The organism is Burkholderia sp. Bp9016 (assembly GCF_003857765.1).
GTDB lineage: Bacteria > Pseudomonadota > Gammaproteobacteria > Burkholderiales > Burkholderiaceae > Burkholderia.
Genome location: NZ_QTPY01000003.1, coordinates 343,870 through 391,368, shown reverse-complemented (window position 1 = coordinate 391,368; position 47,499 = coordinate 343,870). Strand labels below are relative to the sequence as shown.

The following is a 47,499-nucleotide window of genomic DNA, read 5'->3' as shown; positions in this document are numbered from 1 at the left end:
TGACGATGAACGCCGCGTTCTGCGGGGTGAGCAGGTGGTCGTTCGCGGGGTCGCGAATCGGTTCGCTTGCCATGGTTGCCTCCAGAGTCAGTGCAGGAAGAGAGAGGAATCCCGAGGGTCCAGATTGGCGCCGCCGCGATGTCGCAAACGTCCGGCTGCGATTGCGCGGCGCGCGAGTGCGGCAGGCCTGGTGAATCGATTCGATGCGCGATGCGTCCGTCCGGAATATGTCCGGGCCGCCGCGATCCAATCGACTCACGTTGAGTAAGGATGCTATGCGCGCAACAACCGGCTTTCCAGTCCCGTAAAATGCCGTCAGTGTTCTATGAGTGGAACAATCATGGATGACCTGAACGACCTCTACTATTTCGTGAAGGTGGTCGAGCACGGCGGGTTCACGCAGGCGGGGCGGGCGCTGGACGTCCCGAAATCGACGTTGAGCCGGCGCATCGCCGCGCTGGAGGCGCAATACGACGTGCGGCTGCTGCAGCGGACGACGCGTCACTTCACGGTCACGGAAACCGGCCGCGAATTCTACGAACGCTGTCTTGCGGTGCTCGTCGAAGCCGATGCGGCGCGCGAGGTAATCGAGCGTCAGCACGCGGAGCCGCGCGGCATCGTGCGCGTGAGTTGCCCGACCGCGCTGCTCGAATATCGCGTCAGCGAGCTCATCGCGCGTTTCATGGCGATTCATCCGCAGGTGCACGTGTATCTCGAAGCGACCAACCGTCGCGTCGACCTGCTGAGCGAAGGCTTCGACCTCGCGCTGCGCGTGCGCTTTCCGCCGCTGGAGGACAGCGATCTCGTGATGCGCATTCTCGGCGACAGCCCGCAGCGGCTGGTGGCCGCGCCGCAATGGCTGGCCAGGCGCGGGGCGCCGCCGACGGATCCGGCCGGGCTGGCTGGCGAGCCGAGCCTCGACTGGGGTCCGGCGCGGCATCACGTGTGGCAACTGGTCGGGCCGAACGGCGAGCATGCGCAACTGCGCCACCATCCGCGCTATATCTCCGACGACATGCATGCGCTGCGCGACGCGGCGATTCATGGCGTCGGCATCGTGCAGCTGCCTTGCATGGCGATCGACGACGATCTGCGCGACGGCACGCTGATCGACGTGCTGCCGGGATGGGCGCCGAAGGGCGGCGTGATTCACGCGGTGTTTCCGTCGCGGCGGGGGTTGCTGCCGCGCGTGCGGTTGCTGATCGACTTCCTCGCCCAACATATCCGCAAGGATTGACGGCGGCGGCGCGGGCCGCCGCTTTCACCGCCGCCCGCCGGCCCGCTCGGCGGTGCTTGCGGATCGTCGCGCACGCCTTTGTTCCGCAGCCTGGACAATTCCCTGGGCATCCGCGCGCTGTCGTGGTAGAGCAGCATCGTGTGGTTGAACAGCGTGGCGGCGCGTCGGTGGCGGCCGCGATCGACGCGCTGACGGCGGCGATGCGCGCGCAACCCGGCGACACCGAATGATGCGGTGCGGCACAACCATCGGACGAATCGGGGTTTGGCGCGTGCGGCCGCGACCGCGTGTAAGCCCTGATGCGAGCGGATGCGCCGGCGCGCACGGATTGGTGTTAAATGTACGTTGGCGCATCAGCGGCACGCGCGATCGGGGGCGCACCGGGAGTCGGCGTAAACCCGGAGCGGCACACGGCACGAAGGATTTCTAACGAATCGGGCGCAACAGACCCGGTCGGACTGACGGCAGGATTCATCTTGAATACCGAACCGCAAAGTTCTCGCTACAGCCTGGGGCTCGCCGCCGAAGTCCTTGCGTCCGAGCAGAGCGTGCTGAGACTGATCACACGCAATACCCCGCTGCCGGAACTGCTCGTCGAGGTCTGCCGGCGCGCCGAGGCGTTGCTCGGCGACGGCGCGTCCTGCACGATCCTGTTGCTCGACCCGGACGGCATGCACGTGCGGGTGGGCGCCGCGCCGTCCTTGCCTGCCCAGTACGGCATCGCGATCGACGGCGCGACGATCGGCCCCGCCGCGGGCTCGTGCGGCACGGCGATGTACGAGCGCCGGATCGTCGCCGTCGAAGACATCGAAACCGATCCGCTATGGGCCGACTACCGCTCGTTCGCGTTGCCGCTCGGGTTGCGCGCGTGCTGGTCGGTGCCGTTCGAGGACGAAGCCGGCAGCGTGCTCGGCGCGTTCGCCGTCTATTACCGCACGCCGCGCCGGCCCAGCGACGAGGAAACCGACCTGCTGCGCGACATCGGCAACAGCGTCGGCCTCGCCGTGCATCAGGACCGGATCGCGCGGCAGCTCGCACTGAGCGAGGAACATCACCGTCTGGTCGTCAACAGCCTGAGCGAAGGCATTCTCGTCGTGTCGCGCAACGGCGTGGTGGTCGCGAGCAATCCGAGCGCGAACCGGATGATGCGCACGACGGGCGACCTCGTCGGCCGGCGGCTGTCGACGGTGATCCTGTACAAGCTGCACGAGGACGGCACGCCGATTCCGCCCGACGACTGGCCGAGCCGGCGCGTGTTGGCGACGGGCGCGCCGCTGCTCGACTACACGGTCGGCTTCGGGCTCGCGGACGGCGACGTCATCTGGGTGCGGGGCAACGCGGTGCCGATCGTGAAGCCGGGCGAGACGCAGCCCGAATCGGTGCTCGTGTCGTTCCATGACATCGGCCCCGTGCGCGAAGCGCAGCAGCAGTTGCGCTACATGGCGACGCGCGATGCGCTGACGGGCCTGTACAACCGGCGCTGGCTGTCCGACCGGATGCGCGAATTGTTCGGCATGCGCGACGCCGCGGCCGGGCCCGCGCGGGTCGCGATCCTGTTCATCGATCTGGTCGGCTTCAAGAAGGTCAACGACACGGCCGGCCACGATGCAGGCGACGCGCTGCTGCGCAGCGTCGCCGCGCGGCTCGCGGCCTGCGCGGGCGGCCGGTATTCGCTCACGCGCGTCGGCGGCGACGAGTTCGTGATCCTGGTCGACGACTGCGGCGATCCCGACGGGCTTGCCGTGCTTGCGCGCGAGGTGATCGATACGATCGCGAAGCCGTTCGCGATCGCGAACAACGAATACTGGCTCGGTGTGTCGATCGGGATCAGCGTCGCGCCGCGCGACGGCGACGATGCCGTCACGTTGATGCGCAACGCCGATTCGGCGATGTACGACGCGAAGCAGCGCGGCCGCAACCATTTCACGTTCTTCACCGCGCAGCTGAACCTGCGCCTGCAGCGCCGCTTCGCGATCGAGCAGTCGCTGCGGCGCGCGCTCGCATCGGACCTGCTGCGGCTCGCATACCAGCCGGTCGTCGACGCGCGCAGCGGCCGCACGGTCGGCGCCGAAGCGCTGCTGCGCTGGACGAGCCCGGAACTCGGGCCGATGTCGCCGGCGGAATTCATCCCGGTCGCGGAAGATACCGGGCTCATCGTCGCGATCGGCCAGTGGGTGCTCGAAACCGCATGCCGGCAGGCCGCCGAATGGCGCCGCACGATCGCGCCGGACCTGATGCTGGCGGTCAACCTGTCGCCGCGGCAGTTCCACGAAGGGCTCGTCGAATCGGTCGACCGCTGCCTCGCGCAGACGCAACTCGACCCGGGCGCGCTCGAGCTCGAGATTACCGAAGGCGTGTTGATGAACGACACGGACACCGTGCTGCCGATGCTCGAGGCGCTCACCGACATGAACGTGCGGATCTCGGTCGACGACTTCGGCACCGGCTATTCGTCGCTCGCGTACCTGAAGCGTTTTCCGCTGCACAACCTGAAGGTCGACCGCTCGTTCGTGTCGGGCGTGCCCGATCATCGCGATTCCGTCGCGATCACGCAGGCGGTGGTCGCGATGGCGCATTCGCTCGGGATGAAGGTCACCGCGGAAGGCGTGGAGACCGAAGCGCAGTCGTGGTTCCTGCAGCAGATCGGCTGCGACATGCAGCAGGGCTACCTGTTCAGCCGGCCGCTCGACCCGCTCGACTACGCGCGCTGGCTCGCGGCCGCGTAGGCCGCACGGGCCGCGCCGGCGTTCAGACGAAGCCGCCGGTGCCCGGCGCGAAGGGGGGCGCCGGCCCATCGACCGCGACACGGTTCTTGCCGTCGTGTTTCGCGCGATACAGCGCGCGATCGGCCGCTTCGATCAGCGAGGTCGTCGGCACGTCGGGTGCAGGCACGACGGTCGCGCCGCCGATGCTGATCGTCACGTAGCGGCCCGTCGACGAATGCGCGTGCTCGAGCCGCAGCGCCTCGACCGCGAGGCGGATCTTCTCGCCGAGCAGCCGTGCGGCGCCCGGCGACGTCGACGGCATCACGACCGCGAACTCCTCGCCGCCGAAGCGCGCGGCCAGATCGCCGGACTGCCCGAGACAGCGCTCGATGGTGGCCGCGACCTGCTTGAGCACGCTGTCGCCCGATACGTGTCCGTACGTGTCGTTGTACAGCTTGAAGTTGTCGACGTCGATCATCAGCAGCGACAGCTCGCCGCGCTCCTGCGCCACGCGTCGCCATTCGGCGGCCAGGTATTCGTCGAGGTAGCGCCGGTTCGACAGTCCGGTCAGCCCGTCCGAATGCGTGAGGCGCCGCAGTTCGAGATTGGCTTCGAGCAGTTGCTGCTGCGATTGCCGCAGCGCGCGATAGGCCTCGTCGCGTTGCAGCAGGTTCATGTACGAGCGCGAGTGGTAGCGGATCCGCGCGACGAGCTCGATGCGATCGGGCAGCTTCACGAGGTAGTCGTTCGCGCCGGCCGCGAACGCCGCGCTCTTGATCACCGGCTCTTCCTGTGTCGACAGCACGATGATCGGCACGTCGCGCGTCGCCGGATTCGCGCGGTACGCCTTCACGAGGCTCAGCCCGTCGATGCCCGGCATCACGAGATCCTGCAGGATCACGGTCGGCCGTGTCTCGATCGCGGTGGCCATCGCTTCGTCCGAGCGCGGGCAATAGTGGAAGTCGATGCTCTCGTCGTCGACGAGCGCGCGTCGAACGGCTTCCGCGACGATCGTCTGGTCGTCGACGAGCAGGACCATCGCCGGGACGTCGGCGGCCGGCGTATGTCGTGCGGGCGCGGCGTCGGCCGCCGCATGCGGGTCACCCGGCGGGCGGGTCAGGTCGCGGGTCATGATCGGGGCCGCGTAGCGCCGCGGCTGCGAGGAAGAGGGCGGGGCGTCATCGGTTCAGATCCGCGCGAGTGCGGTCAGCTCGCCCGCGATACGTTCGAGCGGCAGGATCGCGCGCGCCGCGCCCAGTGTGGCGGCCGCCTTCGGCATGCCGTATACGGCGCTCGTCGCCTCGTCCTGCGCGATCGTGTGATAGCCCTTCATCCGCAGCGCCTTCAAGCCGATCGCGCCGTCGCGTCCCATGCCCGTCAGCAGCACGCCGATCACGCGGCCCGGCCAGTGTTCGGTCAGGCTGTTGAAGAACACGTCGACCGACGGCCGGTACGGCGTGGCGGCCGGCTCGCGCGTGTATTCGAGCGTGCCGGCGCGGGTGATGCGCAGATGATCGTCGGTGGCGGCGAGCAGCGCGACGCCCGGCTGCGGGCGGTCGCCTTCGCGCGCGACTCGCACCGCCAGCTGCGTCTGGCCGTCGAGCCATTGCGCCATCCCTTCGGCGAAGGCGCGATCGACGTGCTGCACGATCACGATCGGCGCGCGGAAGTCGGCCGGCAGGCTGCCGAGGATCGATGCGAGCGCGCCGGGCCCGCCGGCGGATGCGCCGATCGCGATCAGCGGGCCGCCGTTCGCGTGTGAGGTCGTGCCGGCCGCGCGCACACCGCCGGGCGCATCGAGCAGGCGGCCGATCTGCTCGATCTTCGCGAGCAGCAGCCGGGTGGAGTCGCCGGCTTCGCCTTCGCCGAGGCGCGGCGTGTCCACCGCGTCGAGCGCGCCGGCGCCCATCGCCTCGAACACGCGCCACGCGTTCGCGCCGATGCAGTTCGTCACGATCAGGATCGCGCACGGGCGCCCGGAGCGCATGATCCGCCGCGTTGCCTCGATCCCGTCGCACCTCGGCATGATCAGGTCCATCAGCACGATGTCGGGCGGCTGCACGGCGCACAGTTCGACGGCCTGCGCGCCGTCGGTCGCGACCCACAGCACACGGTGCTCCGGACGTCGCGCGATCGCACGGCGCATCGCCTCGACGGCAAGCGGGAGGTCGTTGACGATGCCGATGTTCACAAGCGGGATACTCCGGTCGGTTCGTAGTGTTGGAGGTGGGCCGGGTTCATGGAAGGCGGTGCCGGTCCGGCACCGGTAAGCATCGGCGGACGGACGGCACGGAATTCTTTTCGGTTGGCGACGCCCGAATGCTGTCATGCGCCGCGAGCGGCGGCAATCGAAAAAATTGCACATTGCGTCGATTCCGACCCTTTCCTCTATGGTCGGGCGGCATTTTTTGCCGCCCGTGCGGCCGGACAGCCGCGCATGCGCCATGCGGCGGTGCGGAAAACGGGCTCCCGGAGCCGGTATGGTAGCGTGACGGCTTCGTGTCGCGAGGCGATCGGCCGATCGTCATCGCGATCGCTGATTCCATGTATTTGCCGCTACGCATTTTCCATGACAGGCGAGAGCGGCCGGCAACACTAAACGGTTTCAGTTTCATTTCGATGCACGGAGCGTCACGGCGGATGAAAATCGCACACGGAACACGACGGGTAACGTGCAACGGCTCATGCAACCGCGCGGCAGGGCGGGCGCGATGACCGCACCCGACACCGTGGTCGTCAGCCGCGACCCGTACGCGCCGGTCGTGATCGAGCGGGACGGCCGGCTGGTGTACCGGATCCATATCGAGAGCGGGCATGCGTCCTTCCATCGCGAGTTTCCTGTCGATTCGGACGCGGTGCGCGTGCTGCGCGACGATGCCGAACGCTACTACTTCCTGTTCGCCGCGCTTCACCATCCGTACCAGCTGCGCGCGACGAACCTGTCCGACACCGAGTGCGAACGTTACTTCGGCACGATCCTGTTTGCGGATCGCGACGCGGTCGAAGCCTTCATGACGGAGTGCGATCGCGCCGCTAACGGCGCGGTGGCGAACCTGCTGAGGATCTTCACGCAGGCCGACTACCGGCAACTGCGCGCAGGCCGGTGGTTCGGCCAGGGCGCCGGCACGCCGGCCGCCTAGCAGCGAACCGCTGCGCGCCGCCGGCACGGCCGCGGCGTCAATGGCTGCGCGCGTACCCCTGGATCAGCGCGCGCATCATCCCTTCGACGGTCGCATCGAGCAAATCGGATTCCTGCTCGGACTCCTCGACGAGCGCGGCGTACGCGGTGGCAAGTGTCACGCGGTCGACTTCATGGCGCTGCTCCATCAGCGTGACCATGCCGTCCTTCGCCAGATGCGCGGAGAAGGCGCGGCTGCCGATGGTCTGGAATACGTCAATCATGGCGGCTCTCCCGTACGTTGCCGATGCCTTCCAGTTTAGTCGGCGCACCCGCGCTTCGCCACGCGCGGCGGCGCGGGAGTCTCGACGAAACGGCGGCGCGGCCGACGTCCGCCGCCCGCGCCCGGATTGTTCCGACGAAACCGTTATCCGGCATGCGGCGCGTGCAACGTCGCGTCAGGTTCAACGTTTACCCGAAACATCAAATTGTCGAATTTTTATCGATAAAGTCTCGTGTTAGATTTTGCGGCCTGAACCTGGTCGAAACCGGGCAGGCGGCGCCCGTCACGGCGCCGCGCATTCGACGCAAGGAGGGACAATGCTGGTGCTGATTGGGGTGCCGATCGTCGTGATCGGTTTCGCGCTGCGCTTCAACGCGCTGCCGGTGATCGCGCTGCTCGAGCGCAACGGGCTCAAGGAGCAGGCGAAGCGGATGATCTCGCGCGTGCATGCGGCGACCACCGGCCGCCGTGCTGCTGGCCGTCAACACGCTGCTGATGTATGCCTTCGTATTCCGCTTCTGACGAGATGCCAATGACCGACCGACTGACCCCCGAACTCGCCTCGAAATTCGCGTCGCTCGCGCTCGCGCACCTGACCCGCGAATATCCGAACAAGCTCACGCATGCGCTCGAATGCCCGCACGACGTGCAGGGGCCGCGCGCGCTACATCCGATCTTCTACGGCAGCTACGACTGGCATTCGTGCGTGCACGGCTACTGGCTCGTGCTGCGCGTGCTCGAACGCTATCCGGCGCTGCCGGAGGCCGAGCGGATCATCGCCATCGTCGACGCGCATTTCACCGACGCGAACGTCGCCGGCGAACGCGCGTATCTCGCGCTGCCGCACAACAGCGGCTTCGAGCGGCCTTACGGCTGGGCGTGGCTGCTGGCGCTGTCCGCGCAACTGGAGCGGCTCGTGCTCAAGGGTGTGGTGCCGCAGGCCGCGCGCTGGGCGAAGACGATGGCGCCGCTCACCGACCTGTTCGTCGCGCGCTTCGAAACCTTCCTGCCGAAGGCGACGTATCCGCTGCGCGTCGGCACGCACTTCAACACTGCGTTCGCGCTGGCGCTCACGCTCGACTTCGCGCGCGAGACGCAGCGCGACGGGCTCGCGGCGCTGATCGTCGATACGGCGAAACGCTGGCACTTGAACGACGCCGCGTGCCAGGCGTGGGAGCCGTCGGGCGACGAGTTCCTGTCGCCCGCGCTGATGGAGGCGGAACTGATGCGGCGCGTGCTGCCGGCCGGCGAATTCGACGGCTGGTTCGCGCGCTTCCTGCCGGATCTCGCACGCGGCGAGCCGGCGACGCTGTTCGTGCCGGCGACGGTCAGCGACCGCAGCGACGGCAAGATCGCGCATCTGGACGGATTGAATCTGAGCCGCGCGTGGTGCCAGCGCTCGCTCGCCGGTGCATTGCCGGAAGGCGATGCGCGGCGCGCGAAGCTGCTCGATGCGGCCGACCGGCATCTGGCGAGCGCGCTCGCGCACGTGGCCGGCGACTACATGGGCGAGCACTGGCTCGCGACGTTCGCGTTGCTGGCGGTGGAGGCATGACGCGCCAAACCTGAGCGAAAAACCCGCGCGAAACCCGGATGAAGCCGTTGCCGGCGGCATGGTTATCGGGGCGCGGCTATACTCGGCGCTCGGGCCGTCGCGCGCATCATGCGTTGCGCGTAGCGGCCATCCGCCAGTTCGCCGCCTCGCCATGGACAAGTTGATTGCCTACGTCGCCGCGATCCACGGGCTTGCCGGCCCGGTGTCGATCGTGTCGCATGTCACGTCGCACGACCGCTGGACCGACGACGACGTCGAGGTCACGCGCGACGAAACCGAATACCGCTTCGACAACGGCGCGATCGTGCGTCGCTCGGTCGAGCAGGACCGCGCACCGTCCGACCTGCTGTGCGCCGAATGCTGGATCGACTACGACGTGATCCGCCATCCCGATGCGCAGCCGATCAGCCCGGCGCGGCTCACGTTCGACAACGCGTGCCGCGAGACCTTCTGGCTGCGTTACCACCTCGCGTGAACCCGGCCACGCATGCCCGGGGCGGCAACGCCGTCGGGCGTCGCACGACGGTTACTGATAGAAGTTGAGCGTGACCATCGCCGAGCGGCCCGGCGCCCACGTCGCATAGATCGGATACGCGCTCGCGTAATATTTCTTGTCGAACAGGTTCTGTACGTTCAGCTGAACGTCCATCGTCTTGTTCACGCGCCACGTCGCGGCCGCGTCGAAGCGCGCGTAGCCGGGCGTCCATTTCTTCGTCGTCGCCGACACCGATGCGTAGGTCTGGCTCATTACCGTCGCGCCCGCGCCGAGCGTGAGCTTCGGCATCACGTCGTAGCTCGTCCACAGCGTGAAGTTGTGCTTCGGCACCATCACCATCGGCAGGCCCGATGCGCCGGGGCTGCCGGGGCCCGCGTCGGTCGTGATCGCGTTCAGGTACGAGTAGCCGCCGAACACGTGCCACTTCGGCGTCAGGTTGCCCGCGAAACCGAGCTCGACGCCGCGCACGCGCTGCTTGCCCGCGTTGACGGTGTGACCGAGACCGTCGCTGACGCGCGCATTGGTCTTTTCGGTCTGGAACAGCGCCGACGTCAGCGACAGCTGATCCTGCAGCACGTCCCATTTCGCGCCGATCTCGATGTTGCGCGAGCGCTCGGGCGCGAGGTCCTGGTTCGTCGCGGTGATCTGGTCGGTGCCGCCGCCGAGGCCCGAGTTCGAGCCCGGCGGGTTCGACGACGTGCCGTACGACGCGTACAGGCTCACGTTGGTCACCGGCTTGAACACCAGGCCGAACTGGTAGCTGAACAGGTTCGACGTGTTCGACAGGTCGGCGACGCCGGCCTGCTTGCCGGTCGTGTCGTAGCGGTCGAAGCGCAGCCCCGTGTTGAACTGCCAGCGCTCCGACAATTTGACCGTGTCGAAGATGTACGCGGACACGGTATCGGTGCGCGTGTTTGTCGTCGGGCCGGGGAAGCTCTTGTCGCCGTTCAGCACGATGCTGCCGGTCCACGGCATGTTCGGGTTCCAGCCGCCGGCGAGCGGCGTGCAGTTGCCGGCCACCGTGCACGGGCCGCCCGAGCGGATGTTGTCGCCGGCCGAATCCGACACGAGATAGCCCTCGTAGCGCGCCTGCTCGTGGCTGAACTCGACACCGGCCGTCATCGTGTGCTTCATCCCGAACAGGTTCGCGCTGCCGGTCACTTCGGTCTGGTTCGCGAAACCGTTGAGCGCGTACTTGCCGCTCTTCGCCTGCAGGCCGAGCATCGCCGGGTTCGACGCGAGGATCTGCGGGTTCGTCGCGACGTAATCGAGCGTCGAGCGCCCGAACGTCGTCGTGTTCTTCAGCTTCCAGTCGTCGTTGATCTTGTGCTCGATGCGCACTTCGCCGGTGTCGGTCTGTCCGTAGCGATAGTCGCGCGTGTTCAGCCCGAAGAACTGCCCGCGGCTCGTCGGTACCGGCGTGCCGCCCGACGCGCGGAACGGCACGCTGAAGTCCGGCATGTCGTACGCGTTCATGTGGTAGTAGCTGACCGTGACCGTGGTCGGCGTATTGAGCCCGAACACGATCGACGGCGCGACGCCCCAGCGCTTGTTGTAGACGTCGTTGCGGCCGGCCTGGTTCGCGTCGTGACCCATCACGTTCAGCCGCACGGCCGTCGTGTCGTTGATCTTGTGGTTCGCGTCGACGGTCGCGCGCTTGTAGCCGTCGGTGCCGAAGCCGATGCTGCTGTTGATGAAGTTGTCGTTCTGCGGCGTCTTCGTGACGATGTCGATGCTGCCGCCCACCGACCCGCGGCCCGCGTACACGGAGTCGGGGCCCTTGATCACGCTGATCTGCTCGACCGCGAACGTCTCGCGGTTCTGCAGCCCCGAGTCGCGCATCCCGTCGACGAAGATCGCGTTGCGCGATTCGAAGCCGCGAATCACCGGACGATCGGCCGACGGGTTCGCGGCCGCGTCGCCGCCGAGAAACGTGATGCCCGGCACCGAGCGCAGCGCATCCGCGAACGACGTGATGTTCTTTTCCCTGATCAGTTGCTCGGGGATCACCGTGACCGAGCGCGGCGTGTCGAGCAGCGGGGCGGTGAACTTGTACGACGGCGAGCGCTTCACCTGCAGGTCCGACGGCGCGGACGACTGCACCGTGATCGTCGGCAGCGTCGTCGACGTATCGGCGGCGCGCGACGTATCGGCGGCGCGCGACGGATCGGTAGCGGGAGCGGTTTCGGCGGAAGCGAGCAGCGGCGTCAGGAAAACGGAGCAGGTCAGCGCCGACACGAGGGCACGGGGCCTCGTCTTGAACTGGGCGGGCATATCGGGAGGGCAGCGGAAGTATCGGTGAATCGGATGCGTCTTCGCGATACCGGACCGGGCCCGTAATACCGGAAAACGTCAATGTAAATGCGTATGATTCGCGTTAGCGATCGCAATTCTACGAATTATTACGAATCATGTAAACGATCGAATGGTTTTTGTACTAAATCGGTCAGGCTTTCGTGATCTTGGGCGCTGCTTTGCATCCGGTGCAACACCGCTTTCCATCGACCGGCCGGCGCGTCGCGCCGGCGAGTCGATACACTGCCGTACCGGTTGCGCGGGCCCCGGCGAACAGGCCCGGACGAAGGAGACAGGACAGATGGACACCCAACGCGCAGCGGTCGTGACGTACCGCGGCAATGCGATCGAAAACACCCACGTCGCCGATATGGCGGTGGTGGATGCCCGCGGCAGTCTGCTGTTCCGGTTCGGCGATCCGTTCCGGACGACGCTCGCGCGTTCGGCGGCGAAGCCGGCGCAGGCGCTGTCGGTGATCGAGACGGGCGCGCCGGAGCGGTTCGGTTTCGACGATGCGGACATCGCGTTGATGTGCGCGTCGCACAGCAGCGAGGAGCAGCACATCGCGCGCACGCGGGCGATGCTGGCGAAGGTCGACGCGCAGGAGTCGGATTTGCGGTGCGGCGGCCATGCGCCGTTGTCCGATGCGGTGTACCGGTCGTGGATCAAGCGCGATTACACGCCGACCGGCGTGTGCAGCAACTGTTCGGGCAAGCACGTCGGGATGCTGGCCGGCGCGCGCGCGATCGGTGCGGCGATCGCCGACTACCATCTGCCGGACCATCCGATGCAGGTGCGCGTGAAGCACGTGGTGGCCGATGCGTGCGGGCTGCGCGACGATGAAGTCGACTGGGCGATCGACGGATGCAACCTGCCGACGCCGGCTTTCTCGCTCGATCGGCTCGCGCGTCTTTACGCGTCGCTGGCCGACGGTGCGGATACGGTGGAAGCGGGCGGCGATGCGGCGACCGACCGCGTGCGCGCGCTGGCGCGCATCCATCATGCGATGACCGCGCATCCTGAACTGGTCGCCGGAGAAGGGCGCTTCTGCACGGTGCTGATGGGTGCATTCGACGGGCAGGTGGTCGGCAAGCTCGGTGCGGACGGCTGCTACGGGATCGGCGTGCGCGCGTCGGAACGCACGCGGCAGCTTGGTGCGCACGGCGCGCTCGGCATCTCGGTGAAGATCGGCGACGGCAACATCGACGTGCTGTACATGGTCGTGAGCGAACTGCTCGAACGGCTGCAGATCGGCACGGCGGCGCAGCGCGCGCGGCTGGCCGCGTTCCATCGCCCGCGCATGCTCAATACACAGGGCGTCGAGATCGGGCACGCAACGTTCCCGTTCGAATTGCAGGCGGCCTGAATGGCGTGAGCGTGCCGATGCACGGCCGCGGCTCGTCGCGAGCGCGGTGTGCGTCGGCTTGCGAGTGCCGGCCGATGCTGCCGCGCATGCGAGCGCCGCAGCCGCGGCCGCGGCGCGCTACGCGCGAGCGTCGCGAATCTTCATCAGCTGTGCGTCCGACAGCGCGCCGATGTCCGCGAGCTGTTCCGCGAGAAAGTCCTTCAGCACGCGCAACTTCGCCGAGCTGCGCCGGTTCGCCAGATACGCGATGTAGATGTACTCGCCGGTCAGCCTGTTCTGCAGCCGATAGCGCGGCAGCACCGGTTCGAGCCGGCCGCTCGCGAGCAGGTCGCGCACTAGCCAGATCTCGAACTCGGCGATGCCGAGCCCCGCGCAGGTTGCCTCGAGCAGCAGCTCCGAATGGTCGGTGACGAGGTTGCCGCCCGGCAGCACGCTGTGCCGGGCATCGTCGCTCGTCAGTTCCCAGCGCGGATCGCCTTCGGGATGCACGTAGCGCAGGCAGTTGTGACGCGTCAGGTCGTCCGGCGTCGCCGGCCGCCCGCAGCGCTCGAGGTAGCCGGGCGTCGCGCACAGGATGCTGTCGTTGCGCGACAGCCGATGCACGACCAGGTTGTCGAGATAGTTCTCGCCCTCGTGGATGTCGAGATCGAAACCGCCGGCGACGAGATCGTTGTGGTTGTCGGTGAGCCGCACGTCGAGCTGGATCGTCGGGTAACGCGCGAGAAACGGCGCGATGAGCGGCGCGAGATGACGGCGGCCAAACGCGACCGGCGCGGTGAGCTTGAGCGGCCCGCTCGGGTGCGCATTGAGCTCGGCGACGACGCGCAGCGTATCGTCGAGATCCGCGATCAGCGTGACCGCGCGTTCGAGGTAGATGTGGCCGGCTTCGGTCAGCGTCACGCTGTGCGTCGAGCGATGCAGGAGCGCGACGCCCAGCGCTTCCTCGATCGCGGTGATCTTGCGTGCGACGGTGGACGTCGACACGTGCATCTCTTTCGCGACCGCGGAAAAACTTCCCATGTCGACGACGCGCACGAAGGTGCGCATGGCGCCGAGATGGTCGACGCCGGTGTCTCTCGCGGCTATTTTCATTCGTTTCTCGCTGTTGCGTCCCACGCAAAACCGCTTTCGATAATACAGAAGCGAGCTTCTTTATGCAAAGGCATAGAATGCGATCCCGTCGTATCGGGACGCGGCGGGCACAGTGCGTTTGCCGCGTCGGCACGGGACATTTGAGGAGGGGACCATGACGGAACAAGGCTTCCGCGTCGAGGCGGATCTTTTAGGTAAGCGAAGCATTCCGGATCACGCGTACTATGGCGTCCATACGCTGCGAGCGAAAGAGAACTTCGATATTTCGGGGCGCACGATCGCGTCGCTGCCGTACCTCGTGATGGCGCTTGCCGCCGTGAAGGAAGCCGCGGCCGATGCGAACTGCGAGCTCGGGCTGCTGCCGGGCGCGTATCGCGACGCAATCGCCGCCGCGTGCGTCGAGATCCGCGAAGGCCGGCTGCACGACCAGTTCGTGGTCGACATCATCCAGGGCGGAGCCGGCACGTCGACCAACATGAACGCGAACGAGGTGATCTGCAACCGCGCGCTCGAAATCATGGGCCACGCGCGCGGGCAGTACGAATACCTGCATCCCAACGAGCACGTCAATCTCGCGCAGAGCACCAACGACGTATATCCGACCGCGATCCGGATCGCCACGTGCTTCGCCGTCGAGCACCTGCTGGAGGCGATGGCGCGCCTGCGCGACGCGTTCGCGGAGAAGGCCGACGCATTTTCGGGGCTGCTGAAGCTCGGCCGCACGCAGTTGCAGGACGCGGTGCCGATGACGCTCGGCCAGGAGTTTTCGACCTACGCGGTGATGGTGACGGAAGACATCGCGCGCCTGCAGGAAGCCGGCTGGCTGATGCGCGAGATCAATCTCGGCGCGACCGCGATCGGCACCGGCATCACCGCGCACCCGCAATACGCGGAGAAGGCGCTGGCCGCGCTGCGCCGCATCACCGGCCTGGACCTCAGCACCGCGCCGAACCTGATCGAGGCGACGCAGGATTGCGGCGCGTTCGTGCAGATCTCGGGCGTGCTGAAGCGGATCGCGGTGAAGCTGTCGAAGATCTGCAACGACTTGCGGCTGCTGTCGAGCGGCCCGCGCGCGGGGTTCGGCGAGATCAACCTGCCGCCGGTGCAGGCCGGCTCGTCGATCATGCCGGGCAAGGTGAACCCGGTGATTCCGGAAGTCGTGAACCAGGTCGCGTTCGAAGTGTTCGGCAACGACCTGACCGTGACCTTCGCGGCCGAAGCCGGGCAGCTTCAGCTCAACGCATTCGAGCCGGTGATCGCGAGCGCGCTGTTCCGCAGCTTCAGCCATCTGACGGCCGCGTGCACGACCCTCACGGGCCGCTGCGTGAGCGGCATCACCGCGAACCCCGAGCGGCTGCGCGAAACGATGGAGCGTTCGGTCGCGCTCGCGACCGCGCTGAACCCGTACATCGGCTACAAGCGCGCGACCGCCGTGGCCGCCGAGGCGCACGAGAGCGGCAAGTCGATCCGCGAAGTCGTGCTGGCGCACCGGTTGATGACCGAGGCGCAGCTCGACGAGGCGCTGCGACCCGACGCGCTGATCCGCCCGCGCGCGTACTGATTCCGGCCGCGCGGCGCCGGCGCGCCGCGCGTGGCCGTTCCCGCTGCGCCCCGCCGATGGGCGCACCACATCAAGAAACGGAGACACACCATGAAGCACGCCAGCGAGCGCCCGGCCGATACGGCCGGCGGCGCGGATCCCCGCCATGCCGACCGCGATGCGATGTTCGCGTCGCACGAAGCCGGCTATGCGAAGCAACTGAAGCCGCGCCACGTGCAGATGATCGCGATGGGCGGTGCAATCGGCACCGGCCTCTTTCTCGGCGCGGGCGGCCGCCTGCAGAGCGCGGGGCCCGCGCTGGCCGTCGTGTATCTCGTGTGCGGCGTGTTCGCATTCCTGATCATGCGCGCGCTCGGCGAACTGGTGATGCATCGGCCGACCAGCGGCTCGTTCGTGTCGTACGCACGCGAGTTCATGGGCGAGCGCGCGTCGTTCGTCGCCGGCTGGATGTACTACCTGAACTGGGCGACCACCGGCATCGTCGACATCACTGCGGTCGCGATCTACATGAAGTACTGGGCCGTGTTCACCGACGTGCCGCAATGGGTGTTCGCGCTCGGCGCGCTGGGGATCGTGTCGGTGATGAACATGATCGGCGTGAAGGTGTTCGGCGAGATGGAGTTCTGGTTCTCGATCGTCAAGGTCGGCACGCTCGCGCTGTTCCTCGCGGTTGGCGCCGTGTTTCTCGCGAGCGGCCATCCGGTCGCCGGCCACGCGACGGGGTTGCACCTGATCGCCGGGAACGGCGGACTCTTTCCGCACGGGATCCTGCCGGCGGTGCTGATCGTGCAGGGTGTGGTGTTCGCGTATGCGAGCATCGAGCTCGTCGGCGTCGCGGCGGGCGAGACCGCCGATGCGCGCAAGGTGCTGCCGAAGGCGATCAACAGCGTGATGTGGCGTATCGCGTTGTTCTACGTGGGCTCGGTCGTGCTGCTGACGATGCTGTTGCCGTGGACCGCGTACAGCGCGCACGAAAGCCCGTTCGTCACGTTCTTCAGCAAGCTCGGCGTGCCTTACGTCGGCACGGTGATGAACATCGTGGTGCTGACCGCCGCGCTGTCGAGCCTGAACTCCGGCCTCTATTCGACCGGGCGCGTATTGCGATCGCTCGCGATGGGCGGCTCGGCGCCGCGCTTCGTGTCGCGGATGAATGCGCGCGGCGTGCCGTACGGCGGGATCCTCGTCACCGTCGCGATCAATGCGATCGGCGTGCCGCTGAACTACATCGTGCCGACCCAGGCGTTCGAGATCGTGCTGAACATGGCGTCGCTCGGAATCATCTCGACCTGGGGCTTCATCGTGATGTGCCAGATCCTGTTCCGCCGCGCGGTCGATCGCGGGGAGCTGAGCCCCGTATCGTTCCGGATGCCCGGCGCGCCGTTCACGTCGTGGCTCACGCTCGGCTTTCTCGCCAGCGTGCTGGTGCTGATGGCGTTCGATTATCCGGGCGGCACGTGGACCATCGCGATGACTCCCGTCGTCGTGCTCGCGCTGGTGATCGGCTGGAAGCTGGCGAAGCGCGGCGTCGCGCGGGAGGCCGTTGCCGCAGCGCCGGTCATCGGCGATCCGGCGCGCAACGTCTGACGACCTGCGCGGGCGACCTGGCCGCCCGGTGCGCTCAGTTCAACCCGGCGCGCGCGTCGACCCAGCGGCCGAAATCGCGCGCCATCTGGACGGTCAGTTCATGGCCGGCGTCGTACAGCCGCGTGTCGTGCGCGACGCCAAGCGCCGTCAGCTTCGCGTCGGCGGTGTCGGCCCATGCGACGGGCAGCTTGTCGTCGAAGCGGCCGTGCATCACCAGCGCGTGGAGCGGGCTCAATGCGTCGCGCGGTGCGATCAGCGGATCGATTTCCGGCAGGATGCGGCCGCACAGCACGGCGAACGCGGCCACGTCGGCCGGCGACGTGAGTCCGACGCTCGCGCTCATGATGCCGCCCTGGCTGAAGCCGGCGATCACGGTGGGCAATGCAGGGGGGGCGGGTTCGACGTCCCGGGCGCCCAACGCGCGCAGCAGCGCAATCAGCTGCGCGCGGCTCGCCTCCGCGCGGGCCGCATCGATTTCCGGGCCGTTCGGGCCGAAGCGCACCGGAAACCACGCGTGCTGGTTCGGGCCGAGCGTCAGCGGACCGCGCACGAAGGCGATTTCGATGCACGGGTCGACCGTGCCGGCCAGGTTCAGCAGGTTGGTTTCGTTGCCGCCGACGCCGTGCAGCAGCAACAGGCGGCCCGCGGGGCGGCCGTCGGCCGGGCGCAGCCGGTACTGGAGGCCGGATTCGGAGTCGGTGGTCAGCGGCAGGACGTCGGTCATTGCATGGGTCCGGTTGGGGAATGATCCGACAGTCTAGAGCGCGCGGGCGGGAAGGTGAATCGCCGGATGGCGATTGATTGTTTCCTAATCGGAATGAATGCGCTGCCCGGGCGTTCGATATCAGGGGCGGCCATTCGCGCCGTGACGCGAGAAAATCCGCCGAGCGGCGGCTCCTTGCCGTCAGTCGGTATGCCACCCGCATGGCTCGTCATGGCGGCCGGCGCGCATTCCTCCCCCGAGATCACCGCAACCGAATCACGGTCGACTTCAACTCGGTGTACTTCTCCAGCGCGTGCAGCGAGTTGTCGCGCCCGTTGCCCGACTCCTTGAAGCCGCCGAACGGGAAATTCATGTCGTCGGTTTCCTCGTAGCCGTTCACCCACACCGTGCCGGCCCGCAGGCGGCGCGCGGTTTCGTGCGCGGTCGTCAGGTTGGCGGTCCACACCGACGCAGCCAGCCCGTAGCGCGTGTCGTTCGCGAGCGCGACGGCCGTATCGAGGTCGTCGAACGCCGTCACCGCGAGCACCGGCCCGAAAATCTCCTCGCGCACGATCCGCGCATCGGCGCGCGGGCAATCGAACACGGTCGGCTCGACGTACTGGCCGCCGCTTTCCGTGCGCGCGCGCTTGCCGCCGGCGAGCAGCGTGGCCTCGTCGCGGCCGGCGTCGACGTAGCCGAGCACGCGCTCGACCTGCGCCGCATCGATCAGGCTGCCCATCCGTGTGTCGGGCGACAGCGGATCGCCGGGCGTGTACTCGGGCGCGATCGCGAGCACGCGCGCGACGAGTTCGTCGCGGATCGCGCGATGCACGAGCAACCGCGAACCTGCCGTGCACATCTGCCCGGTGTTGTAGAACACCGCATGCGCGATGGTGCGTGCCGCGCGTTCGAGGTCGGGGCAGTCGGGCAGCACGAGCTGCGGCGACTTGCCGCCGAGTTCGAGCCACACGCGCTTCAGGTTCGAATCGGCCGCGCAGCGCGCGACCTTGTGGCCGACCGCGGTCGATCCCGTGAATGCGATGCAGTCGACGTCCGGATGCCGCGCGAGCGCTTCGCCGGCATCGCCGAAGCCCGGCAGCACATTGAGCACGCCGGCCGGCAGCCCGGCTTGCGCAGCCAGCGCGGCCAGCCGTAGCGCGCTGAGCGGCGATTTCTCCGACGGTTTCAGCACGACGCTGTTGCCGGCCGCGAGCGCGGGCGCGCATTTCCACATCGCGATCATCGCGGGGAAATTCCACGGCACGACGGCCGCGACCACGCCGATCGGCTCGCGCGTGACGAGCCCGACGAGATGCGCATCGGCCGGCGCGACTTCACCGCCCGTCTTGTCGATCGCCTCGGCGAACCACTCGGCGCAGTACGCGGTCGACGGAATGTCGATCGTGGTCGTGTCGCCGATCGGCTTGCCGGTGTCGAGCGTTTCGAGCAGCGCGAGATCGTCCGCGTGCTCGCGGATCAGCGCGACCCAGCGCAGCAGCACGCGCTTGCGTTCGCGCGGCGACGCGTCGCGCCACGCGCCGGTTTCGAATGCACGCCGCGCGGCGGCGACCGCGATATCGGCATCGGCCTGCCGGCAATGCGCGACCTGCGCGAGCAAGCGGCCGTCGATCGGGCTCGTGCACGTGAAGGTGGCGCCGTCGTGCGCGTCGCGGAATGCGCCGTCGACGAAGGCGCGGGAATCGATGTCGAGCTGGCCGGCGCGCGTGCGCCAGGCGTCGTTGGTCTGCATGGTATGACTCCGTCCGGGTTCGGGATGATCAGCGCGACGCGGCGGCCGGGCGGCGGATCGCGATCGCGCGGCTCGCGTGCGGCTCGTGCGGCGCGCGTGCATGTTCGGCGTGAATCGCGTCGAGGTGCCGGCGGATCGCATCGGGGAATGGCGCCGCGCGTTTCGCGCGCATGTCGACGTGCGTGAGCAGTTGTTCGCCGGTCGCGAGCTGCGCGCCGGTGGCTGCGTGATGCATCGAATGGAACACGTGCAGCCGCCGGTCGTCCATGTCGAGCAGCCGCACCGTGAGCCGCAGCGGTTCGCCGAGCATCGCTTCGCGCAGGTGGCGGATATGCGTTTCCGCCGAATAGATCGAGCAGCCGGCTTCGCGATAGTCGTCGTCGATGCCGAAGTAGCGGAAGAACGCGTCGCTGCTGTCGCCGAACACGAGCAAGTAGCACGATTCGCTCATGTGGCCGTTGTAGTCGACCCACTCGGGCTGCACGGTGCAGCGATGCAGCTCGAGCGGCGTCGCGATCGGCACGGCCGGGTCGTACGGGCGCGACTTCTGTCCTTCGTAGGCCGAGCGCAGGCGCGGCTCGGCGGCGGGGCTGAGGGTGGTCGTCATCGAGTGCACTCCGAAGTTCGGAACGGGCCCGCACGTCGTCCGCGGGGCTGCCGGTCGATGTTATTACGGGTTGAACGTTTTTTCAATAAAGAAATCGCCGATGCGTGTTAACACCGGTGCCGATTCGGCTTGCAACGGATTGAACATTCATTCAATGAAACTTATACTCGCCAGCGCCGCGATGCCGAAGCGAAGCAGGCGGGCGGCATTCGATCACAACGAAAAATCGATCCGCGTCGCGCGGAAACCGGAGACACCGAATGAAAAAACGCTTCCTGCTGGCCGGCATGATGTCGGTGATGGTTCATGGCTACGCACACGCCCAGAGCAGCGTGTCGCTGTACGGGATCATCGACGGCGGCATCACCTACGTGAACAATGCAGGCGGCGCGCATGCGTACCTGTTCGACGACGGCGTGTCGTACGGCAACCGCGTCGGGCTGATGGGCACCGAGGATCTCGGCGGCGGCAACAAGGCGGTGTTCAAGCTCGAGAATGGGTTCCGGCTCGGCACCGGCAAGCTGAACCAGGGCGGCGCGATGTTCGGGCGGCAGGCGTACGTCGGGCTCGGCAACGACTGGGGCACGCTGACGTTCGGCAATCAGTATGACTTCGCATTCGACTTCACGGCCGCGTACAACGTCAGCGCGTTCGGCAGCGGCTACGGCGTGCACCTCGGCGACTTCGACCGGCAGAGCGGCGACCGGCTGCAGAACGCGGTGAAGTTTGTCAGCAACAGCTTCCACGGGCTCGTGGTCGGCGGCATGTATTCGTTCAGCAACGACGCGGGCAGCTTCCACGACGGCAGCGCGTGGAGCGTCGGCGCGACCTATACGCACGGCGATTTCTCGGCGGGCGGCAACTACACGCGGCTCAACTCGCCGCGCGGGCTCGCGGCGCTCGATCCGTATGCGCAGATGGGCGTGACGACGATGCTCGGGCAGACGGTCGCGAGCATCGATCCGGCGACGGGCGCCGTGACCGACCTGCACGACTCGACGCCGTTCTCGATCGACTCGCAATCGATCTTCGGGATCGGCGCGTCGTACACGCTCGGCAAGCTGACGCTGAATGCGGACTTCAGCAACACGACGTTCAAGGGCTACGGGCAATCGTCGACGATGCGCGTGTACGAGGCGGGCGGCGTGTACCAGGCGAGCGCACCGCTGTCGCTCGTCGCAGGCTATCAGTACACGACGTTCGAAGGCCATCACTGGCACGAAGTCGCGCTCGGCACGCACTACGCGCTGTCCAAGCGCACCGACGTGTATGCTGCCGTTGACTGGATGCGTGCGTCGAACGGCGTGGACGCGGTGATCGGCTACAGCTTCACGCCGTCGACGAGCCGCACGCAGGCTGCCGCGCGCATCGGCATGCGGCATAATTTCTGATCCTTCCACGCCCCCGGGCCGGATACGGCCGGCCCCGTCGATCATGTCCGATTCTTCCTCGAGCGGCGACGTCGTCGCCGCGCTGCGCGATGCGCTCGGTGCCGATTGCGTGAGCGCAGGCGACGCGATCGGCGCGCGTCATTTCACCAACTACGGCGAGGCGGCCGGCGTACGGCCGCGCGCATTGCTGCGCCCGCGCAGCGTCGACGACGTGAGCCGCGCGCTCGCGATCTGCACCGCGCACCGGCAGACGGTCGTGCCGCAGGGCGGGATGACGGGCCTTGCGGCCGGCGCGGAGCCGAGCGCGCACGACGTCGTGCTGTCGCTCGAACGGATGCAGGGCGTGCTCGAGATCGACGCGGACGCGGCCACGGTTACCGCGTGGGCCGGCACGCCGCTGGAGGCGTTGCAGCAGGCGGTGGACGACGCTGGGTTCGCGCTCGGCATCGATCTCGGCGCGCGCGGATCGTGCCAGATCGGCGGCAACGTCGCGACCAATGCGGGCGGCAATCGCGTGATCCGCTACGGCACGACGCGCGAGCAGGTGCTGGGCCTCGAAGTCGTGCTGGCCGACGGCACCGTGCTGAGCTCGCTGAACAAGATGCTGAAGAACAACGCGGGTTACGACCTGCGGCAGATCTTCGTCGGCAGCGAAGGCACGCTCGGCGTCGTCACGCGGGTCGTGTTGCGGCTGCATCCGCGGCTCGCCGCGCCGTCGACGGCGTTGTGCGCGGTTCGCGACACGGCCGCGGCGCTCGCGCTGTTGCGCGCCGCGCGCACCGCATGTTCCGACTTGCTCAGCTTCGAGGCGATGTGGCCGGCGTTCTACGGCTACGTGTGCGGGCACACGCCCGGCATGCGCGCGCCGCTGCCGGCGGACGACGGCGTCAAGGTGCTGATCGAATGCGCGAGCGGCGATGCCGCGCGGACGGCCGAGCGGTTCGAAGCCGTGCTGGCCGACTGGCTCGAACGCGGGCTGATCGACGATGCGGCGCTCGCGCAGAATGCGGCCGACGCACAGGCGTTCTGGACCGTTCGCGAAGGGCTCGCGATCGACGATCTGCCCGGCCTCGTCAATTTCGACGTCGGCATTCCGCCGCGCGAGACGGCCGCCTTCATCGAAGCGTGCGATCGTGCGCTGAAGGCGCGCTGGCCCGGTGCGCACGTCTTCTTCTTCGGCCATCTCGGCGACAGCAACCTGCACGTATGCGTGTCGGCGCCGTATGCGGCGGGCGAGCGCGCGCACGACGTCGACGCGGTGCTGTATCCGCTCGTGCGCGATGCGGGCGGCTCGGTATCGGCCGAGCATGGCATCGGCCGATACAAGCGCGACTGGCTCGGCTGCTCGCGCAGCGACGCCGAGATCGCCGCGATGCGACGCCTGAAGCACGCGTTCGATCCGCTCGGGCTGCTCAATCCCGGCAAGGTGATCTGAGCGGCATCGCGTGCCGTGTCGTCAACTGGCAGCGGCCCGCTCGCGTATCGCGCGAGCGGGCCGCTGCGCTTCAGGCCGGCGTCATGCGTCGAGCCGCACCAGCGCATCGACGGCCACCGCGCCGCACTCCATCGCCAGCAGCGGATTGACGTCGAGCTCGACGAGCGTGTCGGCGTGCGCCTGCGCGAAGCGGGCGATCGCCATCACGTTCGCGACCACCGCATCGAGATCGGCCTTAGGCCGCCCGCGATAGCCGGTCAGCAGCGGGCCGAGCTTCAACCCGAGCAGCGCGTCGCGCACGTCGCTTTCGCGCACCGGCAGCAGCAGCGTCGCGGTGTCGCGGATCAGTTCGACCAGCACGCCGCCGGTGCCGAGCACGAGCGCGAGACCGAAATTCGGCTCGCGCTTCACACCGACGATCAGTTCGAGCAACGGCGCGTCGGCCATCTTCTCGACGAGGATGCGCTCGACGCGCACGTCGGGCGCGTATCGCGCGACCTGTTCCGTCATCCGTTCGACGGCCGCAGTCACGGCTTCCGGCGAGCCGAGCTTCAGCGCGACCGCGCCGGCCTCGGTCTTGTGCGGCAGGCGATCGCTGACCACTTTCACGCAGACGGGAAAGCCGAGCCGCTGCGCGGCGGCCGTCGCATCGGCGGGCACGACGCATTCGGCCGCCGGCACGTCGAGCCCGTGCGCGGCCAGCATCCGCTTGCTCGCCCATTCGTCGTGCAGCATCGCGGTGCCGTCTCCGCCGTTGCCCGCTCTCAGCACCGGCAGCGCGTTCAGCGCATCGGCGTCGAGCACGCGGCGGCGCATGTCGCCGTACGTCATCGCGGCGCCGATCGCGTCGATCCCGTCGGCGAGCCCCTGCAGCGGCGCGATGCCGGCCTCGGCCATGCGTGCCGCGTGATCGGGCGGCGTGAGGTCGGGGAACACCGAGATCACCGCGCCGACCACGCCGTGCTGGCGCGCCGACGCTGCGAACGCATTCGCAGCGATGTCGCACAGCGGCCGCTCGCCCGTCGCTTCCTGCGGATAGTCGAGGATCATCGCGGCCGCGCCCGGACGATCCGCGAGCAGCGCGTCGCAGCATGCGCGCATCTTGTCGGGGTCGCCCCACGGCGTCGTCGTGAAGTCGAGCGGATTCGCGATCGTCGCGTATGCGGGCAGCACGGTGCCGAGCGCATCGCGGCCTGCGTCGCCGACCGGCGGAAACGCGATGCCGCGCGCTTCGCCGAGATCCGCGACGAGCCCCGCATCGCCGCCGGACGTCGCCAGCGCGGCGAGCGTGCGGCGCTCGGGCACGCCGGCGATCGCGAGCAGCTTCAGCGTCTCGACGAGGCCGACCGGGTCCTTCACGCGGATCACGCCGAGCCGCCGGAACAGCGCGTCGTACAGCGCGTCGGAGCCCGCGAGCGAACTCGTGTGGCTCATCGCGAGCTGCGCGCCGAGCGTCGATGTGCCGCTCTTGAGCGCGACGATCGGCACGCCGCGCGCGAGCGCGCGGGCGGCGGCCTCGCTGAACGCGCGCACGTCCTTCAGTCCTTCGAGATGCACGCCGATCGCGCGGATGCGCGGATCGTCGACGAACGCATCGACGAGGCGCGCGACGTCGACCGAAGCCTGGTTGCCGACGCTGGCCAGGTATGCGAACGGCACCGAACGCGCGCTCATCGACAGGTTGTACGCGAGGTTGCCGCTCTGCGTGATCACCGCGACGCCCGATTCGACGCGCGGCGCACCGTGTGCGACCGGCCACAGCGCGCTGCCGTTCAGCCCGTTGATCAGCCCGTAGCAGTTCGGGCCGAGCACGGCCATGTCGCCGGCCGCGTCGACGAGCGTCTGTTGCAGCGCGGCGCCGTCGGCGCCCGTTTCGGAGAAACCCGACGCGTACACGATCGCACCGCCCGCGCCGCGTTCGGCGAGCGCGCGCACGACGTCGATCGACTGCCGCGCCGGCACCGCGACGAACACGGCATCAGGCGCGGCGGGCAGGTCGGCGACGCTTGCATGGCAGCGCACGCCGTCGATCTCCGCATGGTTCGGATTGACGAGCCAGATGTCGCCGGCATAGCCGTAGTCGCGACAGCGCTGCACGGCGCCCGCGATGCCGCGTCCGCCGACGAACGCGATGCTGGCCGGTTCGAGCAGCCGGCGCAGATTGGCCGCGGCGGCTGCGCGGCGGTCCCTGACTGCGGGAGAAGATGTCATGAAAATTCCTTTCGGAAGTCGCGCCGGACGCGCCGGCGCGACGGTTCGCGTCAGCTGTAGCGTCGGAGGATTTCCTTGGACAGGATATGGCGCTGGATCTCGGACGTGCCTTCCCAGATGCGCTCGATGCGCGCATCGCGCCAGAAGCGCTCGATCGGCAATTCGTCCATCAGCCCCATGCCGCCGTAGATCTGCACCGCGTGATCGGTCACGCGGCCGAGCGTCTCGGTCGCCAGCAGTTTCGCGAGTGCGGCGTCGCCGTCGGTCATCGTGCCCCGGTCGAGCTTCTGCGCGGTGTAGAGCGTGACGAGTTCCGCCGCGCGAATCTCGGTCTGCATGTCCGCGAGCTTGAACGACGTGCCCTGGAAGTCGCCGATGCGCTTGCCGAACTGATGGCGCGTCGCGGCCCATTCGGCGGCCATCTCGAACGCACGCTGCGCGCGGCCGATGTTGTTCGCGGCGACCATTACGCGGCCGGCCGTTAGCCAGTCGTTCGCGAGCTCGAAGCCGCGATGCACTTCGCCGAGGATCTGCGCGGCGCTTACGCGGCAGTCGCTCAGGAAGATCTCCGACTGGTGATAGCCGCGCAGGCTCGTGCAGTGCGGGCCGCGGCGCACGGTCATCCCCGGCGTGTCCTTGTCGATCAGGAAGCAGGTCACGCGCTTGCGCTTCTGGCCGCGCACTTCTTCCTCGCCGGTGACGGCGAACAGGATCACGAAGTCGGCCGTATCCGCGTGGCTGATGAAATGTTTGCTGCCGTTGATCACGTAGTCGTCGCCGTCGCGCACCGCACGCGTGCGGATGCCCATCGCGTCCGAGCCGGCGCCCGGCTCGGTCAGCGCGAAGCAGTCGACGCGCTCGCCGCGCACGGCTGGTTTCAGGTAGCGCTCGATCTGGTCGCCCTTGCACGCCATCAGGATCTTGCTCGGCCGCGCGACGAACACGTGCAGCGCCCAGCTCGTGCGGCCGAGTTCGCGTTCGACGAGCGCCTGCGTCACGTAGTCGAGCCCGGGGCCGCCCGCGCTTTCCGGCATGTTGAACGCGTAGAAGCCGAGCTCGAGCGACTTGCGGCGGATCGAGTCGGCGAGCTCGGGCGGCACGTCGTCCGCACGATCGACCGCGAATTCATGAGGCTGCAGTTCCTTCTCGACGAACTGCCGCAGCGACGTCACCAGCATGTCCTGCTCTTGGGTCAGCGAAAAATCCATCAATCATCTCCCGACAAAGTGAGGTGCGCGACCTTCGACCGACGCACGAAGCGCTTCCTGACCGTCCTCGCTGTGACCGCACGCGACGCAGGCTGCCAGCTCGCCGCGCAACTGCTCGGCGAGGGTATGGGTGAGCGACTGCGCGAGCAGCGCCTTGGTATGGCCGAACGCGACGCTCGGGCCTTGCGCGAGACGCGCGGCGAATGCAGCGACGTGCTCCGCGAATGCGTCGGCATCGACGACTTCGGACACGAGTCCGGCCGCGAGCGCGTCCTGCGCATTCCAGCGTTCGTTCAGGAAGATGAAGCGGCGTACGACGTCCGGGCGCGCGATGCGCGGCAGGAACCAGCTTCCGCCCATGTCGGGGCTGTAGCCCATGCCGGTATACCCGCAGCGCAGCGACGCGGCCGTGCTCGCAATGCGGAAATCGCATGCGAAGCCGATGTCGGTGCCCGCACCGACCGTCGAGCCGTTCAGCGCCGCGACGGTGGGGCGCGGAAACGCGGCCAGCACCTGCACGAAGCGGTGTGCGCGCTCGCTCCAGCCGTACGTGTCGAGTTCGCCGTTGCGCTCGGCCTCGGCCCATTCGTCGACGTCCGCGCCCGCACAGAACGCACTGCCGGTGCCGGTCAGCACGAGGCAGCGCACGGCCGGATCGTTCGCGAGCGCGTCGAGTGTCTCGCGCAGAAAGTCCAGATGCGGCCGCGCGAGCGAATTGCGTTTCGCCGGGCGGTTCAGGCGAAGGGTCACGACGCCGTCGTGCCGTTCGATTCGGATGTCCTCGATGCTCATGCTGATCACTGTCTCCTGGTTGTCGTGTGTCGGGGTTGTGTCAGAGCCTGCAAGGGTCGCCGCTACTTGCGGACCGCATTTCGGCATAGTATAAGTTCTGTTAAATGAACGTTCAACCCAATTGTGAGTCGACCAGGAGACACACGATGAGCGTAGTGATGGAGACGGCGGCAGGTGTGGAGGTGGGGCGGACCGCCGCGGAAGCGGCGCGCACGGAAGCGACGGCGCGCGGCGCGAGCGGTGCGGGGCTGCAGATCGATCGCGTGTCGAAGCGCTACGGCAGCGTGCATGCGCTGCGCGAAACGACGATCGACATTCCGCGCGGCGAGTTCCTGACGATCCTCGGGCCGTCGGGTTCCGGCAAGACGACGCTGCTGACGATCGTCGCCGGGTTCGAGCGTCCGAGCACCGGCGACCTGCGCGTCGGCGGCCGCAGCATCGTCGCGTTGCCGCCGGAGAAGCGCAACTTCGGGATGGTGTTCCAGGGCTACGCGCTGTTTCCGCACATGACGGTCGAACAGAACGTCGCGTATCCGCTGATGGTGCGCAAGCAGAAGGGGCCCGACGCGGTGAAGCGCGTGAAGGCCGCGCTCGATCTGGTGCGGCTCGGCCATCTCGCGGATCGCCTGCCGCGCCAGTTGTCGGGCGGCCAGCAGCAGCGGGTCGCGATCGCGCGCGCACTCGTGTTCGATCCCGATCTCGTGCTGCTCGACGAACCGCTCGGCGCGCTCGACCGCAAGCTGCGCGGCGAGGTGCAGGTCGAACTGAAGGCCCTGCACGAACGGCTCGGTGCGACCTTCCTGTTCGTCACGCACGACCAGGAAGAGGCGCTGTCGATGTCGGACCGGATCGCGATCATGCGCGACGGCCGGCTCGAACAGATCGGCTCGCCGGACGGACTGTACGAGCAGCCGGCCAACCGCTTCGTCGCGGACTTCCTCGGCAAGAGCAACTTCATCGAAGGCGTCGCGCTCGGCGGCGATGCGACGGCGACGCATTACCGCGTCGGCGATGCGCGTTTCGTCGCGCCAGCATGCGGCGCGCGCGCCGGCGACACGCTGCTGTTCGCGCTGCGCCCGGAGAAGGTTGCCGTGTCGGCGACATCATGCGGTGGCGCGCACAACGAAGTGGCGGGGCGTATCCGTCACTGGAGTTACTTCGGTTCGTCGTACCGCTTCGAGATCGAGACGCCGGCGCTCGGCTGCATGACGGCGGACGTGCCTGCCTGGCGCGGGCTCGCGTCGCCACGCACCGGCATGGACGTGTTCGTGCAGTGGGAGCGCGACGCGACCTGCCGGATCGCAGCCGACTGACGCGGCGAAGGTTGCATCCCGCGCGACGCGGCGTCCGCCGCCGTCGGCGGCCGATTCACTGGTGCCCGGAAACGACGAGACGCGTGCGGGCGCTGTCCAGCCTGGAGGAGACACCATGACGAACCGATATCTGCAGGACCTGATCGATCAAGCACGCGACCTTCGACCTGCGACGTCGCAGCGCCGCCGCGATTTCCTGCGGCTGTGCGCGGCCGCCGGCATCGCGCCGACGCTGCTGTCGCTCGGCACGAAGGACGCGCGGGCGTCGAACCCGAAGGAAATCGTGCTCAGCGCATGGGGCGGCGAAGCGCGCTCGGCGTTCCGCTCCGCGTACATGGATCCGTTCACGAAGGCGAGCGGGATCCGGATGGGCTACGACTCGTCGCCGGAGGACGGCAAGATCAAGGCGATGGTCGAGAACAGGAACGTGATCTGGGACGTGATGGACCTCGACGGCTTCGCGGCGATCAAGCTCGGCAAGCAGGGCTTCCTGCGGCCGATCGATTATTCGGTGGTTGGCCGCAACGCGTTGCCGGGGCTCGCATCGGACTTCGGCGCGCCGTCGTATCTGCTGAGCTACGTGCTCGCGTACGACGCGCGCAAGTTCGGCGCGAATCCGCCGAAGAACTGGGCCGATTTCTGGGATGTCGGCAAGTTTCCGGGCAAGCGCGGGTTGTGGAAGTGGATGGGCGGCGCGCTCGAAGCCGCGCTGATGGCCGACGGCGTCGACAAGGACAAGGTCTATCCGATCGACGTGCCGCGCGCGCTGAAGAAACTGAAGGCGTTGCGCTCGAACGTGCTGCTGTGGGATTCGGGCGCGGATAGCCTGCAGCTGCTGCGCAATGGCGAAGTCAGCATGGCGTGCATCTGGCACACGCGTGCGAACGTGATCCAGCGCGAGAGCAACGGCCGGTTCCGCTATACGTGGGAGCAGGGACTCGCGTCGTGCGATGTGTGGGGCGTGCCGAAGAACAATCCGTCGGGCGATGCCGTCTGGCAGTTCATCAAGTTCGTGCAGGGCATCGAGCCGCAGGTGCGCCTGCTGTCGCTGCTCGGCAACGGGCCGGTGACGCCGGCCGCGACCGCCGCGGTGCCGCAGGCGCTGCGCGCCGACAATCCCGGCACGCCGGAGAACTGGGCGAAGCAGTGCAAGGTGAATCCCGAGTGGTGGGCGCAGCACTATGAAGCGACGCTCGCACAGTACACCGACCTGATGTCGTCCTGAGCCGCCGCCTCGTGAGCGTCACGCCATGAATACCCTCTCTACTCCCGTCGCGGGCGCTGTCCCGCTCGGCCGTGCGAAGGCCGATCGCTACTGGCTGCTCGTCGTGCCGCTGCTCGCGGTGCTGATCGTGCTGTACGTGTATCCGCTCGTGCGCGTGCTATGGCTCGGCTTCACCGTGCCGGAGCCCGGTTTGCAGAACTACGCGCGGCTGCTCGACAACCACGGCGTGCATCGCGTGCTGTGGACGACGCTGCGCGTGTGCGCCGTCACGACCGTCTGCTCGGTCGCGCTCGGCTACGCGATTGCGTATGCGATGGCGCATGTCGGCCCGCGCCAGCGGATGGCGCTGATGTTCGGGCTGCTCGTGCCGTTCTGGGCGTCGGTGCTGGTGCGCGCGTTCTCGTGGCTGTTCCTGCTCGGCGAGCAGGGGCTCGTCAACACGCTGCTGATGCGCATCGGGCTGATCGACGCGCCGCTTCCGCTGATGCGCAACGAGATCGGCGTCGTGATCGGGATGATTCATTTCATGATTCCGTATGCGGTGCTGCCGCTGTACGCGAACATGAAGGGCATCGACCCGCAGCTCGCGCGCGCGTCGCAGGGGCTCGGCGCGGGCGCGCTCGTCACGTTCCGCAAGGTGTATTTCCCGCAGACGCGGCCGGGCATCGTCGGCGCGGCGATCCTCGTGTTCATCTTCTCGCTCGGCTTCTACGTGACGCCGGTGATCCTCGGCGGCGGCCGCACGGTGATGATCGCCGAATACATCAGCACGCAGATCCTGCAGCTGGTGAACTGGGGCAGCGGGGCGGCGCTCGCGTCGCTGCTGCTGGCGTCGATCCTGGCCGCGCTCGCGCTGCTCGCGCGTTTCGTCGACCTGCGCGAGCTGTTCGGCGCGCGCTGACCCGACCGGAGAACGAACCGATGAAAAACCGAATGACCGCAGGACGCGCGCTGGTGGTCGGCATCGCATGGGCCGCGATCCTGTTCCTGATGTTGCCGCTGCTCGTGTCGGTGCCGGTGTCGCTGACGCCGAACGATTACCTGTCGATGCCGGACGGCACGCTGTCGCTGCGGCACTACGGTGCCCTGCTCGACGACGACGGCTGGCTGTCGAGCTTCCTGCAGAGCGGGCTGATCGCGCTGGTGTCGTCGGTGATCTCCGTCACGCTCGGCACGCTGTGCGCGATCGGGCTGTGGAAGGTCGCGTCGCGGCGCGGCGAGTTCGTGCGCGGTGTGATCCTGTTTCCGCTGATCGTGCCGCCGATCGTGTCGGCACTCGCGTTCTACCGGTTGTGGGGCGAGCTGGGCATGCTCGACAGTTTTCCGGCCGCGATCCTGTCGCATGTCGTGCTGTCGGTGCCGTACGTGGTGGTGGCTGTTTCCGCATCGCTCGCGACGGTCGGGCTGCGGATCGAGCAGGCGTCGCGCAGCCTCGGCGCGAACGTCGCGCAGACGCTGCGTTACGTGATCCTGCCGTCGATCAAGCCGGGCGTGCTGTCGGCCGCGGTGTTCGCGTTCATCCTGTCGTGGGACGAACTCGTCGTCACGCTGTTCATCTCGAGCCGCCACGTGTACACGCTGCCGCGCCGCATGTGGGACGGGATGCGCGAGAACGTCGATCCGGCGATCGCGTCGGTGTCCACGCTGCTACTCGTCGCGACCTGCGTGGCGATCGGCCTGTCGCTGCTGCGCAGGCGCGCGGCCGGGTCCGTCTGAATTCCACCCTTCAACGTTACGTTGCGGAGAAAAATCGCACCATGAAAGTCCTGATCGTTCACGCCCATCCCGAACCGCAGTCGTTCACGACGTCGATGCTGCACCGCGCGGTGAGCACGCTCGAAGCGCAGGGGCATACCGTGACGGTGTCCGACCTGTACGCGATGCAGTGGAATCCGGTCGCGAGCGCGGCCGATTTCGGCGTGCGCAAGAACCCCGACTATCTCGTCTACGCACTGGAGCAGCGCGAGAACGTCGCCGCGCACGCGATCGCGCCCGACATTGCCGCGGAACTCGACAAGCTCGTCGCATGCGACCTGCTGATCCTGAGCTTCCCGCTGTTCTGGTGCTCGGTGCCGGCGATCATGAAAGGCTGGATCGACCGTGTGCTCGTGTCGGGCAAGGTGTACGGCGGTGTGCGTTTCTACGATCGCGGCGGGATGCGCGGCAAGCGCGCGCTGCTCGCCTATACCTGCGGCGGCCGCGACTACATGTTCGGCGCGGACGGCGTGCATGGTGAGATGGACCTGATGCTGCGTCATGTGCTGCGCGGCACGCTCGGCTACGCGGGCTTCGACGTGCTGCCGTCGTTCGTCGGCTATCACGTGCCGTATATCGGCGACGCGGAGCGCGCGGCCGTGCTCGAACGGTACGACGCGTACCTCGCGCAGCTCGACCGGCTCGAACCGATGGCGTTTCCGACGCTCGACGATTTCGACGGCGACATGCGGTCGCGCGAACGTGCGGCGCAGGAAGCCGCGCAGGACTGAGCGCGAGACTGGCCGCGCTGCCGCCGCGTTTTTCAACCACCCGACCGCATGTGAGTTCGAGCAATGACCCTGACGTCGAGCGACGTGCTGCTGTTCCTGACCGGCCTGTTGACGCTGTTCTGCCCGCCGGTCGCGATCCCGATGTACGCGGCCGTCACCGGGCATTTTCCCGACGTGACACAGCGGCAGATCGCGCTCAGGCTGTTCGCGTGGATCGCCGTGCTGATGGTCGGCGCGGTGTGGGGCGGGCAGTTTCTGCTGCGCATGCTCGGCCTCACGCTCGGCGCATTGACGCTGACCGGCGGGCTCGTGCTGTGCCTGTGGTCGATCCCGATGATGCGCGGCACGGCGAACGACGAACGCAGCGGCGGCGACACGCGGCTGGAGTATGCGCAGTGGCGCAACTACATCGCGGTGCCGTTGATTTTCCCGCTGTCGATCGGCAGCGCGGTGATGTCGCTCGTGATCACGACGGCGACGCGCTTTCATACGCCGGCCGACCTGCTGGCGCTGAGCGCGGTGTGCGTGCTGCATGCCGGCGTGATCGGGCTCACGTATGCGTGCTCGGCGTCGTGGTGCCGCCGGCTCGGCGAGATCGGCAGGACGCTGGTCGAGCGGCTGTCGGGCATCGTGCTGACCGCGATCGCGTTCCAGATGCTCGCGCGGGGCGTGCGCGAATTGCTGCCGGGGCTCGCGCATTGACGGCTGCGCCGGCCGGCGCGTGATTCAGAAACCTATCCTCAACGATGGAAGCGAAATGAAAACAGTAGGCATGTACCTCGTCGACCTGCTCGCCGCATACGGCGTCGACACGGTGTTCGGCATTCCCGGCGTGCATACGATCGAGCTGTACCGCGGGCTGGCCGGCAGCGCGTTGCGCCACGTGAGCGCGCGCCACGAGCAGGGCCTCGGCTTCATGGCGGACGGCTATGCGCGCGCGACCGGCAAGCCCGGCGTGTGTTTCGTGATCACCGGCCCCGGGATGACGAACATCGCGACGTCTATGGCGCAGGCCTATGCGGATTCGATTCCGATGCTGGTGATTTCCAGCGTCAACGCGTCCGGCGATATCGGTTCCGGCAACGGCCATCTGCACGAATTGCCGGACCAGGATGCGTTCGCGGAGAACATCGCCGCGTTCAGCTACACGGTGCCGCGCGCCGACGCGCTGCCGCAGGCGATCGCGCGCGCGTTCGCGGTGTTTTCGGGCGGCCGGCCGCGCCCGGTGCACATCCAGATTCCGCTCGACGTGCTCGCGGCGCCGGCGGACACGTTGCCGCCGGTGCCGGCCGCGCCGCCGCGCATCGCGCCGGGCCCGGCATCGGCCGACGGCATCGACGCGCTGCGTGCGAAGGTGGCTGCCGCACGCGCGCCGCTGATCCTCGCGGGCGGCGGCGCGCTCGGCGCGGCCGGCGACGTGCGTTGGCTCGCGGAAGCGCTCGATGCGCCGGTCGTGATGACGATCAACGGACGCGGCGTGCTGCCGCCCGCGCATCCGCTCGGCATCGCGTGGTCGGCGTCGAGCGACGCGGTGCGCGCGCTGATGCGCGACAGCGACCTGATCGTCGCGCTCGGCACCGAGCTCGGGCCGACCGATTACGACCTGTATGCGACGCGCAGCTTTTCGATGCCCGCGCCGCTCGTGCGGATCGACATCGATCCGCAGCAGCTGTGCCGCAATGCGGTGCCGGCGCTGCCGCTGCTCGGCGACGTCGGCGAAACCCTGCGTGCGCTGCGGCGTGCATGGCCCGACGCGCATGCCCGTGCGGCTGGCGACGGCCCCGAACGCGCGGCGGTGTGCCGTGCGGCGGCGCGGCAGGAACTGAACGACGAGATGCGGCGCGACCTCGCGCTGCTCGACAGCGTGCGCGACGCGCTGCCCGATGCGGCCATCGTCGGCGACTCGACGCGCATCGTCTATGCGGGCAACGTCGGTTTCGCGGCGCCGCGCCCGCGCAGCTGGTTCAACGCGTCGGTCGGCTTCGGCTCGCTCGGCTACGGGTTGCCGGCCGCCGTCGGTGCGAGCCTTGGCGATGCGTCGCGGCCGGTCGTCTGCGTCGCTGGCGACGGCGGGTTCCAGTACACGCTCGCCGAGCTCGGCACCGCGGTGCAGCATCGTGCGCGCGTGATCGTCGTGCTGCTGAACAACGGCGGTTACGGAGAGATCAAGCAGGCCATGGTCGACGGCGGCGTCGAGCCAGTCGGCGTGGATCTGCACACGCCGGACTTCGTCGCGATCGCGCGGGCGTATGGATGGGGCGCGCAGCGCGTCGAAGAGGGCGCGTCGCTGGCCGGGGCGCTCAGCGAAGCGGCGGCGCATGACGCGCCGTATCTGATCGAGATTCGCGTGCGCTGAAAACGCGAACGGCCTCGCGATGCGAGGCCGTCGTGTGCGCCGCCGGGTTTCCGGCGGCGCTGCTGCGTCATGTCGCCGGCGCGCCGCGTTACGCGCGCTTGCGGGCCGTTTTCGGCGGCGGGAGAAACGAATCGACGACGCGCAGGCAGCTCGTCAGCGCGTCTTCCGCGGTAAACGACGTCGGGTCGCGTGCGAGTTCGAGCCAGAACCCGTCGATCACGGCCGTCAGCGTCAGCGCGGCGAGATCGCTGTCGACGGTGCCGCCGCGCACTTCGGCGATCTGGTCGAACAGTTTCTTCAACGCCTGCCGGTAGCCGGCGTACAGCTCCTTGTGCGCCTTGCGGATCACCGGATCGCTGTGCGCGACGCTCCAGAAGCCGAGCCAGACCTTCACGTTCTTCGGCGCGAACACCGGCGCGGCGAAACACACCTTGATGATCGCGTCGAGCTTGTCCTCGGGGCCCGTCGCGTTCGCGGCGGCCGCGCGCGACACGTCGAGCAGGTCGGCGGCGAGCCGCTTGTAGGTCTGCGCCATCAGCTCGTCTTTCGACTGGAAGTGATGGTTGATCAGCCCGCGCGACACCTTCGCTTCCGCGCAGATGCGGTCGATCGTGGTTTCCGAATAGCTGTAGCGCGCGATGCAGCGCATCGTCGCGTCGATGATCGATTGCTGCCGCACGGCGGGCGTTTCGCGAATGCCGCGGCTGCGGGTCTGAACCGGTGCGCTGCCAGGAGTCTTTTTCACGGAGTGACCTTACGGAATCGTCATGGCACCGATTATAGGGGAGTGTCGGACGCTTGTTCAATTACAGCGGCGGAACCCGCGAAAACCCTTGCTTCCGGATTATTGAAATCTGTTGAACCTCCGTTCAACAGAGCCTATACTCGACTCCGCATGAGGTTGGTCGGCCATTCAACAAGACGCCGCGATCCCCCACGGGGCGGGCGTGAGAATTCGACACGGGAGACAGCATGTTGGCGCGGGTGGAGAGCGTGAAGACAGCCGTCGAGGAGCGCGTGCAGGTGACGGACCTGCACAAGCGGTTCGGCGAGCTGGAGGTGTTGAAGGGTGTGTCGCTGAGCGCGCACGAAGGCGAAGTGATCTCGTTGATCGGCGCGAGCGGCTCGGGCAAGAGCACGCTGCTCCGCTGCATCAATCTGCTGGAGACGCCGACCCGTGGACGTATCGTCGTCGACGGCGAGGAGATCGGGCTGAAAGTCGACCGCAAGGGCCGCACGGTGGCGACCGATCCGCGCCAGGTCGAGCGCATCCGCACGCGTCTCGGCATGGTGTTCCAGAGCTTCAACCTGTGGGCGCACCGCACGGTGCTCGAAAACGTGATCGAGATGCCGGTGCACGTGCTGCGCGAACCGCGAGCCGAAGCGATCGCGCGTGCCGAACAGCTGCTCGAGCGCGTCGGCCTCGCCGACAAGCGCAACGTCTATCCCGCATTCCTGTCCGGCGGCCAGCAGCAGCGTGTCGCGATTGCGCGCGCGCTGGCTATGCGGCCGAAAGTCATGCTGTTCGACGAGCCGACTTCCGCGCTCGATCCCGAACGCGTCGGCGAAGTGCTGCAGGTGATCCGCGATCTCGCGTGCGAAGGCCGCACGATGATTCTCGTTACGCACGAGATGGCGTTCGCACGCGACGTATCGAACAAGGTGCTGTTCCTGCACCAAGGGCGCGTCGAGGAGAGCGGCACGCCGCGTGAAATCTTCGACGCGCCGCAGAGCGAACGCTGCCGTCAGTTCGTCAACGCACACCGGCAACGCCGCTGAACCGCAGGCATGGCCTGCGCGGCCGGCCGGGACGGTACCGGCCGTACCCATGCCGGTCGCACCGATCCCTATCTTTCCCGCAAGGAGTCCGACCATGAAACGCGTCGTACGCAGTCTGCTGTGCCTGTTGAGTCTCGTTCTCGCGGCGCTCGCGCCGCTCGGTTCCGCGCACGCGTCGTCGGGCGTGCTGCGCTTCGGCGTCGCTGCCGAGCCGTATCCGCCGTTCCTGATGAAGAGTCCGACCGGACAGTGGAGCGGCTTCGAGGCCGATCTGATCCGCGCACTGTGCGAGCAGATGAAGGCGAAGTGCGAGATCAGGGAAGTCGCGTGGGACGGCATCATCCCGGCGCTGCTCAGCGACAAGATCGACGTCATCTTCAACTCGATGTCGATCACGCCGGAGCGCCAGAAGGTGATCGCGTTCTCGCGGCCGTACTACGAGACGCCGGGCACGTTCGTCGGTGCGAAGAACCAGAAGCTCACGCTGACGCCGGACGGCCTCAAGGGCAAGGTGATCGGCGTGCAGGGCTCCACCGCGAACGCCGAATTCATCAAGATGGCGTACGGCAAGAGCGCGACGGTGCGCCTGTACAACACGCAGGACGACTGCAACTCGGACCTCGTCGCCGGCCGCATCGACACGATGTACCTCGACCAGCTCGGCATCCTCGATTTCCTCAAGTCGAAGGACGGTGCCGCGTTCGAGCTGAAGGGCCCCGGCAGCGTGAAGATGGATCCGGCGATCTTCGGCTACGGCGTCGGTGCGGGCATGCGCAAGGCCGATGCGCCGCTCAAGCAGCAGATGGACCAGGCGCTCGAACAGCTGCACGCATCGGGCAAGTACGCGCAGATCGCCAAGAAGTACTTCCCGATCGACCTCTGGCCGCACTGATCGCACGGATACGCGCCGACGCGCGCCACGCACGGAACAGGAGGAGGCATGGACGGTTGGGGATGGGTGAGTTACCTGGGCATGGACCCGGACGGCTGGGGCGTCGCGCTGCTGCAGGGCGCGGGCGTCACGCTCGAGATTTCGCTCGGCGCGTTCGTCGTCGGGATCGTACTCGGGTTGCTGGGCGCGGCCGCGAAACTGTCCGGCGTGGGCGTGCTGCAACGGCTCGCGCAGGGTTACACGACGCTGTGCCGCGCGGTGCCCGAACTGCTGCTGATCCTGCTGCTCTATTACGCGGGCACCGACGCGATCAACCTGCTGATGACGGCGATCGGCGTCGGGCCGGTGGCGGTCAACGGCTTTGCCGCGGCGGTGATCGTGCTTGGCATCGTGCAGGGCGCGTACGCGGCCGAGATCATCCGTGGCGCGATCCTCGCGATCCCGTACGGGCAGATCGAGGCCGCGCGTGCATTCGGCGCGTCGCCCGCGCTCGTGTTCCGGCGCGTGACGCTGCCGGCGATGGCGCCGTATGCGCTGGCCGGCTTCACGAACCTGTGGCTGATCCTGGTGAAGGACAGCGCGCTGATCAGCGTGGTCGGCTACAGCGAGTTGCTCTACACAGCGAAGCAGGCGGCCGGCTCGACGCGCGAGTACATGCATTACTACCTGATGGTCGCGGCCGTGTACTTCGCGATCACGTCGCTGTCCGGCATGCTGTTCCGCGAGATCGAGCGGCGTTTCGGCCGCTGGATGCCGGCGTCGTGAACCGCGTCGCGCCTTCCCACGGATTTTTCGACCGAACCGGATCAACGTCATGGATCTGAGCGTACTGTCCTCCTACGGGTCGCTGCTGCTGCTCGGCGTGCTGACCACCGTCAAGCTGCTCGTCATCTCGGCCGTGTTCGGCTTCGCGCTCGCGATCGCCGTCGCGTTTGCACGGCTGTCGGCCAATCCGGTCATCGCGCGCGCCAGCAAGGCTTTCACCGAGGTGATTCGCGGCACGCCGCTGCTCGTGCAGATCTACCTGATCTACTACGGCGTCGGCTCGCTGTTCGCCGGCTGGCCCGCCTTGCGCGACAGCGTGCTGTGGCCGTTCCTGCGCGACGGCTTCTGGTATGTCGCGTTCGCGCTGGTGATCAGCGTCGGCGCATATGTCGGCGAAGTGCTGCGCGCGGGCCTGCGCGGCGTGCCGAAGGGCGAGATCGAGGCCGCGCGCGCGATGGGGATGCGCCCGTCGATGATCGCGCGGCGCGTGTGGCTGCCGCGTGCGATCCAGATCCTGCTGCCGACGTTGGCCGGCGAAACGGTGATGCTGCTGAAGTCGACCGCGCTCGCATCGACGGTCGCGGTGATGGACGTGCTCGGCGCCGCGAACTACATTCGTGCGCAGACGTTGCGGACCTACGAGCCGCTGCTGGCGATCGCCGTGATCTACGTCGTGCTGGCGTTCGTGATCGAACGCGCATTCGGCCGGCTCGAGCGGCGTGTGCCGGTGCGCATGCCGCGTTGAAGAACCACTGACAGCGCGGCGGCCGCTCTGGCGCTGCGCGATGGAGAACGCATGAACTATTCGAAGCTGGTCGATCGTCTGAAGGGCAAGCGCACGACCGCATGGGACATTCATTATGCGGCGCAGCGCGCTGTCGCGGCAGGGGAGCCGGCCATCATCCTGAGTGTCGGCGATCCGGATTTCTCGACGCCCGACGTGATCGTCGAGCGCGCGGTCGCCGCGCTGCGCGGCGGCGATACGCACTACAGCGAAGTGCGCGGGCGTGCCGAACTGCGCGCGGCGATCGCGCGCGAGCATGCGAAAGCGTCCGGGCAGCCGGTCGGCGCCGAGCACGTGATCGTGACGGCAGGCGCGCAGAACGCGCTGTTCGCGATGGCGATGTGCCTGTGCGAGGCAGGCGACGAGGTAATCGTGCCCGAGCCGATGTATCTCACGTACGAAGCGAGCGTGCGCGCATCGGGCGCGACGCTCGTACCGGTGCCCGTCGACGCGTCGCGCGGTTTTCATCTCGACTTCGATGCGCTCGAAGCGGCCGTGACGCCGCGCACGAAGGCGATCTTCCTGGCGACGCCGTGCAACCCGACCGGCGTCGTGATGCCGCGCGCCGATCTCGAACGGATCGCACGGCTCGCCTGCGAGCGCGATCTGTGGGTCGTGTCCGACGAGGTCTATGCGGAACTGACGTTCGAGCGCGACATGGTCAGCATCGCGGCGCTTCCCGGGATGGCGGAGCGCACGGTGACGATCGGCAGCCTGTCGAAGTCGCATGCGATGCCGGGCTGGCGGGTCGGCTGGGCGATCGGCCCGACCGAGCTGATCGAGCACGCGGAGCGGCTCGCGCTGTGCATGCTGTACGGGCTGCCGGGCTTCATCCAGCAGGCGGCCGTCGCCGCGCTCGACAACAAGGCGGCTATCGTCGCCGACATGCGGGAGCTGTACCGCCGCCGCCGCGACCTGGCCTACGCGCGCCTGCGCGACGTGCCGGGGCTGCGCTGCCTGCTGCCGGAGGCAGGGATGTTCATGATGGTCGACGTGCGCGGCACGGGGCTGGATGCGCACGCGTTCACGTGGGGGCTGTTCCGTGCGAAGCAGGTCGCATTGCTCGACGCGAGCGCGTTCGGCGATACTGCAGCCGGCTTCGTGCGCTTCGGCTTCGTCGTCGACGATGCGACGCTGGCCGACGCGTGCGAGCGCATTGCGGCATTCGTTGCGAGCCTGAGCGCGGATTCGCGCGCGTCGTCGTGATGCCCGGAGGGCTTCGAATGGAGGACGGACGATGATCGAAACGCTGACATGGCAGGTGCCGGGCGATGGCGGGCAGCCGCTCGCGATCCGCGCGTGGCGGCTGTCGGGCGGCGACGGGCCGCGCGTGCACCTGCAGGCCGGCGTGCACGCGGACGAGATAGCCGGCATGCTCGTGCTGCACCGGTTGCTGCCGCAACTTTGCGCGGCGCACGATCGCGGTGTGCTGCGCGGCACGGTGACGGTCGTGCCGCAGGCGAACCCTCTCGGGCTCGCGCAGTTCCGGCAAGGGCGGCTGCTCGGCCGCTTCCACGATGCGACGCACCGCAATTTCAACCGGCATTTCCACGAATCGGCCGCCTCGCGCCGGCCCGCGACGACGTTCGCCGCGTGGCAGCGCACGTTGTTCGACGCCGCGTGCGATGCCGACATCGTGCTCGATCTGCATACCGATTCCGACGCGTTGCCTTATGTGTACCTCCACAGCGACCTGTGGCCCGCTGGCCGCGATCTCGCGGCGGCGCTCGATGCCGACGTTGCGATTCTGTGGGACGAGGACGACGACGGCGCATTCGAAGGCGCGATCGCCTCGCACTGGGCGCGCGGCGGCGCGTCGCGCGAGCGGCTCGTCGCGACCGTCGAACTGCGCGGGCAATCCGACGTTTCCGATGCGCTCGCCGAGCGCGACGCGGACGGCTTGCTTGCATTCCTGCGCGGCCGCGGCGTGATCGCGGAGCCGGCCGGCGTACACGAATGGCGCGGCGAGGCCGTGCCGATCGCGCATATGGAGACGGTGTTGGCGCCTGTGTCGGGCGTGCTCGTGTACGAACGCGAACTCGGTGTGACGGTCGATGCCGGCGAACGGATTGCACGGATCGTTGCGCATCCCGGCGTGCCCGGCAGCGAGCATGTGCTGGTCGCGCCGCAGGCCGGGCGCATCGTCACGCGCAATCGCGAGCGGCTGGTCGCCCAGGGCGACGTCGCGTTGAAGCTGACGGGTTCGCGACCGTCGGCCGGGTGGTCGGGTGGTGCGCTCGATCCCTGAGCGACGAATGCGCGGGTCGGCGACAGCCCGTGCATTCGATCCGTCGTCACGCTCAAATGCATTCGGAAAGAATCCGGCTCTCGGATAACGCGCGAACGTTTTGCCGATATTCGACCGGAATGAGCGGGTGGATCACGAATAAAAGAATGAATATCCGCAATTCGATGTGCCTGGTCGGCCGGGAGGCCAGACGGAGCCGGCGGGCCGGAGGTTAACGGCAAATTCGCGCAAGACTTTAGATTTTTCTCGCCGCAATTCATTATTGTGATTTTCTAAATGACCAATTGATTTTCGGTCATCGGACAGTCATACACCATCCCCGATAATTCGCCGCTCACATTCTTTCAACAGGCCAAGGGGCGATCGAAGCCGGATCGCTGCGGGGAGCTGTACTCATGACCATCCGTCATCGCATCACGTTGCTAGTCGTCCTGACGTTTCTCGCGCTGTCCGCGATCGGCGTATACGCCGTGTACCAGACACGCAAGAGTGCGTCCGAAGTGCGTCAGGTTACCCAGGGAATCGTGCCGAGCGCGCTCGCATCGGCGGATCTCGTCGCCGACGTGAAGAACATCCAGATCGCCACGATGACGCTGATCTACGCGCCGGATGCAAACACCGCCGCGCAGGCGCGCGACGAACTGAAGGCAAAGCAGGGCGCGCTGCGCGCAGCGCTCGATGCGCAGGCGAAGTCCGCCGTCGGGCAAGCGCAGGAAGGCCTCGTCACGCAGGCGAAGGACAGCGCCGCGAACTATTTCTCGGCGATCGACGATACCGTGAAAATGAAGACGGATGGCAAGCCGGAGATGGCGCAGGCTTACCTGTTCGCGAACGTCGCGCAGTATCGCGACGAACTGGAAAGCATCGTCGGCACGCTGCGTGTCGAGAAGAATCGCCAGAAGGACGACGCGATCCATGCGCTGAACGGGATGCTGTCGACCACGGCGACCGCAATCGCGGGTGTGGCCGGCACCGTCGTCGTGCTGCTGACCGCACTTGGTTTCGTGCTGTATCGCCAGATCACGCGTCCGCTGAGCCGGATGCAGACGATGATGAGCGAGATCGCGACGAGCCAGGATTTCACGCGCCGCGTGCCGGTGGGCCGGATGGACGAGATCGGCCATTCGATCGTCGCGTTCAACGGGATGATCGAGAAGATTCAGGAGAACGCCGCGCAACTGAAGCAGAAGACGGCCGACATCCAGGCGATGCTGCAGAACATGCAGCAAGGGATCCTGACCGTTGTCGAAGGCGGCGTCGTGCATGGGGAATATTCGGCTTACCTCGAAACCATCTTCGAGACGAACGACATCGCGGGCCGCGACCTGATGGCGCTCGTGTTCGACGATTCGGGCATCGGCCCGGACGCGCGCTCGCAGGTCGATGCGGCCGTGCATGCGTGTCTCGGCGAGGACAGCATGAACTTCGCGTTCAACGAGCACTTGCTCGTCAACGAAGTCGCGAAGCGGATGCCGGACGGCCGCGAGAAGTGGCTCGACCTGAGCTGGTCGGCGATTACCGACGAGACCGATACGGTTGCGCGCCTGATGCTGTGCGTGCGCGACGTGACCGAGATCCGCGAGCTGACCGCGCAGGCCGGCGAGCAGCAGCGCCGTCTCGAGATGATCGGCGAGATCCTGTCGATCAGCCAGGACAAGTTTCACGACTTCGTGCACAGCGCGAAGGGCTTCCTCAGCGAGAACGAGCGGATGATCCGCCAGCACGAACGCGCGGATCATTCGATCGTCGCGGCGCTGTTCCGCAACATGCACACGATCAAGGGCAATGCGCGCACGTACAGCCTCCAGCACCTGACGAACATCGTCCATGAAGCGGAGCAGGCGTACGAATCGCTACGCCACGCGGACGGCGGACCCGAGTGGAACCGCGACGCGCTGATGGACGATCTGTCCCGCGTGCGCGAGGCCGTCGATCACTACGCGACGATCAACGCGGTCACGCTCGGCCGCAATGGCGACCCGGCCCGGCACGGCGGCGCCGACTACCTGATGGTCGAGCGCGCGCATATCAGCGAGAGCCTGCGCATGCTCGACGGCGCCGATCCGGCGAACGCGGGCGACTGGCACGCAGCGCGCGATTCGGTGCGCCGTTTGCTGAGCCAGTTCGGCACGCTGGGCATCGGTGAAACGCTGGGCGGCGTGATCGAGTCGCTGCCGTCGCTCGCGGCGGAGCTCGGCAAGCCGGCGCCCGTCGTGCATATCGACAGCCACGGCCATCGTGTGCGCGGCGAGATCGCCGCGACGCTGAAGAACGTATTCATGCACCTGCTGCGCAATTCGGTCGACCACGGTATCGAAACCTCCGATGAGCGTCGTGCGGCGGGGAAGGCGCCGGCCGGCACGATCGACATCGCGGTCGCCGTCGGGAACGGCGCACTGCGCTTCGTGCTAGGCGACGACGGTCGCGGTCTCGCGCTCGACCGGATTCGCGCAATCGCGCGCGAGCGCGGCTGGATCGACGACGACAACGAAACGGCGCTGTCCGACGAGGCTGTCGCGGAGCTGATTTTCCGGCCCGGCTTCTCGACCGCGAGCGCGGTGACCGAAGTGTCGGGGCGCGGCGTCGGGATGGATGCGGTGCGCAACTTCCTGAAGCGCGACGGCGGCGATATCGCGCTGCGCTTCACCGACGATTGCGTCGGCGCGCCGTATCGCGCATTCCAGACGGTCGTGTCGCTGCCCGAGCGCTTTGCGGCGAACGGAAGCGCCCACGAAGCCGCACACGTATCCGCAGGCGTCGCGAACGCCGACGCAACGGAGTGACCGTGCAAGCGTGGATGATCCCGATCGGTGCCGCGCTGGCCGGCGGCCTGGTGGTCGCGGCGCTCGCCGCGATCGTGTGGCGGATGGCGCGCGCTCGGCTCGTTGTTGCGATGATGCGCGAAGCAGACGTGTTGCGCGACGCCCTTGGCGCGGCCGAGACGCGCGCCGATGCGGCGGCGGCAGCGCATGCCGACGCGGCCGATGCATGGGCGCAACGGGAAGCGGCGCTCGAGGCAGCGCTTGCGCACGCAACGGCCGGCGCGGGCGAGCGGCACGACGCGTTGCAGGCACTCGCGGCCGAGCGCGCCGCGCTGTCGCAGCATGCGACGAAGCTCGCCGAGGAAGCCGCGCGGTTGCGCGGGCTGGCCGGCACCTTCGAGCGCTGGCACGAGCAGATGATCTCGCTGACCACGCAGAACCAGGACATGCGCACGAAGAACCAGGAGCTGTCGGCGATTGTCGCGCACGTGTCGATCGTGTCGCTGAACGCATCGATCGAAGCCGCGCGCGCGGGTGCTGCCGGACGCGGTTTCTCGATCGTTGCGAGCGAGGTGCGCGGGCTTGCCGCGCGCTCGCAGCAACTGTCGAACAGCTATCGAGACAGCCTGAACCGCAACGATCTCGTGACGGCCGCGACGTTCCAGGACATCCAGGCCGGCGGCAAGATGATCACGGCCGCGCTCGCGACGGTCGAGACGCTCGCGGGGCAACTGCATGCGTGTCTCGAAGGAGCGGCGGCGTGATCAGTGCGCAGGCCCGGGCCGGCTTCGAGCGGATCTTCTTCGATGCGGCGCGTACGCGGCTCGCATCCGGCGGCACGTGCGAGATCCGGCCGGCGGCCGACGACGCACACGGTGCATCGCACGATTCGCCGCGCAACGCGAAGTCGCGCTTGACGCCGAAGGTCGCCGAGCATGTCGCCGTGCTGACGATTTCGGCTCTGCATTTTCGTCTGCTGCTCGCGCTGCGCTTTCGCGACGACGATGCGACGCGCCGTCATTTCGCCGCCGCGACGCCGGGCGCGAGTTCGCAACGGCCGCTGCCCGAAGCCTTCATGGAAATCGCGAACCTGTGCTGCGGCGCGATCAACCAGGCGCTGACCGCGCCATTTCCCGATCTCGGGATGTCGACGCCTTACCTGCTGAGCGGCGCGAGCGTCGATTACCTGCCGGCGCTGAACCCCGGTCACGTGGCGGCGTACGACTTGACACTCGGCGGCGACGTGCGGATCGGCGCGACGTTGTGCATATGCGCGAACGCGCCGGTCGATTTCCACGTGCCGGAAGCGGCCGCGGTGGACACGGGCGGCGAGCTCGAACTGTTTTGACCGATTCCGAGGATTGAGCGAGATGACCGAAGACCAACCCGTGAGCAAGGTGCTCGTGCTCGACGAAAGCCGCGAGCATGCCGCGACGATCAAGCGCTTCTGCGACGAGCACAACCTGGTCGGCCTGACCGTGCGGCGCAACCGGCTGCTGAAGGTGCTGCGCTCGAACATCGATCTCGGCGCGATCCTGCTCGCCGAGGATTACGGCGGCTCGCCGGCCGAGAGCGCGATCATCGCGACGCAGATCGACGCGCTGCGCCCGGAGCTGCCGATCATCCTGCGCCGCACGTCGCCCGCATCGCGCGATGCGCTGCACGACGGACTGCCCGATGCACTCGCGCGCGTCGCATGCGCAGCCTACGTCGGCGACGACCTGACGCCGCTCAAGCACGCGATCGACGAATACCTGTTCGGCCGCGACTACCCGAATGCGCTCGTGCGCGGCATCGCGGAGATCACCGAGGCGCGGCTCGACAGCCTGTTCCCGGGCCTCGCTATCGAGCGCGACACGCCGTGCATCGTGCGCGACCAGATCATCTTCGGCGAAGTGTTCAGCCTGATCGCGCTGGAAAGCGCGTGGTGCCGTGGCTACATGCTGCTGCAGACGAGCGAGCAGCCGCTGCTCGACATGATCGGCGGCACGCGCGACGACGGCCGCGCGCCCGATTTCCGCGACGTGAACAGCGTGCTCGGCGAGTTGACCAACCTCGTGTGGGGCACGTTCAAGAACCGCTATCTCGGCGACGCGGAGGCGCTTGCCCGCCATCCGGTGCAGGTGCCGCTCGTCGTCAATCACAAGCAGAAGTTCATTTCATTCGGCGGCGACTGTCCTCAGCTCTGTTTCAAGTACCGCATGACCGACCCGGCATCGGGGCGGTCGGTGCAGCTCGACCAGCGCTTCGTGTTCAGCCTGAGCTGGTCGCCGGAGGATTTCCGAGAAACGGTGCAGGACGTGGGGCCGATGGTCGAATCGGGCGAACTCGAACTGTTTTGAATATTGAAGTCGGAAACGACGAAAGGGGAAGAAGACATGGCAAAGATTCTGGTGGTCGACGATTCGGGCACGGTGCGCGACGAAGTCGCGGGTTTCCTACGCAATCACGGGCTCGACGTCGCAACGGCGGTGGACGGCAAGGACGGGCTCGCGAAGCTCAAGGCGACGCCCGGCGTGCGCCTCGTGATCAGCGACGTGAACATGCCGAACATGGACGGCCTGACGATGGTCGAGAAGATCCGTGGCGAACTGGCGAATGCGTCGGTCAACGTCGTGATGCTGACGACCGAAAGCAGCCCGGCGATGAAGGAGCGCGGCAAGGCCGCCGGCGTGAAGGGCTGGATCGTGAAGCCGTTCAAGGGCGACGCGGTGCTCGACGCGCTGAAGAAGCTCGCGGGCTGACGGCGCGGGCTGCCGATACGCACGAGCCGGGGCCGCCCGGGGATCCCGGGCTGGACGTCGCGCGCAATGTGGAGGACGATTCGTGATCGTGTGAGTCGCGAATCGGGCGGGCGTCGCCCGTTTGCGCCGATCGAACCCTGCGAGCGGAGCATCATGGAAACCCGTCACGAGACATCCGAGCCGATCCTGTTGCGTGAAGACCGCGACGGCGTCGTCACGCTGCGACTCAATCGGCCGCAGCAGTTCAACGCGCTGTCGGAGGCGATGCTGGCAAGCCTGCAGGACGCATTCGATTCGCTGGCCGCCGATCCGCACGTGCGCTGCGTCGTGCTGGCCGCGCAAGGCAAGGCGTTCTGCGCGGGCCACGATCTGCGGCAGATGCGCAGCAAGCCCGAGCTCGATTACTACCGCGCGCTGTTCGCGCAATGCAGCCGCGTGATGCTCGCGATGCGCGCATTGCCGGTGCCGGTGATCGCACGCGTGCACGGCATCGCGACGGCGGCCGGTTGCCAGCTCGTCGCCGCGTGTGATCTCGCGATCGCGGCCGACACCGCGCGCTTCGCGGTATCGGGCATCAACGTCGGGCTGTTCTGTTCGACGCCTTCCGTCGCGTTGAGCCGCAACGTGTCGGCGAAGCGCGCGTTCGACATGCTCGTCACCGGGCGTTTCGTCGATGCGGCGACGGCCGCCGCGTGGGGGCTCGTCAACGAAGCGGTGCCCGAGGATGCGCTCGACGCGGCCGTCGCGCGCAAGGTC

General features: G+C 67.7%; 42 protein-coding genes and 2 pseudogenes (1 of these 44 only partly in view). 31 read left to right on the top strand and 13 right to left on the bottom strand.

What is annotated here, in order from left to right; all coding sequences use genetic code 11:
* Positions 1–250, bottom strand: a pseudogene (locus DIE13_RS33310) (hypothetical protein); the annotation flags it as partial.
* Between the two features lie 90 nt (positions 251–340).
* On the opposite strand from DIE13_RS33310, the gene DIE13_RS06080 reads away from it, so the two are divergent.
* Together DIE13_RS06080 and DIE13_RS06075 are read left to right on the top strand one after the other, a co-directional pair.
* Positions 341–1,237 carry a LysR substrate-binding domain-containing protein gene (locus tag DIE13_RS06080; protein WP_124826293.1) on the top strand — a complete coding sequence of 299 codons (897 nt, stop codon included), beginning with the start codon at positions 341–343 and terminating at the stop codon, positions 1,235–1,237.
* 476 nt (positions 1,238–1,713) lie between these two features.
* Positions 1,714–3,963, top strand: a complete 2,250-nt coding sequence (locus DIE13_RS06075) for a bifunctional diguanylate cyclase/phosphodiesterase (RefSeq protein ID WP_124826292.1) — start codon at positions 1,714–1,716, stop codon at positions 3,961–3,963.
* Positions 3,964–3,985: 22 nt separating this feature from the next.
* On the opposite strand, the gene DIE13_RS06070 is transcribed toward DIE13_RS06075, so the two are convergent.
* Together DIE13_RS06070 and DIE13_RS06065 are read right to left on the bottom strand one after the other, a co-directional pair.
* Complete coding sequence (locus tag DIE13_RS06070) at positions 3,986–5,074, bottom strand: diguanylate cyclase domain-containing protein (protein WP_124826291.1); 1,089 nt, start codon at positions 5,072–5,074, stop codon at positions 3,986–3,988.
* A 54-nt stretch (positions 5,075–5,128) separates the two neighbouring features.
* Entirely contained in the window at positions 5,129–6,133 is a 1,005-nt protein-coding gene (locus DIE13_RS06065; RefSeq protein WP_124826290.1) for a chemotaxis response regulator protein-glutamate methylesterase, read from the bottom strand.
* 520 nt (positions 6,134–6,653) lie between these two features.
* Between DIE13_RS06065 and DIE13_RS06060 the strand changes: the two genes are divergently transcribed.
* The gene (locus DIE13_RS06060) at positions 6,654–7,082 is read left to right on the top strand and encodes a hypothetical protein (protein WP_124826289.1); all 429 of its coding nucleotides are present in this window, start codon (positions 6,654–6,656) and stop codon (positions 7,080–7,082) included.
* A 37-nt stretch (positions 7,083–7,119) separates the two neighbouring features.
* On the opposite strand, the gene DIE13_RS06055 is transcribed toward DIE13_RS06060, so the two are convergent.
* Positions 7,120–7,344 carry a hypothetical protein gene (locus DIE13_RS06055; RefSeq protein WP_124826288.1) on the bottom strand — a complete coding sequence of 75 codons (225 nt, stop codon included), beginning with the start codon at positions 7,342–7,344 and terminating at the stop codon, positions 7,120–7,122.
* 316 nt (positions 7,345–7,660) lie between these two features.
* Between DIE13_RS06055 and DIE13_RS06050 the strand changes: the two are divergent.
* From DIE13_RS06050 to DIE13_RS06040, 3 genes and pseudogenes are all read left to right on the top strand, one after another.
* Positions 7,661–7,810, top strand: a pseudogene (locus DIE13_RS06050) (5-oxoproline transporter, DUF969 family subunit); the annotation flags it as partial.
* 65 nt (positions 7,811–7,875) lie between these two features.
* On the top strand, positions 7,876–8,898 hold the full coding sequence (locus DIE13_RS06045) for a DUF2891 domain-containing protein (RefSeq protein WP_124826287.1): 1,023 nt from the start codon (positions 7,876–7,878) through the stop codon (positions 8,896–8,898).
* A 151-nt stretch (positions 8,899–9,049) separates the two neighbouring features.
* The gene (locus DIE13_RS06040) at positions 9,050–9,373 is read left to right on the top strand and encodes a hypothetical protein (protein ID WP_124826286.1); all 324 of its coding nucleotides are present in this window, start codon (positions 9,050–9,052) and stop codon (positions 9,371–9,373) included.
* Between the two features lie 51 nt (positions 9,374–9,424).
* Here DIE13_RS06040 and DIE13_RS06035 read toward each other — a convergent pair whose 3' ends face one another.
* Complete coding sequence (locus DIE13_RS06035; protein ID WP_124826285.1) at positions 9,425–11,668, bottom strand: TonB-dependent receptor; 2,244 nt, start codon at positions 11,666–11,668, stop codon at positions 9,425–9,427.
* A 322-nt stretch (positions 11,669–11,990) separates the two neighbouring features.
* On the opposite strand from DIE13_RS06035, the gene DIE13_RS06030 reads away from it, so the two are divergent.
* Positions 11,991–13,055, top strand: coding sequence for an asparaginase (locus DIE13_RS06030; protein WP_124826284.1), 1,065 nt, complete (start codon positions 11,991–11,993; stop codon positions 13,053–13,055).
* A gap of 117 nt (positions 13,056–13,172) precedes the next feature.
* Here DIE13_RS06030 and DIE13_RS06025 read toward each other — a convergent pair whose 3' ends face one another.
* Positions 13,173–14,147: a LysR family transcriptional regulator gene (locus DIE13_RS06025; RefSeq protein ID WP_124826283.1), complete on the bottom strand. Its 975-nt coding sequence runs from the start codon at positions 14,145–14,147 to the stop codon at positions 13,173–13,175.
* Between the two features lie 154 nt (positions 14,148–14,301).
* Here DIE13_RS06025 and DIE13_RS06020 point away from each other — a divergent pair, with 154 nt between their 5' ends.
* Together DIE13_RS06020 and DIE13_RS06015 are read left to right on the top strand one after the other, a co-directional pair.
* Positions 14,302–15,708: an aspartate ammonia-lyase gene (locus DIE13_RS06020; protein WP_124826282.1), complete on the top strand. Its 1,407-nt coding sequence runs from the start codon at positions 14,302–14,304 to the stop codon at positions 15,706–15,708.
* 90 nt (positions 15,709–15,798) lie between these two features.
* Entirely contained in the window at positions 15,799–17,292 is a 1,494-nt protein-coding gene (locus tag DIE13_RS06015) for an amino acid permease (protein ID WP_124826281.1), read from the top strand.
* Between the two features lie 34 nt (positions 17,293–17,326).
* Here the strand turns inward: DIE13_RS06015 and DIE13_RS06010 are convergent, their stop codons facing one another.
* The 3 genes from DIE13_RS06010 to DIE13_RS06000 all read right to left on the bottom strand — a co-directional run bounded on the left by DIE13_RS06010 (position 17,327) and on the right by DIE13_RS06000 (position 20,352).
* Complete coding sequence (locus DIE13_RS06010; protein ID WP_124826280.1) at positions 17,327–18,016, bottom strand: alpha/beta hydrolase; 690 nt, start codon at positions 18,014–18,016, stop codon at positions 17,327–17,329.
* A gap of 241 nt (positions 18,017–18,257) precedes the next feature.
* Positions 18,258–19,745, bottom strand: coding sequence for an aldehyde dehydrogenase (locus DIE13_RS06005; protein WP_124826279.1), 1,488 nt, complete (start codon positions 19,743–19,745; stop codon positions 18,258–18,260).
* Between the two features lie 28 nt (positions 19,746–19,773).
* On the bottom strand, positions 19,774–20,352 hold the full coding sequence (locus DIE13_RS06000; RefSeq protein WP_124826278.1) for a thioesterase family protein: 579 nt from the start codon (positions 20,350–20,352) through the stop codon (positions 19,774–19,776).
* Positions 20,353–20,481: 129 nt separating this feature from the next.
* Between DIE13_RS06000 and DIE13_RS33305 the strand changes: the two genes are divergently transcribed.
* The 3 genes from DIE13_RS33305 to DIE13_RS05990 are packed head-to-tail and all read left to right on the top strand — an operon-like array spanning position 20,482 to position 23,178.
* On the top strand, positions 20,482–20,616 hold the full coding sequence (locus DIE13_RS33305) for a hypothetical protein (protein ID WP_260435041.1): 135 nt from the start codon (positions 20,482–20,484) through the stop codon (positions 20,614–20,616).
* Complete coding sequence (locus DIE13_RS05995; protein ID WP_124826277.1) at positions 20,613–21,743, top strand: porin; 1,131 nt, start codon at positions 20,613–20,615, stop codon at positions 21,741–21,743. Before DIE13_RS33305 ends, DIE13_RS05995 begins: the two co-directional genes overlap by 4 nt.
* Positions 21,744–21,786: 43 nt before the next feature.
* Positions 21,787–23,178 (top strand): FAD-binding oxidoreductase, encoded by a 1,392-nt coding sequence (locus DIE13_RS05990; RefSeq protein ID WP_124826276.1) that lies wholly within the window; start codon positions 21,787–21,789, stop codon positions 23,176–23,178.
* Between the two features lie 81 nt (positions 23,179–23,259).
* Here DIE13_RS05990 and DIE13_RS05985 read toward each other — a convergent pair whose 3' ends face one another.
* The 3 genes from DIE13_RS05985 to DIE13_RS05975 are packed head-to-tail and all read right to left on the bottom strand — an operon-like array spanning position 23,260 to position 27,389.
* The gene (locus tag DIE13_RS05985; protein ID WP_124826275.1) at positions 23,260–25,389 is read right to left on the bottom strand and encodes an acetate--CoA ligase family protein; all 2,130 of its coding nucleotides are present in this window, start codon (positions 25,387–25,389) and stop codon (positions 23,260–23,262) included.
* Between the two features lie 50 nt (positions 25,390–25,439).
* A complete protein-coding gene (locus DIE13_RS05980; RefSeq protein WP_124826274.1) occupies positions 25,440–26,597 on the bottom strand; it encodes an acyl-CoA dehydrogenase family protein in 1,158 nt (385 codons plus the stop codon).
* 3 nt (positions 26,598–26,600) lie between these two features.
* Positions 26,601–27,389: an enoyl-CoA hydratase/isomerase family protein gene (locus tag DIE13_RS05975; RefSeq protein ID WP_124826273.1), complete on the bottom strand. Its 789-nt coding sequence runs from the start codon at positions 27,387–27,389 to the stop codon at positions 26,601–26,603.
* A 146-nt stretch (positions 27,390–27,535) separates the two neighbouring features.
* On the opposite strand from DIE13_RS05975, the gene DIE13_RS05970 reads away from it, so the two are divergent.
* From DIE13_RS05970 to DIE13_RS05940, 7 genes are all read left to right on the top strand, one after another.
* Complete coding sequence (locus DIE13_RS05970) at positions 27,536–28,702, top strand: ABC transporter ATP-binding protein (RefSeq protein WP_124826272.1); 1,167 nt, start codon at positions 27,536–27,538, stop codon at positions 28,700–28,702.
* A 115-nt stretch (positions 28,703–28,817) separates the two neighbouring features.
* Entirely contained in the window at positions 28,818–29,927 is a 1,110-nt protein-coding gene (locus DIE13_RS05965) for an ABC transporter substrate-binding protein (RefSeq protein ID WP_124826271.1), read from the top strand.
* Between the two features lie 25 nt (positions 29,928–29,952).
* On the top strand, positions 29,953–30,828 hold the full coding sequence (locus DIE13_RS05960; protein ID WP_124826270.1) for an ABC transporter permease: 876 nt from the start codon (positions 29,953–29,955) through the stop codon (positions 30,826–30,828).
* 32 nt (positions 30,829–30,860) lie between these two features.
* On the top strand, positions 30,861–31,643 hold the full coding sequence (locus DIE13_RS05955; RefSeq protein ID WP_233409983.1) for an ABC transporter permease: 783 nt from the start codon (positions 30,861–30,863) through the stop codon (positions 31,641–31,643).
* 41 nt (positions 31,644–31,684) lie between these two features.
* On the top strand, positions 31,685–32,413 hold the full coding sequence (locus DIE13_RS05950) for an NAD(P)H-dependent oxidoreductase (RefSeq protein WP_124826268.1): 729 nt from the start codon (positions 31,685–31,687) through the stop codon (positions 32,411–32,413).
* A 63-nt stretch (positions 32,414–32,476) separates the two neighbouring features.
* A complete protein-coding gene (locus DIE13_RS05945; RefSeq protein ID WP_124826267.1) occupies positions 32,477–33,115 on the top strand; it encodes a MarC family protein in 639 nt (212 codons plus the stop codon).
* Between the two features lie 55 nt (positions 33,116–33,170).
* Entirely contained in the window at positions 33,171–34,769 is a 1,599-nt protein-coding gene (locus tag DIE13_RS05940) for a 5-guanidino-2-oxopentanoate decarboxylase (RefSeq protein ID WP_124826266.1), read from the top strand.
* Positions 34,770–34,857: 88 nt separating this feature from the next.
* Here the strand turns inward: DIE13_RS05940 and DIE13_RS05935 are convergent, their stop codons facing one another.
* The gene (locus DIE13_RS05935) at positions 34,858–35,514 is read right to left on the bottom strand and encodes a TetR family transcriptional regulator C-terminal domain-containing protein (RefSeq protein WP_233409984.1); all 657 of its coding nucleotides are present in this window, start codon (positions 35,512–35,514) and stop codon (positions 34,858–34,860) included.
* A gap of 227 nt (positions 35,515–35,741) precedes the next feature.
* Between DIE13_RS05935 and DIE13_RS05930 the strand changes: the two genes are divergently transcribed.
* The 12 genes from DIE13_RS05930 to DIE13_RS05875 form a co-directional block, all read left to right on the top strand.
* Complete coding sequence (locus tag DIE13_RS05930; protein WP_124826265.1) at positions 35,742–36,548, top strand: ABC transporter ATP-binding protein; 807 nt, start codon at positions 35,742–35,744, stop codon at positions 36,546–36,548.
* A gap of 94 nt (positions 36,549–36,642) precedes the next feature.
* Positions 36,643–37,440, top strand: a complete 798-nt coding sequence (locus DIE13_RS05925; RefSeq protein ID WP_124826264.1) for a transporter substrate-binding domain-containing protein — start codon at positions 36,643–36,645, stop codon at positions 37,438–37,440.
* Between the two features lie 48 nt (positions 37,441–37,488).
* Positions 37,489–38,205, top strand: a complete 717-nt coding sequence (locus tag DIE13_RS05920; protein WP_124826263.1) for an ABC transporter permease — start codon at positions 37,489–37,491, stop codon at positions 38,203–38,205.
* 49 nt (positions 38,206–38,254) lie between these two features.
* The gene (locus tag DIE13_RS05915) at positions 38,255–38,950 is read left to right on the top strand and encodes an ABC transporter permease (protein WP_124826262.1); all 696 of its coding nucleotides are present in this window, start codon (positions 38,255–38,257) and stop codon (positions 38,948–38,950) included.
* Between the two features lie 51 nt (positions 38,951–39,001).
* Entirely contained in the window at positions 39,002–40,195 is a 1,194-nt protein-coding gene (locus tag DIE13_RS05910) for a pyridoxal phosphate-dependent aminotransferase (protein WP_124826261.1), read from the top strand.
* Positions 40,196–40,226: 31 nt separating this feature from the next.
* Complete coding sequence (locus DIE13_RS05905) at positions 40,227–41,237, top strand: succinylglutamate desuccinylase/aspartoacylase family protein (RefSeq protein ID WP_124826260.1); 1,011 nt, start codon at positions 40,227–40,229, stop codon at positions 41,235–41,237.
* 395 nt (positions 41,238–41,632) lie between these two features.
* Entirely contained in the window at positions 41,633–44,020 is a 2,388-nt protein-coding gene (locus tag DIE13_RS05900; RefSeq protein ID WP_124826259.1) for an MCP four helix bundle domain-containing protein, read from the top strand.
* A 2-nt stretch (positions 44,021–44,022) separates the two neighbouring features.
* A complete protein-coding gene (locus DIE13_RS33670; protein ID WP_265096073.1) occupies positions 44,023–44,763 on the top strand; it encodes a methyl-accepting chemotaxis protein in 741 nt (246 codons plus the stop codon).
* The gene (locus tag DIE13_RS05890) at positions 44,760–45,347 is read left to right on the top strand and encodes a hypothetical protein (RefSeq protein WP_124826258.1); all 588 of its coding nucleotides are present in this window, start codon (positions 44,760–44,762) and stop codon (positions 45,345–45,347) included. Before DIE13_RS33670 ends, DIE13_RS05890 begins: the two co-directional genes overlap by 4 nt.
* A 22-nt stretch (positions 45,348–45,369) precedes the next feature.
* Positions 45,370–46,341, top strand: coding sequence for a chemotaxis protein CheX (locus DIE13_RS05885; RefSeq protein WP_124826257.1), 972 nt, complete (start codon positions 45,370–45,372; stop codon positions 46,339–46,341).
* Between the two features lie 36 nt (positions 46,342–46,377).
* Positions 46,378–46,743: a response regulator gene (locus DIE13_RS05880; protein ID WP_060238818.1), complete on the top strand. Its 366-nt coding sequence runs from the start codon at positions 46,378–46,380 to the stop codon at positions 46,741–46,743.
* Between the two features lie 153 nt (positions 46,744–46,896).
* Positions 46,897–47,499 carry the 5' portion of an enoyl-CoA hydratase gene (locus tag DIE13_RS05875; protein ID WP_124826256.1) on the top strand. It continues 192 nt past the right edge of the window, so 603 of the gene's 795 nt are visible here — the first part of the coding sequence; it begins with the start codon at positions 46,897–46,899; the stop codon falls past the right edge of the window.

Bases quoted from the DNA above. Each gene is read 5' to 3' on its own strand.
- DIE13_RS06080 (WP_124826293.1), top strand. From the start codon at position 341: ATGGATGACCTGAACGACCTCTACTATTTCGTGAAGGTGGTCGAGCAC.
- DIE13_RS06070 (WP_124826291.1), bottom strand. From the start codon at position 5,074: ATGACCCGCGACCTGACCCGCCCGCCGGGTGACCCGCATGCGGCGGCC.
- DIE13_RS06060 (WP_124826289.1), top strand. From the start codon at position 6,654: ATGACCGCACCCGACACCGTGGTCGTCAGCCGCGACCCGTACGCGCCG.
- DIE13_RS06055 (WP_124826288.1), bottom strand. From the start codon at position 7,344: ATGATTGACGTATTCCAGACCATCGGCAGCCGCGCCTTCTCCGCGCAT.
- DIE13_RS06045 (WP_124826287.1), top strand. From the start codon at position 7,876: ATGACCGACCGACTGACCCCCGAACTCGCCTCGAAATTCGCGTCGCTC.
- DIE13_RS06040 (WP_124826286.1), top strand. From the start codon at position 9,050: ATGGACAAGTTGATTGCCTACGTCGCCGCGATCCACGGGCTTGCCGGC.
- DIE13_RS06035 (WP_124826285.1), bottom strand. From the start codon at position 11,668: ATGCCCGCCCAGTTCAAGACGAGGCCCCGTGCCCTCGTGTCGGCGCTG.
- DIE13_RS06030 (WP_124826284.1), top strand. From the start codon at position 11,991: ATGGACACCCAACGCGCAGCGGTCGTGACGTACCGCGGCAATGCGATC.
- DIE13_RS06025 (WP_124826283.1), bottom strand. From the start codon at position 14,147: ATGAAAATAGCCGCGAGAGACACCGGCGTCGACCATCTCGGCGCCATG.
- DIE13_RS06020 (WP_124826282.1), top strand. From the start codon at position 14,302: ATGACGGAACAAGGCTTCCGCGTCGAGGCGGATCTTTTAGGTAAGCGA.
- DIE13_RS06015 (WP_124826281.1), top strand. From the start codon at position 15,799: ATGAAGCACGCCAGCGAGCGCCCGGCCGATACGGCCGGCGGCGCGGAT.
- DIE13_RS06010 (WP_124826280.1), bottom strand. From the start codon at position 18,016: ATGACCGACGTCCTGCCGCTGACCACCGACTCCGAATCCGGCCTCCAG.
- DIE13_RS06005 (WP_124826279.1), bottom strand. From the start codon at position 19,745: ATGCAGACCAACGACGCCTGGCGCACGCGCGCCGGCCAGCTCGACATC.
- DIE13_RS06000 (WP_124826278.1), bottom strand. From the start codon at position 20,352: ATGACGACCACCCTCAGCCCCGCCGCCGAGCCGCGCCTGCGCTCGGCC.
- DIE13_RS05995 (WP_124826277.1), top strand. From the start codon at position 20,613: ATGAAAAAACGCTTCCTGCTGGCCGGCATGATGTCGGTGATGGTTCAT.
- DIE13_RS05990 (WP_124826276.1), top strand. From the start codon at position 21,787: ATGTCCGATTCTTCCTCGAGCGGCGACGTCGTCGCCGCGCTGCGCGAT.
- DIE13_RS05985 (WP_124826275.1), bottom strand. From the start codon at position 25,389: ATGACATCTTCTCCCGCAGTCAGGGACCGCCGCGCAGCCGCCGCGGCC.
- DIE13_RS05980 (WP_124826274.1), bottom strand. From the start codon at position 26,597: ATGGATTTTTCGCTGACCCAAGAGCAGGACATGCTGGTGACGTCGCTG.
- DIE13_RS05975 (WP_124826273.1), bottom strand. From the start codon at position 27,389: ATGAGCATCGAGGACATCCGAATCGAACGGCACGACGGCGTCGTGACC.
- DIE13_RS05970 (WP_124826272.1), top strand. From the start codon at position 27,536: ATGAGCGTAGTGATGGAGACGGCGGCAGGTGTGGAGGTGGGGCGGACC.
- DIE13_RS05965 (WP_124826271.1), top strand. From the start codon at position 28,818: ATGACGAACCGATATCTGCAGGACCTGATCGATCAAGCACGCGACCTT.
- DIE13_RS05960 (WP_124826270.1), top strand. From the start codon at position 29,953: ATGAATACCCTCTCTACTCCCGTCGCGGGCGCTGTCCCGCTCGGCCGT.
- DIE13_RS05955 (WP_233409983.1), top strand. From the start codon at position 30,861: ATGACCGCAGGACGCGCGCTGGTGGTCGGCATCGCATGGGCCGCGATC.
- DIE13_RS05950 (WP_124826268.1), top strand. From the start codon at position 31,685: ATGAAAGTCCTGATCGTTCACGCCCATCCCGAACCGCAGTCGTTCACG.
- DIE13_RS05945 (WP_124826267.1), top strand. From the start codon at position 32,477: ATGACCCTGACGTCGAGCGACGTGCTGCTGTTCCTGACCGGCCTGTTG.
- DIE13_RS05940 (WP_124826266.1), top strand. From the start codon at position 33,171: ATGAAAACAGTAGGCATGTACCTCGTCGACCTGCTCGCCGCATACGGC.
- DIE13_RS05930 (WP_124826265.1), top strand. From the start codon at position 35,742: ATGTTGGCGCGGGTGGAGAGCGTGAAGACAGCCGTCGAGGAGCGCGTG.
- DIE13_RS05925 (WP_124826264.1), top strand. From the start codon at position 36,643: ATGAAACGCGTCGTACGCAGTCTGCTGTGCCTGTTGAGTCTCGTTCTC.
- DIE13_RS05920 (WP_124826263.1), top strand. From the start codon at position 37,489: ATGGACGGTTGGGGATGGGTGAGTTACCTGGGCATGGACCCGGACGGC.
- DIE13_RS05915 (WP_124826262.1), top strand. From the start codon at position 38,255: ATGGATCTGAGCGTACTGTCCTCCTACGGGTCGCTGCTGCTGCTCGGC.
- DIE13_RS05910 (WP_124826261.1), top strand. From the start codon at position 39,002: ATGAACTATTCGAAGCTGGTCGATCGTCTGAAGGGCAAGCGCACGACC.
- DIE13_RS05905 (WP_124826260.1), top strand. From the start codon at position 40,227: ATGATCGAAACGCTGACATGGCAGGTGCCGGGCGATGGCGGGCAGCCG.
- DIE13_RS05900 (WP_124826259.1), top strand. From the start codon at position 41,633: ATGACCATCCGTCATCGCATCACGTTGCTAGTCGTCCTGACGTTTCTC.
- DIE13_RS05885 (WP_124826257.1), top strand. From the start codon at position 45,370: ATGACCGAAGACCAACCCGTGAGCAAGGTGCTCGTGCTCGACGAAAGC.
- DIE13_RS05880 (WP_060238818.1), top strand. From the start codon at position 46,378: ATGGCAAAGATTCTGGTGGTCGACGATTCGGGCACGGTGCGCGACGAA.